The following is a 43,642-nucleotide window of genomic DNA, read 5'->3' as shown; positions in this document are numbered from 1 at the left end:
CGGCGTCGCGAGCCTGACGATGTCGGTGATCGGCGATACGGGCACCCCGATCGAATCCGCGCTCGAAGCGCTGATCGACATCTACGTGATCTGCCGGCTCGTCACGATCGTCAGCCGGCTGTTCTTCCAGCCCGATGCGCGGCAATTGCGGTTGCTGCATATCAGCGACGCATGGGCCGACTTCGCGCAACGCTCGATCGCGCGGATCGTGATCGTGGTCGGCGCCTGCACGGCCGCGGTCGAGATTGCCGCGAACTTCGGTCTCAGCGACGCCGGTCACGTCGCGCTGCTGAAAGCCGTCGCGCTCGTCGGGCACCTGATGGTCTCGGCGCTGATCCTGCAGTGCCGCCTGCCAGTCGCCGCGCGGATCCGCTCGGCCGCCGAGGATCGTCCGTCCTTCGCGATGATCGCCAACACGCTCGCGGACGCATGGGCGCCCGTCTCGGTATTCATCGTGATGGCGCTGTGGTTCGTGTGGGCGCTCGACGTCCACAACGGCTACCGCGTGCTGATCACGCTCGGCGGCCGCTCGATCGCCGTGTTGATCGGCATGCGGATGGTGTCGATCGTCGTGTTCGGCGCGCTCGCGCGGCTGTTCCAGGGCCGCGACGAAGACCGCACGCTCGTCCATGCGCACGCGTACCGCTACTACCCGCTGCTGCGCCAGATCGTGTCGGGCGCAATCGGCATCGTGACCCTCTTGCTGTTGCTGCAGATCTGGGGCGTGCCGATCTTCCGCGCGTTCGAAACCGGCACGATCGGCCACCGGCTCGCGTCGGCGCTGGTGACGATCGCGATCGCGGCCATCGTCGCGCTCGTCGTGTGGGAAGCCGCGAACATCGCGATCGAGCGCCGGCTGCAGCGATGGACGCGCGAAGGCAATCTCATGCGCGCGGCGCGGCTGCGCACGCTGCTGCCGATGCTGCGCTCGCTGCTGTTCGTGATGATCGCGCTCGTCGTCGTGCTGACAGGCCTCAGCCAGCTCGGCGTGAACGTCGGCCCGCTGCTTGCCGGCGCCAGCATCTTCGGCGTCGCGCTCGGCTTCGGCTCGCAGAAGCTGGTGCAGGACTTCATCACCGGGATCTTCCTGCTGATGGAAAACGCGATGCAGGTGGGCGACTGGGTCACGCTCGCCGGCGTGTCGGGCACGGTCGAGTACCTGTCGATCCGCACCGTGCGGCTGCGCGCGGGCGACGGGTCGCTCTACACGATCCCGTTCAGCTCGGTGACGACCGTCAACAATACGAATCGCGGGCTCGGCAACGCGTCCGTCAAGATCAGCATTGCCTACGGCGAGGATATCGATCTCGCGATCGCGACGCTGAAGGAGATCGGCGCCGCGTTGCGCGACGATCCGAAGTACCACGACGGCATCCTGTCGGACTTCAGCTACTGGGGTATCGACCAGGTCGACGGCGCGACGCTCGCGCTGGCCGGACAGATGCAATGCACGGACTCGACGCGCTGGAGCGTGCAGCGCGAATTCAACCGGCGGATCGCGGAGACGTTCCGCGAACGCGGCATCCGGATCGCCAATCCGCAGCGCAGCGTCGTCGCGTACGCGGACGGATCGCGGCCTGTGGTCGATGACGAAATCGGCAGCAACGGCGACAACGGCCATGCTGCCGAACCAGCGGCCCGACCACCGTCGCCCGCCGAACCGGCGCGCAAGCCCGGTTGACCGGCCGCGGCCGATGGCGCGCCGCGTTTAACGCGCGGCGGGCTTGTTCACGCGCCGGGCGCTTTTCGCGGCGGGCATCGATGCTCCCGGCTTCGTCGCGCGTTTCGCCGCGGCGCCCGGCCTCCGCTTCGAGTCGGCTTCCGGATCGGCCGCCAATTCGTCGCGCTGCGCGTGCCATTGCTGGAGCAGCAAGCGTGTCTGCTCGGCGATCGTGTCGATCAGCAATTCCGCGCGCTCGCCCTCGAACGCCTCCCATTCGAGCAACTGCAGCGCCGAACGCTGCGCAAGGTGGAACACCGTGAGCTGTCCGAACAGGCTCAGCGCACGCAAGCGCGTAACGGGATCGTTGGCGGGCCGCCCCGAGATGCGGCCGATCAGCTCGGCGCTCACGTCGTTGAGCGGCTTGCGCATGCGCTTCATCAGGATTTCGCTCGCGCTCGCCGGCTCCTGGCCGCTTTGCTCGCGCGCGAAGAACATCCGCTGGTTCATCGTCTTCGGCGCCGTAAACATCCGGTCCGACAACGCGCGCAGCAGCCCGACGAACGCGTCGATCAGCACGTCGACGTCCGCTTTCGCATCGAGCATCGCCCTCGCATGGCCGACTGCCGACGCGAACACCTCCCAGCCGTGCTCCGCGATCGTCTCCACGCACGCGCGGTACACGCCTTCCTTGTTCTCGAAGTAGTACTGGAGCGCCGGCGCGTTCACACCGGCCATCGCGGCGATCTCGCGGGTCGATGCCCCCGCGAACCCGCGCTCGCCGAACAGTTCGATCGCCGCCTCGATGATCCGCTGGCGCGTTTCGTCGCCGCGGGCGTAGCCGCCCGCCGACGTACGGCGCAGCTTCTTCGCTTCGTTCATGCCTTCCTCGTCATTCGATCGACCGACATTCTACTTGACACAATTTTATCAACTGGAATAATTATTCCACTCGGAATAAATTGGACGCCAGCATGTCGACGCTGCAAGACCCGCCACAGAAAGCAAATCGTCAGGAAAACGGAACAACCCCGCGCAGCGGAACCGGATCGAAGCGGCGCGTCCTGATCGTCGCCGCCGTGATTGCGGCCATCGGCGGCGCCGTCTGGCTCGGCCGCTGGTGGACGGTCGGCCGCTTCATCGAGAGCACCAACGACGCATACCTGCAGGCGGACAGCATGACCGCTGCGCCGAAGGTCGCCGGCTACGTCACCGACGTGTATGTGCGCGACAACCAGGCCGTGAAGGCCGGCGATCCGCTCGTGCGGCTCGACGTTCGCCAGTACCAGGTCGCGCTTGCGCAATCGCTTGCGACCGTCGACGCGCGCCGCGCGGACATCGCTCGCGCCGAGGCCGACATCAGCCAGCAGCATGCGAATCTCGAACAGGCCGACGCGCAGGCGAAGGTGTCGCGCATCAATGCGCAGCACGCGAGCGACGAATACACGCGCTATGCACCGCTCGCCGCGACCGGCGCCGAAACCCACGAACGCGTGGCCGACCTGAAGAGCACGCGCGATCAGGCCGCCGCGACGCTCGCCGCAAACAATGCGTCGATCGCTGCCGCGCGCACGCAGATCGCATCGTTCACCGCGCAACTCCAGCAGGCGCGCGCGCAGCTCGAAGCTGCGCAGGCCAGCGCCGCGCAGGCGCAGCTCGATCTCGACAACACGATCGTGCGCAGCACCCTCGCCGGCCGCGTCGGCGATCGCACGGTGCGCGTCGGTCAATACGTGCAGCCCGGCACGCGCCTGCTGACCGTCGTGCCCGTCGACGCGATCTACCTCGTCGCGAACTTCAAGGAAACGCAGATCGGCAACATGCGCATCGGCCAGCCCGTCGAACTGCACGTCGACGCGCTGCCGGACGGCGCGCTGTCCGGCGTCGTCGACAGCTTCGCGCCCGGCACGGGTGCGCAGTTCGCACTGCTGCCGCCCGAGAATGCGACCGGCAACTTCACGAAGATCGTCCAGCGCGTGCCGGTGCGCATCCGCCTCGCCGCGAATGCCCGCGCGCAGCGCATGCTGCTGCCGGGGCTGTCGGTGACGGTCGACGTCGATACGCGCTCGGCCCGCGACGAGACGCATCATGGCTGAACCGTCCGCCACGATGCCCGTGCCGCCGCACGAAGGCCGCGCGAGCGTGACCGACTGGATCGCGGTCGCGGCCGGTGCGCTCGGCGCGCTGATGGCGACGCTCGACATCTCGATCACGAACTCCGCACTGCCGCAGATCCAGGGCGAAATCGGCGCGACCGGCACCGAGGGCACGTGGATCTCGACCGGCTACCTGATGTCGGAGATCGTGATGATCCCGCTCGCCGCGTGGCTCACGCGCGTGTTCGGGCTGCGCAATTTCCTGCTGACGAACTCCGCGTTGTTCATCGTGTTCTCGATGATGTGCGGCTGGTCGCATTCGCTGCCGATGATGATCGCCGGCCGGATCGGCCAGGGCTTCACCGGCGGTGCGCTGATCCCGACCGCTCAGACCATCATCCGCACGCGGCTGCCGCTGTCGCAGTTGCCGGTCGGCATGACGCTGTTCGGCCTGATCGTGCTGCTCGGACCGCTGTTCGGCCCCGTGCTCGGCGGCTGGCTCGCGGAGAACGTCAACTGGAGCTGGTGCTTCTTCCTGAACCTGCCGGTGTGTCTGTTGCTGATGGCGCTGTTGATATTCGGGCTGCCGTCGGACCGTCCGCAATGGCATTCATTCCTCAACGCGGACTGGCTCGGGATCTTCGGCCTCGCGATCGGCCTGAGCTCGCTCACCGTCGTGCTCGAGGAAGGTCAGCGCGAACGCTGGTTCGAATCGCAGATGATCGTCACGCTGAGCCTCGTGTCGCTCGCCGGGATGATCCTGATCGCGCTGTCGCAGATCTTTGCGAAGCGGCCGATCATGCGGCTGTCGCTGATGCGCAACCCGCGCTACGCGAGCGTGATCGTGATCGTGTCCGCGGTCGGTGCCGGGCTGTACGGTGTGTCCTACCTGCTGCCGCAATTCCTCGCGATCGTCGCCGGCTACAACGCGGAACAGGCGGGCTCGATCATGCTGCTGTCGGGGCTGCCGGCCTTTCTCGTGATGCCGATCCTGCCGCGCCTGCTCGGCAAGGTCGACTTCCGCATCCTCGTGATCTCGGGGCTGCTGCTGTTCTGCCTGAGCTGCATGCTCGACATCAGCCTGACCGCGCAAAGCGTCGGGCACGACTTCGTCTGGTCGCAACTGATCCGCGGTGTCGCGCAGATGCTCGCGATGATGCCGCTCAACCAGGCATCGATGGCAGCCGTCGCGCGCGAAGACTCGGGCGATGCCGCCGGGCTCTACAACATGGCGCGCAATCTCGGCGGCTCGATCGGGCTCGCGATCATCGGCACCGTGATCGACCGGCGCACGACCTTCCATACGGCCGCGCTCCGAGAATCGGTGACCGCGAACTCGCTGATCGGGCAGGACCGGCTGTCGGCCTACGCGGCCAACTGGTTCTCGCACACCGGCGACCTCGCGTATTCGAACATGCGCGCGCTCGGACAGCTGGCGCAGCAGATCCAGATCCAGGCGGTCGTGATGACCTATTCCGAAACCTTTTATCTGCTGGGCCTCGCGCTGCTTGCCTGCGTGCCGCTCGCGCTGCTGCTGAGAACGCCGCGCGGGCCGCAACCGATGTCGTCCGGCCACTGAACCGTCTTACGCGATGAAACCCTTCTCCCTGCCCCGTCGCCCTGCGCTCACGCTGTGCGCGGCCGCGTGCCTGCTCGCCGGCTGCACGGTCGGCCCCGACTACCGCGGCGCGCCCGCCGCACCGGATGCGGCGACCTTCGTGCGCGCGCCGGCCTCCGGTGTCGACACCGCTGCGCCCGCGCCGAGCGCATGGTGGCATGCGCTCAACGATCGCCAGCTCGACGACCTGATCACCGCCGCGCTCGCGTACAACCCCGATCTGCACGCTGCGCAGGCCCGCTTGCGCGCATCGCGCGCGCAGCTCTCGCAACAGCGCGCGGCGCAGTTGCCGAAATCGTCGGCCACCGTTGCCGCCATCCGCATGCGCGAGCCGGACGTCAGTGCGCTCGGTTCGCTGCTGCCGTCGAACGGCTCGAGCCAGTCGGGTGGCACATCGCCTTCGCTGGGTGGCTCGGGTCCGCTGCAGCTCTATTCGGCAGGCTTCGACGCAACCTGGGAAATCGACCTGTTCGGCGGCACGCGGCGCGCGGTCGAAGCCGCGTCCGCACAGGCGGAAGCGGTCGACGCCGATCTCGCCGATACGCAGGTGTCGATCGCGGCCGAAGTCGCGAATGCGTACGTCGACCTGCGCGACCAGCAGCAGCGACTCGCGTTGTCGCAGCGCACCGCCGAATTGCAGCAACAGATGCTCGAACTCACGCAGCAGCGCCGTGTGCGCGGCGTCGCGGCCGACGTGGACATCGAACGCCTGACCACACAGGTCGAAACCACGCGCGCGTCGCTGATCCCGCTCGACGCGCAGGTGACGGAGTCGCTCGACCGGCTCGCGATCCTGACGGGCCGCGCGCCCGGCGCGCTCGACGCAACGCTGTCGACATCGGACGCGCCTTTGCCGACGCTGCCCGGCAGCGTTGCGATCGGCGATCCGGCCACGCTGCTGAAACAGCGCCCCGACATTCGCGCGGCCGAGCGCCGGCTCGCATCGAGCAATGCGCAGATCGGCGAGCATGTCGCCGATTACTTCCCGAAGGTGACGCTGCTCGGCGATCTCGGTTTCAGCGCGACCGACCCAGGTCACCTGTTCCGCAAGCAGAACTTCACCTGGGTCGGCGCACCGTATCTGCAGTGGAACATTCTCGACTTCGGGCGCACGCGCGGCGCGGTGCGCGCGGCCGAAGCATCGCGTGACGAAGCGGAAGCGAACTATCAGAAGGCAGTGCTCGGTGCGTTGCAGGACGCCAACACGGCACTGCAGCGCTATGGGCACCAGCGCGAGCACGTCGTTGCGCTCACCAAGGTGCAGACGTCGGCCGTGCATTCCCGAACGCTGATGGACGAACGCTATCGTGCCGGTGTCGCGTCGATGATCGACCTGCTCGATACGCAACGCGAAGCGCTGTCCGCGCAGCAGAACGTCATCGCCGGGCAAGCCGAACTGATCAAGGACTACGTGTCGGTGCAGAAGAGCCTTGGGCTCGGGTGGCAGGCAGGCGCGGGTTGACGGCGAGTTGATCGGTGCCACGCGGCGGCCGGGTCCTTCGAGGCCGCTGCGACACCGATCCATGAATGCGGATCGCAGAGCCCATGCGAGGCATCGCCTGCTCAGTCGTCTGCGTTCGACGTTCACGGATCGCTTCAAGATGCGCGACGAAGCAACTCATTGCGTGCGCAACAATATTCTCCGTCAGCGCTGAAAACAATCGCGCTCGTGCCGCATCGACGACGACGCTATCGAAAACATATCGAATATCAATTAGCCAATCATCTGACGATCTCTTCTAATTCAGTCGGCTTCCCCACCACCGATCGGATTCAAGGAGTTCCATCGTCATGTCCTCAACCTCCCATCGCGTGCTGAGACACGCAGTCGCCGCGATCTGCGTCGCACTTTCCGCGTCCCCCCATGCCGCCGAACTCACTCGAGACACGGGTGCCCCCGTCGGCGACAACGAGAATTCGCAGACGGCCGGGCCTGCCGGCCCCGTACTCCTGCAAGACTCCGCACTCATCGAGAAACTGCAGCGCTTCGATCGCGAACGCATTCCGGAACGCGTCGTGCATGCACGCGGCACCGGCGCATTCGGCGAGTTCGTGCCGAGCGCCGACATCTCGAACCTGACGAAGGCGAAGGTCTTTACACCCGGAACCCGCACGCCCGTGTTCGTGCGCTTCTCCACCGTGATGGGCTATCGCGGCTCGCCCGAGCAGGCACGCGATCCGCGCGGCTTCGCGGTGAAGTTCTATACGCAACAGGGCAACTGGGACATGGTCGGCATCAACTGGCCCGTGTTCTTCATTCGCGACGGCATCAAGTTCCCCGACTTCGTTCACGCGAACAAGCCGAGCGCCGTGACAGGCGTGCAGGATCCGAACCTCGCATTCGACTTCTTCGCGAACACGCCCGAAGCGACGAACATGCTGACGATGCTGTACACGAATGCCGGTATGCCCGATTCGTATCGTCACATGGACGGCTTCGCGGTGCATGCGTTCAAGTTCGTCAATGCGCACGGCGACGTGCACTACGTGAAGTTCCACTGGAAAAGCCAGCAAGGCGTGCACGGCCTGCGTCCGCAAGACATCGACGCATCGATCGGGCGCGACTGGAACATGATGACGAACGACCTGTACGGCGCGCTGAAGCAAGGCGACTTCCCGAAGTGGGACCTGTACGTGCAGGTGCTCACACCGCAGGACCTGAACCGGTTCGACTTCGATGCGCTGGACGACACGAAGGTGTGGACCGGCGTCCCCGAGCGCAAGATCGGCACGATGACGCTGAACCGCGTGCCCGACAACTACTTCCAGTCGACCGAGGAATCGGCGTTCGCGCCGTCGCGACTCGTGCCCGGCATCGAGCCGTCCGAAGACCGGATGCTGCAGGATCGCCTGTTCGCGTACGCGGACACGCAGATGTACCGGCTCGGCGCGAACTACATGGACCTGCCGATCAACCGGCCCGTCGTGCCGGTGGTCAACAACAACCAGGACGGCAAGATGAACGCCGGCGACCGCAAGGGCGAGGTGAACTACGAACCGTCGACGCTGCATGAGCTCGCACCGAATCCGCAATACAAGTCCGTGCGCATGGCGCTAGGGGGAACGACGCAGCAGGAAGCGGTCCACAAGAAGCTGCGGTTCCGTCAGGCGGGCGAGTATTACCGGGGCCTGTCGCAGCAGGACAGGGACGACCTGATCACCGCTCTGTCCGGCGATCTCGGCAAGGTGACGAACGCGCACAACCAGTACGCGATGCTGTCGTACTTCTACAAGGCCGATGCCGACTACGGCACGCGTCTTGCGCGGGCCGTTCACGCCGACGTCGGGCAAGTGCAAGCGCTCGCAGCGAAGCTGAGCGAGAACTGATCCCGCGGCTCCGGTCGCTGTCGACGTGCGGGGTTGCGCCGCGCACGTCGACCTTACCCACACATCAGGACATCCTCATGCAATCCGAACGCCTGACGCGCACGATCCGCGCCACCGCAACCGTCCTGGCGCTGGCCGCGCTCGCCGGTTGTGCGCACCTTCCCGACCAGCCGGCGTACGCGCCGGCCGATCCTGCCGCGCTGCGCCGCTACGACAGCGACTGGTTCGATGCCGCCCGCGTCGGTCGCGTCGACATCCTGCGTGCCCTGCACGACGCCGGCTATCCCGTCGACGCCACCGACAGCCGCGGCTTTACGGCCGTGATACTCGCGTCCTACGACGGCCAGCCTGCCGCGCTCGACTATCTGCTGTCGGCCGGCGCAAACGCATGCGCCGGCGACCACCACGGCAACACGGCGCTAATGGGTGCCCTCTTCAAGAACGAACCCGACATCGCGCGGCGCCTGATCGACACGCATTGCCCGATCGACCAGACGAACGGCGCCGGGGAAACTGCGCTGGGATTCGCCACGTTGTTCAATCGATTCGACCTGATTCCGCTCCTCGTCGCACGTGGCGCGAATCCGAATCATGTCGATCGGCGCGGGCAGTCGCTGCTGCAGCTCGCGCGGTCACACGACAACACCGACGCTGTGGACGCACTGCGGCATGCAGGTGCGGCGCAGTAGCTGCCGCGATCGAACCGTCTGAACAATGCCTGCGCACCGTGCTATCGTGCCCGTGGTTTCATCGCACGGAGACAGGAAAATGCTGAATCGCTTCGCCATTGTTCTTGTTGCCGCCGGCGCGGCAACCAGTCTCGCGGCAACGGCCGCGAGCCCCCAGCCGGACAACGTCAATTCGTATCGGCAGTTGCGCACGCGGCTGTTTGCCGGCGTGACGGTGACCGCAATCTTTTCACCGAACCAGTGCCGGAACGCGCAGCCGGCTCAAGCGACAGCGACGGTACCCACCGTATCGGGCGGCTTCGCGATACGCGACTTCATGGAAGTCGGCGGCAATACGCTCGCATTCGCCAACCAGCACCTTATCGTCCAGCCCAGCGGCTCGCCGGTGCTGGAGCTGATCCAGTACCGCGTCATGCAGGATGAAAGCGCGACGGTGACGGTGCGCTCGCTTTCGCCAACCACGTATCAGCCGGTCGCGCCAGCCCAGGTCTTCCAGTGCACGCTCGGCGAAGGCCTCCGCTTCGCCTATGCATCGCGCGAGCGTGACTGACGGAGGAGATCCGTAAAGAACGTGAAAATCTTCGATTGAAAAGCAGGACTACTACGAAACAAGGCGATGCACGGGACAGGAAAACTGTCTCGTGCATCGCCCGCGAATACCTGCGGAATCAGAAAAATTCGTCGAGCAGCCGGTAGAAAGCGATTCGGCCCGCATCGGGTTGCTTGATTCCATACCGGGCAAAGAAAGGCGCGACCCATTCGCTGCCGAGATCCGCTTCGATATCACGCGTTGCCAGTGCCAGATCCTGATAGCGATCGGCCACACCGAGGCGTCCGCAATCGATGAAACCCGAGAAGCAGCCGTCTTCGACCATGAAGTTGGGCAGGCACGCGTCGCCGTGCGTGACGACCCTGTCCTCGATCAACGGCCTGCTCGCCTGAAGCCTCGCGAATAGTTCATCGAGCGGCACACCTGTATTCGCGTCATCGAGGTTGTCCTCGTCAACGAGACCCTCGTTCATCCGCGCACGGGCACGCTCGATACGAGACACCGCGCCATGATCGAACGGGCAGGTTATCGGATCGAGCCGATGCAGTGCACGCAACGCGTCGGCGATGATCGCCACCTTCGCCGCCGGCCCGAGCCGCGCGACTTCGAGATTTTCGCCACGCACGGCACTCAGCAGCATCCACTCGCGCCCCGCCGCCGACGCGACGTCGAGAACCTGCGCGCCCGGCAAACCCGTCGTCGCAAGCCAGCGCAGTCGGGCCGCCTCGTCGCTCAGTTCGCCCAGCGGTCCCGCCGGTTCCGTCTTGACGAACCGACGCGATCCATCACGCGCATCGAGCCGGAACACCGCGGCATCCGATTGCCCTTCCGTCTGTTGCGTCCATCGGCAATCGGCCAGCGCGGCCTTCCAGGTCACGGGTACTTCGATGCAAAGCTTGTCGTTATCGATCACGCAGGTTCAATCCTCGTTGACTGGGCCGATATGCGGAACGTCGGACATCTCGCGACTTCATGCGCCGCTTCGTGCGGCGCGCAGACTCGACCTTCTCCGCCACGCCCCCGGATTCGAGTCAGGCCTCGAACGCGATCGGCCAATTGCACGCATTACGCATCAAACCAGAAACGATCGGCAAATCGAATTCCGCATTACTTTCTTTGGCGGCCTCGAATATTACAAAACACTGCCAATATTTTCAAAAACATTGCACATATTCGCTTTAATTTAGTTTCATATAATCAAAAAAAGTTTGACACCCGGCTTTCGTTCTTGATACCGTCCGATGCAAGCAATCTGACGAATTGCTCACCACGCAATCGCTTCCGCTCTACGTTTTTTCGCTTCCGCCACACCGCAGTGCTCGCCGCCGGCTGTCTTGTTCGCGCGCCGGCGCATGCAACATCCCGATGCATCTCATTGGACAACTGCCATCCGGCAGCGGGCCGAAGGATCGAATCAAATGAGCAGGACAACGAAACTGTTGCTCTAGCAATCCCGCCCGCGCCCTGTCCGGCGCGGTTGCGTCGTATCGCGGCGCAGCCTTCCCGTTACCGCGTTTTCCGTATTTCGCCCCCGGAGAAAAAACACCTTTCCGGATCGGGCGAAAGGCCCTGTCGCGTCCGTGCCATCCGCACGCGTGCGACAGAAATCGGCGGTGCATGACCCGCACCGCTGTCGACCGTTGTTGTTCGTGCTGTTCGATGTTCAACCGGAGGGGTAATTCAAATGAATCAGGTTGCAGACAAGAATCAAAAGCACAATCGCTTCATCAAGCTCGCATTCGCCGCCGCAGCCGCCGCATCGTTCGGCGTGGCGACCGCCTACGCCGCGCCTGCGGCCGGCTGGACGGAAACGCACACCAAGGGTTTCCTGCCGCTCGTGCAGCAGAACGAAGCCGGTACCGCCGGCGCGCCGGCCGCGAGCACCGCTGCCGCTGCAGCAGCAGCCGTCGAGATGGCGCCGGGCGAGTCGGTGGACATCGTGCTCGGCCTGAACCTGCGCAACGAGGCGCAACTCGACCAGTATCTGCACGACCTGCACACGCCTGGTTCACCGCATTACCGGCAGTTCCTCACGCCGGCGCAGTTCGCGGCGCAATATGCGCCGACCGACCAGCAGGTCGCCTCGGTCGTCGCGCATCTGCGCAAGGAAGGCTTCGTGAACATCGTGGTCGCGCCGAACCGCCTGCTGGTCTCCGCGTCCGGCACCGCGGCCACCATCAAGTCCGCGTTTCGCACGACGCTCAAGCGCTTCACGCGCAACGGCCGCAGCGTCTACGCGAATACCGACGCCGCGCAAGTGCCGAACGCGATCGGCGGCGTCGTGGGTTCGGTGCTGGGCCTGCAGAACGTCGAGCTGATGCACACGGGCGCGGGCAGCCAGCCGCAAGGCAACACAAGCAACCTGACGATTCCGGCCGGCGCATCGGCGGTGCCGCACAACCCGACCGAATTCTCGTCGATCTACGGCGGCGACGGCACGCCGACCGCCTCGCAGACCACCGTCGGCATCATCTCCGAAGGCGACCTGTCGCAGACGGTGAGCGACCTCAATACGTTCGCCGCAAACAACAGCCTCGGCGCGATCAGCAGCAGCATCGTGAAGACGGGCCCGTCCGGCAGCTCGTACACCGACACCGACGGCACCGTCGAATGGAACCTCGACAGCCAGTCGATCGTCGGCGCGGCCGGCGGCAGCGTGAAGCAGGTCGTGTTCTACGTCGCGCCGTCGATGACGCTCACGGCGATCACCGCCGCGTACAACAAGGCCGTGACCGACAACGTCGCGAAGGTGATCAACGTGTCGCTCGGCGTGTGCGAATCGTCCGCGAACAGCACCGGCTCGCAGGCAACCGACGACACGATCTTCAAGCAGGCGGTCGCGCAGGGGCAGACCTTCTCGGTATCCGCCGGCGACCACGGCGCGTACGAATGTGCGAGCGGCACGCCGTCGCGCTCGACCTACACGGTGAGCGAACCGGCAACGTCGCCGTACGTGATCGCGGTGGGCGGCACGACGCTGTTCACCAATACGTCGACCAACGCGTACAACAGCGAGATCGTCTGGAACGATCCGAGCTGGCAGCCGGGCACCGTGTGGTCGACGGGCGGCGGGTACAGCAAGTACGAAGCCGCACCGTCGTGGCAATCGTCGAGCCTCACGGGATCGACCAAGCGCGCACTGCCTGACGTCGGCTTCGACGCCGACCTGCGCACCGGCGCGATTCTCGTCGTGAACGGCCAGACGTCCGACACGCTGTGGGGCTCGGGCTACCTCAACAACGAAGGCGGCACGAGCCTCGCCGCGCCGATCTTCACGGGGATCTGGGCGCGCCTGCAGTCCGCGAACAACAATGCGCTCGGGTTCCCCGCGTCGAGCATCTACAAGTACTTCCCGAGCAACGCGGCGCTGCTGCACGACGTCACGTCCGGCAACAACGGCAGCGGCACCTACGGCTACAAGGCGAAGGCCGGCTGGGACGCGACGACGGGCTTCGGCAGCGTGAACATCTCGAAGCTGAACTCGTTCATCCAGAGCACATCGGATTTCGCACGCTGATGGATCGATGACCGCCCCGGTTCCGCGTGCGCACCGCAGCGCATGCAGGGAACCGGACGTGATCGTTTGAACAACCCGCGACGGCCGCACGGCCTTCGCGGGTTTTTTGCGTTCCGCTTACTCTCGCGGAACAGCTTCCGGCGCGACGCCCCCTCTCCGACCTTGCAATCGTTGCGCAAACAACTTTCATGTTCATTACCCGGGCAGTGCCAGCCCGCTTACGGACTGCAAGGTACACACACTGTTACACAACACCCGGACAACCTCCGCGCGTGTCGCGCGTTTAACTGGATATATCGATTCGTCGCGGGACAATCACCATGCGAACACGACCTTGCCGCCTGCCCCGGCCGATGCCCCCGGAACAGGCGTGGACGGTCGCGGCACAGTGCTCAAGCCGATCGCGCGGCCCGCGTGCCTGCCAACGCCGACACAACACCGAACGAACAACATGAACAACACTCGTGCACACCGCCCCGTCAGGACGCTGATCGCGTCGTCCCTCATCGTGTCGCTGCTCGGCCTCTCGGCCTGCAACAAGAATGGCGACAGCAGCACCGCTGCTCCGGCCAGCGACGCGAGCGCGGCCGCGGCGGCCCAGCCCGCATCGACGCCCGTCGCCTACACGCCGCCGACTGCCGACCAGCTCTACCAGATGGTCGCGCCGATCGCACTGTTCCCCGACAAGCTCGTCGCGCTGGTGCTTGCGGGTGCAACTTACCCGGACCAGGTCACGGCCGCCAACAACTGGGTCATGCAGAATCCGTCGTTGAAGGGACAGGCACTCGCAACCGCAGCCGATACGCAGCCGTGGGACCCGTCCGTCAAGGCATTGACCGCGTTCCCCGCGGTGCTGTCGCAGATGGCGTCGAACCCGGCCTGGACCACCTCGCTCGGCCAGGCTTACTACAACGACCCCACCGACGTGATGAACGCGATCCAGGTGATGCGCCAGCGCGCGCAGACGTCCGGCCATCTCCGCTCGGGCGGCCAGATGCGGGTCACGCAGATCGAGCAGGCCGCACCGGCCGGTTACACGCCGGCCACCGATGCGCCCGTGGTCTACGCCGGGCCGGCGATCGTGCCGCCGCCTGCACAGGCCATCGAGATCGAGTCCGCACAACCCGACGTCGTCTATGTCCCGTCTTACAACCCGACGGTCGTCTACGGCGAGCCGGTTTCGTCCTACCCCGGCTACGTGTATCGGCCGCCTTCATACAGCACGGGTGAAGTCGTTGCCGCCGGTGTGATCACGTTCGGCGTCGGCATCGCCGTCGGCGCCGCGATCTTCGGGCACCACGACTGGGGCTGGCATGCCTGGGGCATGAACTGGGGCGCGCCACGTCCGGAAGGCCCCGGCTGGCACGGTGGCTGGCAGCGCCCGGCCGTGGTGTACAACCACACCACGTACGTGTCGAAGTCGACCACCGTGATCAACAACATCACCAACATTCGCAATACGCGGATCACGAACAACTACGGCGGCAACGTCACCAACAACACGACGAACACGACGATCGAACGCAACGCGATGCAGCCGGGCGCGCAGCCGATGCGCGGGCAGGCCATGGAGCAACGCCCGGGCGCCGTGCCGATGACGATGCCGCACTTCGGCGCGAACGACACACGCCCCGGCGCACGGCCGTCGCCCGACGCATTCGCGCAGAACCGGGCGAACGAACCGCATGCCGAAGCACCTGCGCAGCATGCACCCGGCGCGATGCGCGACGAGCGGCAGCAGGCCATGCAGCAGGAGCACGCCGCGCAAGAAAATCGCGCGGCCGCGCAGCAGCAGCAATTGCAGCAACAACAGCGCAACGAGGCTCAGCAGCAACGCGAAGCGATGCAACAGCACAACGCGGCACAGCAGCAGCAACGCGAGGAAATGCAGCAACACAACGCAGCGGAGCAACAGCAGCGCGAGGAACTGCAGCAACGCAATGCGGCACAGCAACAGCAGCGCGAAGAAATGCAGCAACGCAACGAGGCTCAGCAGCAACAACGCAAGGAAACGTCGCCGCGCAACGAGGCACAACCGCAGGAGCACGCGGCCCCGCAGCCGCGGCAACCGGCCCCCGAGCACGCGGCCGCGCCGCATCCGCACCCTGCGGAGTCGCATCCGCCGCACGACGAGCACGAGCACCGCACCGAGTGAAACGCCCCCGTCACGGCAGCGCGGCATTCGCGCTGCCGGCCGGCGCAACCAGCGTCTCGCGACCATGCGGAACCCGCGCGCCCCAACACCGCGCGCCGCCGTTTTCCGCAATACCGCGCGGCTTGGCCGCGCAACTCACTCGGCCCAGTTGCGAACGTAGTCCGGCACCGGCATGTCGCCGCCCGCATAAACCGGCGCACCGCGTGTCATCTTCAGTGGCAGGATCCCCGTCCAGACAGCGAGCGCAAGATCTTCTTCCTTGTCGGACGGCATTGAATCGCTGACTTTTACAGCGGCTTCCGCAAGGGCAATCCGCAGCACGCTGGTCGCATTGAGTTCCTTCTCGTTGCCGGGCCGCGCGTCATGCCTGCGACCGGGCGCGATCTTGTCCATCAGTGCATCCAGGGCCACCAGCTTGTCCGCACTGCCCTCCACCATCTCGAACCGCCCGTAGATCACTGCGGATCGATAATTCATCGAATGGTTGAAGGCCGACCTGGACAACACGAGACCGTCCAGCAACGTAATCGCAACGGAGGCCTGTGCACCCGCCGACAGCGCCTTGATCATCCGGCTGCCATTGGACCCGTGAATATAGAGGTCATCGCCCCGTCTCCAGTGCGCGGTCGGGATGCAATGCGTGTCCTCGCCTGCACCGAACGCGATGTGGCAGACGTAGGCCTCGTCCACGATACGATGAAGCTTCTCGCGATCGTGGCTTGCCAGTTCCGGCAGTCGGCGAATGGTGGTGCGGGGTGTGGGAGAGATGAAGGTTTGGTCTTTCATGTTTCGTTTTCCTGTTCGCGCGCCCTTGCGCGCATCGAGCCGGTCGCATTCCGGCAAGACGCAGGCATTCGCTCGAAATATCTTTGCACTCCGAATCTAATCGAATCGGAGAGGTGCGACTTCCACGCCTGAGCGCCCGATCGATCAGCCCATCGACAGTCGCTTGCCAAATCGATCAAAATACGCGCGTGACGATCGCCGGGAATGCCCGCGCACCGGCCGGCACCGCGAGAACGTGAACGATACGATGCGCGTCGAATCTTCAAAAGAACCAGCTCAACGAAAAATTCTGGAACCAGCCCATGGATCTCGCGCTGCTCATCTCCTCGCTTTCCAGACAGGACGGCTCGACACGCCACAGCCAGCAGGAAGCCCTCTACCGGAGCCTGCGCAACATGCTGCTGGACGGACACATTCCGCCCGGCACGCGACTCGTGTCGACGCGCGCGCTCGCAGCTGAACTGGGTATCGCGCGCAACTCGGCGGTCTATGCGTACGAGCGCCTTGCCGAGGAAGGTTTCGTGGCGGCCACGCGCAACGGCACGATCACGTTATGGGACGGATGCGGCCGGCCTGGCGTAGAGCTCGAAAGCGGCCCGGCCCCGGTTCGATTGTCCGAGCGCGTGCACGGTCTGGAGAACACCGATCCCGAACCCGAACGCATGCTGCCGTTCGTTCCCGGCCTCCCTTCGCTCGATGAATTCCCCGTTGCCCAATGGCGCCGTTGCATCGAGCGTGCGTGGAGAGTCATCAGGCCCGCTCAACTCGCCTACGGCCCCGTCGAAGGGCTGCCCGAATTGCGGCGTGCCGTGGCCGCCTACATCCGGGTCTCGCGAGGCGTGCGCTGCGACACCGGCCAGGTGTTCATTACCGACGGCACGCAAAGCAGCCTCGAACTGTGCGCGCGCATGCTGGCGAATCCCGGTGAATATGGCTGGCTCGAGAACCCCTGCTACAACGGCGCCCGAACCGCATTCCGCTCGACCGGCCTCGATCTCGTGCCGATCGAGGTCGACCACGAAGGGATGGCGCCAACCGACGAACAGTGGCGCACCCGGCCGCCCCGGCTGATTTATACGACACCGTCACACCAATACCCGCTCGGCGCGCTGATGAGCCCCCGGCGGCGCGCGGCGCTCGTCGAGCACGCACAGGCGTGCGGCGCGTGGATCATCGAGGACGACTACGACAGCGAGTTCCGCCACGGCGGCCAGCCGCTGCCCGCGATCCAGGGCCTGCATGCCGACGCACCGGTCTGCTATCTCGGCACCTTCAGCAAGACGATGTTTCCCGCCCTCCGGCTCGGCTTCATGGTGGTTCCGCCGATTCTGGTCGACCGCTTCACCAGCACGCTGCGCGAACTCGTCCATCGCGGCCACTCGGCCGATCAACTGGCGATGGCCGAATTCATCGACACCGGCCTCTTTGCGCGACACCTGCGCAGGATGAGGACGCTGTATGCCGAGCGGCGGAGCAGCCTCGAGGCGGCACTCGCCCGCCACCTCGGCACCGTGCTGAGCGTTCGCGAAAGCCCGGGCGGCATGCATCTGTCGACGGATCTCGCGCTGCCGCTGCACGATACCGATATCGCCCGCGCGGCAGCCGCGCATGGCCTGCTGCTTCAGCCGCTGAGCAGCTATCGGGTCGGCGACGGCCGGCCGTACAACGGCTTCGTGCTGGGATACTCCGGGCTGAACGACGCGACGATCGAGACCGCGACGATGCAGCTCGCGGCCGTCATCGAGCAGCACGGCCGCACGCGTTGCTGAATGGCGCGCGCAGCATCGTCGCTCACAGTTGCGATTCGATCGGGAACAGCCCAAGGAACCAGACTTCCATCCGCCGCGCGGCGGACACTTCCGGTTCGTGATCGAGCACGGTGACCTTGCCGTCCGAATCGGTCTGAATCCACTTGAGCTGCCCTTTGCCCGCCGAATCGGTCCTTGGCTCGACGCGCCACGCGATTCGATCGAGCCGTGCTTCCAGATCGTTGGCCACCTGCGACGCAATCGCCGGGCTCTCGCAGTAAACGCCGATTTCCGTATTGAGGTTCAGCGAGCGCGGATCGAGATTCATCGACCCGATGAAAATGCTCTTGTGATCGAACACATAGGTCTTCGCATGCAGCGACGCACGCGACGACCCGATGATGACCTGCTTCGAAATGCTCTTGTCGCCCGACGGCCGCCGCTCGTAAAGCCGCACGCCGGCGGCCACGAGATCGCTGCGGTAGTGCCGGTAGCCCGCATGCACGGCCGCCACGTCGGTCGACGCGAGCGAATTGGTCAGCACCGTCACGCGCACGCCGCGCGCCGTGAGCGCGCGCAGCCGCTCGACGACTTCCTTGCCCGGCACGAAATACGGCGACACGATCAGCAGGTCATGTTCGGGCTGCAATGCGAGTGCCCGCAACTGCGGCATCAGGTGCCCGTCGCTGTCCTTCGGCGCATGCGCGATCTTCGCCGGATCGTCGTACAGCACCGTCGCGTGGCCCCACGACAATTCCGTGCCCTGCCCGTGAACGATCCGGTCGAGCCGCTGCCTGGCCTCGAGCACGTACGGATTGTCCTCCATGGCCCTCAGGTAGTCGCGCAACCGTTCGCGCTCGCGGTCCAGCCCGCCAGGCGCCGCGTCATGCCCGACCAGCGCACTGATCGGGTACGCGTACGGGGAATTCCAGAACGTATCGAATTCGGTCGAGATGTTCTTCACGACCGGGCCGTGAACGACGACGTCGAGATCGCCGAACTCCAGCATCGACGATGCGCCGAAATACTCGTCGCCGATATTGCGGCCACCGACGATCGCCGCCTGGTTGTCCGCGATCATCGCCTTGTTGTGCATGCGCCGGTTAACGCGCGAGAACTCGAACACCGTGCCGATCTTCTTGAACCGGCGCGTGGCGACCGGATTGAACAGCCGGATCTCGATGTTCGGATGCGAACTGATCTCGAGCAGCTTGCGATCGTCCGCATTCGTGCCGAGGTCGTCGAGCAGCGCACGGACGCGCACGCCGCGATCGGCCGCGCGAATGATCGCGTCGGCCAGTTCATGCCCGGTCAGGTCGTCGTGCCAGATGTAGTACTGAAGGTCGAGCGAACGGTCTGCGCGATCGGCCAGCAACACGCGCGCATCCAGCGCGTCGACCGGATCGGTCAGCAGATGAAACGCGTCCTGCCCCGGATGCGTACTGGCCTGCTGCTGGAACGCGACACCCAGCCGCGTGTTGTCCGTATCGGTGTATGCGTGCGTCTGCGCGCGATCGGCCTGCGGCGGCAGGCTCGCGCATGCAACGAGCGCCAGCAACGAAAGAATCGCACCCCACGAACGCAGCATGGTCATGATTGCCGTCCCACTCCCGGCCGAAGTCTGTTTATTCTCGCCGCCGAATGGATCGCGGGGGCTGTTTGGTTTGGCTTGCCTTCGGCCGCAACCGATGTCGCGCGTGGAACGGCCGCGCTACAGCATACCTTCGATTGACTGCAGCGCGGCACCCTCTCGGTACTTTCCTGATCACGACGCTCGTCACGCGCCCACGCAAAGAAAAACCCGCGAGGCATGAAGCCATCGCGGGTTTTCGGCATGCTGCGCAATCGCGCGCATGAAATCTGGTGGGCCCGGCGGGGTTCGAACCCGCGACCAATCGATTATGAGTCGACTGCTCTAACCGCTGAGCTACAAGCCCTGATGAGAAGCGAAGCGTGTCACACGCCGCCCCGACAAAGAAGCCGGGCCGGCATTGTAACAACAAAGGAGACAAACGCCACCGGTATCACACGGATACCGGTGGCGTTCGCAGGAGAGACGCTGGAAATCAGTTCCCTTCGAGGAACGACTTCAGCTTGTCGGAACGGCTCGGGTGACGCAGCTTGCGCAGCGCCTTGGCCTCGATCTGACGGATCCGCTCACGCGTGACGTCGAACTGCTTGCCGACTTCCTCGAGCGTGTGATCGGTGCTCATCTCGATACCGAAACGCATCCGCAGCACCTTCGCCTCGCGCGGCGTCAGCGAATCGAGCACGTCCTTCACGACGTCGCGCATGCTCGCATGCAGCGCGGCATCCGCCGGCGCGACCGTGTTGGTGTCCTCGATGAAGTCGCCGAGATGGGAATCGTCGTCGTCACCGATCGGCGTTTCCATCGAGATCGGCTCCTTCGCGATCTTCATGATCTTGCGGATCTTGTCTTCCGGCATCTCCATCTTCTCGGCGAGCGTTGCCGGATCCGGCTCGAGACCGGTTTCCTGCAGGATCTGCCGCGAGATGCGGTTCATCTTGTTGATCGTCTCGATCATGTGAACCGGAATACGGATCGTACGCGCCTGGTCCGCGATCGAGCGCGTGATGGCCTGACGGATCCACCACGTCGCATAGGTCGAGAACTTGTAGCCACGACGGTATTCGAACTTGTCCACCGCCTTCATCAGGCCGATGTTGCCTTCCTGGATCAGGTCGAGGAACTGCAGGCCGCGGTTCGTGTACTTCTTCGCGATCGAGATCACGAGACGCAGGTTGGCCTCGGTCATTTCGCGCTTCGCCTGGCGTGCCTTCAGTTCGCCGGCCGCCATCTGGCGGTTGGTTTCCTTCAGGTCCTTCAGCGGCAGCACGACGCGCGCCTGCAGGTCGAGCAGGCGCTGCTGCTGTTCGCGGATCGCCGGAACGTTACGCGACAGCACCGCGCTGTACGAATGGCCTTCGGCCATGATCTTTTCGGACCAGTCGAGATCGGTCTCGCTGCCCGGGAAGCGTGCGATGAATTCCGAGCGCGGCATGCCGCACTTGTCGACGACGATGTGCAGGATCTGACGCTCGACCTGACGCACTTCGTCCACCTGCGCACGCAGCGTGTCGCACAGGCGTTCGACGGTACGCGCGGTGAAGCGGATCGTCATCAGTTCGGTCTGGATCGTTTCCTGCGCCTTCAGGTAGGCCTTCGACTTGTAGCCTTCCTTTTCGAACGCGCGGCGCATCTTGTCGAACCACTCGCTGATCTGCGAGAACTTCTCGAGCGAGGCGCGCTTGAGGGCTTCGAGCTGGGCGGCGTTGGCCGATGCCTGCGCGGCACCGTCATCTTCCTCCTCTTCCTCTTCTTCCTCTTCCTCTTCGGCTTCCTCGTCCTCGTTCTCGATGGCTTCCGCTTCCTTCGCGGAGAAGCCGTCGGTATCCGCGGAGTCCGAAGCATTCGGATCGAGCAGGCCGTCGACGAGCTCGTCGACGCGGATCTCTTCGTTCGCGACGCGTTCGGCCATCGCGAGGATGTCGGCGATCGTCGTCGGGCACGCGGAGATGGCCATCACCATGTGGCGCAGGCCGTCCTCGATCCGCTTCGCGATCTCGATTTCGCCTTCGCGCGTGAGCAGCTCGACCGTGCCCATTTCACGCATGTACATCCGGACCGGATCGGTCGTGCGGCCGAATTCCGAATCGACGGTGGACAGTGCGACTTCGGCTTCCTCTTCGACTTCATCGTCCGACGACGCGGCGGGTGCGTTGTCGTTCAGCAGCAGCGTTTCCGCGTCCGGCGCCTGCTCGTAGACCGCCACGCCCATGTCGTTGAACGTACCGATGATGCCTTCAAGGGCTTCGGTCTCGGTGAAGTTGTCCGGCAGGTGGTCGTTGATTTCGGCGTACGTGAGGAAGCCGCGCTCCTTGCCGAGCTTGATCAGCGCGCGCAGTTTCACGCGGCGCTCTTCGAGCTCCTCGGCCGTACCCGGCGTGCTCGTCGCGAACGCTTCCTTCAGTAGCGCCTTTTCCTTGGCGCGACGATCGCGCACCTTGGATTTGCCCGGTGCAGCCGGTGCTGCTGCAGGCTGCTCGTCGCTCTGATTTGCGTCGTCTTCGACGGATACTTCGTTCAGCTTTTTGGTCATGGAGTTCGCCGTACCGGCTATATCGACTCGCGGCTGCTGGACGACAGCCGGTTGAACCGTGGGTGCATGAGTAGTACGTACTGCCGTTTCGTCCGCGGCGGCAGTCGTGTCCCTTGCGCTTTTCGCACTTGCCCGCTTCGCCGCCGGCTTGGCCGGCCCGGAGTCGGGTCTGGCGGCAGCCCGTGTTCTGGCTGCCGGAGCCGGCGCAGCCTGAGCAGTGCCGGCCACGGTTTTCTTTCCTGCAGGGGCTGACGTGGCTGAAGACGTTGTCCTGGTGGAAGAAGCAGACTTGGCCGCTGTGACCTTTTTGGTCGGCTCCGTCGAGCCCTTGCCTGCTGCTTTCTTTCCGCCTGTCGTCTTTGCCATCGCGATTCTCGCCTCTGCTTAGAAAACAAACCGCTGGAAACCTTATATTATAGCACGCTGGGGAACCCTCTCTAAGCTCCCCCGGCCGCCTACAGCCCGAGCCGACGCTTCATGTCGGTTCGCTGCTGGTTCAATTCCGTCAATTCGGCCAATTCCTCGGGTGTGAAGGTGGATTGCCGCGCCAGCCTGTCAAGCCGGTCGCAGCAGGCGTCGTAACGCATCTTGAGCACCGCCGCCTGCAGTTCCTCCCCCGCGATCCGTTCCTGTTCACGCTGCCGCTCGGGCACCGTCTCGTCTTCCGGATTCTGTAACAGCAAGTCGCGGACGTTTTCATCATAGTCCAGAATTTCGCGGAAGATTTCCTCGTAAGTCGCTCCATTCGAGGACGTCCGCAGGACATCCGACAGCAGCCGGAACTCCGCGCCGTCGCCCAGCGCGCGCGCATGATCGACGACTTCCGCGAACAGTTCGCCGATGCGCGGCAACGCGCGCAGGGTCGCCAGCTGTTCGTCGTCGAGCTGCGACGCGATGCGCGGATGCATCACCAGCGTGCGCAGCGCACGCTTTTCGCTGTCCGTCACGCGGCGGCGCTCGCTGCGCGGGGGCGCCTGGCGCGGCGGTGCCGCGATCCGCGTATCGACGTCGGACAGCCCCGCGACCTCTTCGAACGGAATATCGAGGCGGTCGGCGAACATGTGCATGATCTGCGCGCGCAACGCGTTCGCGGGCAGCGCCTGCAACAACGGCTTCGCGTCGAACAGCGCCTTCGCGCGGCCTTCCGGCTGATCGAGCGCCTTGCCGGAAATTGCTTCGTTCAGCAGAAATTGTGACAACGGCATCGCGCGCTCGACCTGCTGGGAGAACGCCTCCTCGCCGAACTCGCGCACATAGCTGTCCGGATCGTGCTCGGCCGGCAGAAAAAGGAACCGGATCGTGCGGTTGTCCCCTGCATGCGGCAGGCAGGCCTCGAGCGCGCGCCGGGCCGCACGCCGCCCGGCCGAATCGCCGTCGAAACTGAAAATGACGGTATCGGTCTGGCGCAACAACTTCTGCACGTGAATCGGCGTGCATGCGGTGCCGAGCGTCGCGACCGCGTTCGGGAACCCGAGCTGCGCGAGCGCGACGACGTCCATGTAGCCTTCGACGACCAGCACGTACTTGCGCTCGCGAATCGCGAGCCGGGCCTCGAACAGGCCGTACAGTTCGCTGCCCTTGTTGAACAGCGGGGTTTCAGGCGAATTCAAATACTTCGGCTCACCGCTGCCGAGCACGCGCCCGCCGAAGCCGATCACCTGCCCCTTCACGTTGCGGATCGGGAACATGATCCGCTCGCGGAACCGGTCGTAGCGGCGCGCTGCGCCCTGCGCATCGGTCTTCTCGCTGACGATCACGAGCCCCGACTCGACGAGCGACTCGTCGCGATAGTCCGGGAACGCGGCTTCGAGGTTCTGCCAGCCGTCCGGCGCATAGCCGAGCCCGAAGCGCGCGGCGATTTCGCCGGTCAAGCCACGGTTCTTCAGGTACTGGATCGCGACGGTTGCGCCCCGCAACTGCTTGCGGTAGTAGTCGCACGCTGCGGTCATCGCGTCGGACAACGCGGTCGCGACCGATTTCGACACCGGTGCCGGATAGTCGCCACCACCGCCGCCACCGCCGCCACGCATCGACGGCTCGTGCGGCACGGTCAGCCCGACGGATTGCGCGAGATCCTGCACCGCCTCCGGGAACGTAAGCCCCGCGTGTTCCATCAGGAAGCCGATCGCCGTGCCGTGAGCCCCGCAACCGAAGCAGTGATAGAACTGCTTGGTCGGGCTGACGGTAAACGACGGGCTCTTTTCGTTATGGAACGGGCACAGCCCCATGAAATTGGCGCCGCCCTTCTTGAGCTGCACGTACTTGCCCACCACGTCGACGATATCGACGCGGTTCAGCAAGTCCTGCAGGAACGAATGCGGAATCACCGTGGGATCGAGCGAAAAAAAGACAATACGACACCCCGGCGCACGCACTGCGCGCCGGGGAAACGGGTGTTACTTCGTGAGCGCGGCCTTGACCAGCGCGGAAATGGCCGTCATGTCGGCACGACCGGCGAGCTTGCCCTTCAGCACGCCCATCACCTTGCCCATGTCCTGCGGGCCGGCGGCGCCCGTTTGCGCGACCGCTGCCTGGACTTCGGCGGCCACTTCGGCCTCCGACAGCTGCTCGGGCATGTAGTCGCCCAGCACGACCAGTTCGGCCTGCTCCTTCGCGACGAGGTCGTCACGGCCGGCTGCCTGGAACTGGCTGATCGAATCCTTGCGCTGCTTGATCATCTTGTCGATCACGGCCGTGATGCCCGCGTCGTCGAGGGTGATCTGGTCGTCGACTTCGCGCTGCTTGATCGCGGCCATCAGCAGGCGAATCGTTGCCAGGCGCTCGCTTTCCTTCGCGCGCATCGCGGCCTTCATGTCTTCGCTGATCTGCTCTTTCAAACTCATCTTTCACCCGGGAAGGAAATGTGAATCCGACGCCCGCCAAAAGGGCGTCAACACAAAAACCCGCTTGGGACAGTGTCTCAAGCGGGTTGCTCGAATCCGGCATCGGCGGCTCGCCTGATCGGTCGCACGATCATGCTCGATCTTTCGCGATCACCCGATCGCACGGAGTCGCCGGTGCGCCGCTCAGCGAACCGCGCGGCGCCCAATCGTTCAGTACAGCTTCTTCGGCAGCGTCTGGCTGCGAATACGCTTGTAATGACGCTTCACTGCAGCAGCCTTCTTGCGCTTGCGCTCCGCGGTCGGCTTCTCGTAAAACTCTCGCGCACGAAGCTCGGTCAACAGACCATTCTTCTCGATCGTGCGCTTGAAGCGACGCATTGCAACTTCGAACGGCTCGTTCTCTTTAACGCGAATGATCGTCATGATCCGACACGAATAAAGGATTGCAGGGAAAGGCTACCGAGTATAGCAGAGCGATTGCCTAAAGGCACGGGGCCTGATCCCGCCAAAACGGCGCCGGCCCGGCCCCGTCAGGCACCGCGCGAATACTCCGCCGCGGCTTGTCCGGCCGCCGTGCCGGACGCCCACGCCCACTGGAAGTTGTAGCCGCCGAGCCAGCCCGTCACGTCCACTGCCTCGCCGACGAAGAACAGCCCTGGGACGCGCGCGCTCATCATCGTTGCCGACGACAGGTCGCGCGTATCGACCCCGCCCTTCGTCACTTCGGCCTTCTTGTAGCCCTCGGTGCCGTTCGGCGTCAGCGTCCAGCCCGACAGCGCGTCGCCGACCTGGCGCAGCGTCTTGTCGGGCAGGTCCGCGAGCCGCGCGTCGGCCGCGACGCGGTGGGTGTCGAGCCACGCATGCGCGAGGCGCGACGGCACCCAGTCCGCGAGCAGCGAACCGATCTGGCGCTTTGACGTGCGTTTCGCGTCGAGCAGGTCGGCCACCGTGTTGCGCTGCGGCAACAGATCGACGCGAATCGGGTCGCCAGGCTGCCAGTAACTCGAGATCTGCAGGATCCCGGGCCCGGACAGGCCGCGATGGGTCAGCAGCAGGTCCTCGACGAATTCGCCGCCGCGCTTCTTGTCGCCGGTCGATACGCGCACCTCGAGCGACACGCCGGACAATGCCGCGAACGGCTCCCAGTCCTGCTGCGCGAACGTCAACGGCACCAGCGCGGGCCGCGTATCGATGAGCTTGTGACCGAACTGCTTGGCGATCCGGTAGCCGAAGTCGGTTGCGCCGATCTTCGGGATCGACAGGCCGCCGGTCGCGATGATCAGTGCGCGCGCACTGATCGTCCCCGCCTGCTGCGTGTCGAGCGTGAAACCGTCGGCCGGCGCGTGGCGCACCGCGTCGACGACGACTGGCCGGCGCCACGCAATACCGCCCGCATCGCACTCGTGCTTCAGCACGTCGATGATCGCGTCGCTGCCGTGGTCGCAAAAGAGCTGGCCCTTGTGCTTTTCGTGCCAGGTCACGTGATGGCGCTTGAGCAGCCCGAGGAAGTCACGCGGCGTATAGCGCGCCAGTGCCGAGCGCGCGAAATGCGGATTCGACGACAGGTAGTTGTCGGGGCCGGCGTACAGGTTCGTGAAGTTGCAGCGGCCGCCGCCCGAGATGCGGATCTTCTCGGCGAGCCGCGGCGCGTGATCGATCAGCACGACGCGGCGGCCGAGCTGCCCGGCAACCGCGGCGCTCATCATCCCGGCGGCGCCCGCGCCGATCACGGCGATGTCATAAGTTTCCATGGCGCGGATTGTACCTGCCCGGCATCGGGCCCGGGCCGCGGCCAGCGGCAGCGGGCCCTCGCCTGCTATACTTTCCGGTTACGTTGACCTTCCTGCGGCGCGCCCGATATGGCGTGCCCTGCCCGTACCCATGCTCGTTCTCGGCATCGAAAGCTCCTGTGACGAAACCGGCCTCGCGCTCTACGACACGCAGCGCGGCCTGCTCGCGCACGCGCTCCACTCGCAGATCGCCATGCACCGCGAATACGGCGGCGTCGTGCCCGAGCTCGCGTCGCGCGACCACATCCGCCGCGCGCTGCCGCTGCTCGAAGAGGTGATGGCGCAAAGCGGCACGCGCCGCGACGACATCGATGCGATCGCATTCACGCAGGGCCCCGGCCTTGCCGGCGCACTGCTGGTCGGCGCGAGCATCGCGAATGCGCTCGCGCTCGCCTGGAACAAGCCGACCGTCGGCATCCATCACCTCGAAGGCCACCTGCTGTCGCCACTGCTCGTCGACGAGCCGCCGCCATTCCCGTTTGTCGCGCTGCTGGTGTCCGGCGGCCACACCCAGCTGATGCGCGTGACCGACGTCGGCGTGTATGAAACGCTCGGCGAAACGCTCGACGACGCGGCCGGCGAAGCGTTCGACAAGACGGCCAAGCTGATCGGCCTCGGCTACCCGGGCGGCCCGGAAGTGTCGAAGCTCGCCGAAACCGGCACGCCGGGTGCGGTCGTACTGCCGCGCCCGATGCTGCATTCGGGCGATCTCGACTTCAGCTTCAGCGGCTTGAAGACGGCCGTGCTCACGCAGATGAAGAAGTTCGAAGCGGCGAAGCTCGAAGGTGAAGCGCTCGAACGCGCGAAGGCCGATCTCGCGCGCGGCTTCGTCGACGCGGCTGTCGACGTGCTCGTCGCCAAGTCGCTCGCCGCGCTGAAGAAGACGAAGCTCAAGCGCCTCGTGGTCGCGGGCGGTGTCGGCGCGAACCGCCAGTTGCGCGCTGCGCTGTCGGCCGCCGCGGCCAAGCGCGGCTTCGATGTGCACTACCCCGATCTCGCACTCTGCACCGACAACGGCGCGATGATTGCGCTCGCAGGCGCATTGCGGCTCGGCCGCTGGCCCGAGCAGGCGAATGCCGACTACGCATTCACGGTGAAGCCGCGCTGGGATCTCGCATCGCTCGCGCGCTGAGCCATGCGATGCGACGCAACGTCGCACCGGCAAACAAAAAGGCCGCTCATTCGAGCGGCCTTTTTACATCGGCACGACAAAACGCCGCGGCGTTATGCAGCTTGCCGCTTGTCGCGTTCGATCAGCGCATACGCGCTGTGATTGTGGATCGACTCGAAGTTCTCGGCTTCGAGCACATACGCCGCCACACGCTCGTCGGCGTCGAGACGTTGCGCAACGTCACGCACGAGATCCTCGACGAACTTCGGGTTCTCGTACGCACGCTCGGTGACGAACTTCTCGTCCGGGCGCTTCAGCAGGCCCCACAGCTCGCACGACGCCTCTTCTTCCGCGATGCGGATCAGCGCCTCGACCGGCACGTCGGCCGCGAGCTCGGCGTCGATCGTCACGTGCGAGCGCTGGTTGTGCGCGCCGTACTGCGAGATCTTCTTCGAGCACGGGCACAGGCTCGTCACGGGCACGAGCACCTTCAGGAACAGGCGCGTGTCGCCGTTGCGGCTTTCGCCCGCGAGCGTCACTTCATAGTCGAGCAGGCTCTGCACGCCCGACACCGGCGCCGTCTTGTTCACGAAGTACGGGAACGTGACTTCGATGCGACCGGCTTCGGCCTCCAGCTTCTCGAGCATCGATGCGAGCATCGCGCGAAAACGCTCGACCGTCAGCGGCGCACGGTTCTCTTCGAGCAGCGCGACGAAACGCGACATGTGCGTGCCCTTCTGGTCGGCCGGCAGGCGGACATCGAGGTTCCAGACACCGACGGTCGGCTGCACGTCGCCGCTTTCGGTACACACCGTCAACGGATGCCGGACCGCCTTCACGCCCACGCGCTGAATCGGAATCTGGCGGGTATCCACCGTGCTCTGCACGTCGGGCATCACGAAGGCGGGATTCATCTGGTTCATCTTGTTCAATCCTTGTAAGCCGCGCGTTCGACGACGCGCACGCCGCGTCATGCGGCAGCCGGAAAAGCAACATGGGCCCGCAGGCCCATGTTTTCCGCATCAATGAAGACCGGTTGCGCCAGTCGCACCGGCACCGCCCGCAGGCGGCGCCAGCTTATGCGACGCGCTTCGCCTGACCGGCGACGTCAGCCGCCGGATTCAGAAAGCGTTCGCGAATCGATTTCGCGATACCCGCGCCGTCGAGGCCGCATTGCGACAGCAGCTTCGCGGGGTCGCCGTGATCGATGAACAGGTCAGGGAGGCCCAATTGTAGTACGGGTCGGATAACCCCACTCTCCATCAGGGCTTCCACGCAGGCCGAGCCCGCGCCACCCATCACGCAGCCTTCCTCGACCGTGACGAGGTAGTCGTGCGTCTCGGCGAGTTCACGCACGAGCGCCGCATCGACCGGCTTCACGAAGCGCATGTTCGCGATGGTTGCATCGAGTTCCTCGGCCGCGGCGAGCGACGGTGCGCCCATCGTGCCGAACGCGAGGATCGCAACGCGCTTGCCTTCCGGCTGCGACGTCTGGCGACGCACTTCACCCTTGCCGAGCGGGATCTCGGTGAATTCCTTCACCGTCGGCACGCCCGTGCCCGCGCCGCGCGGATAGCGCACGGCGGTCGGGTTCGGCTGCTGCAGCGCCGTGTGCAGCATCTGGCGACATTCGTTCTCGTCGGACGCCGCCATGATCGTCATGTTCGGGATGCAGCGCATGAACGCGAGATCGTACGCGCCCGCGTGCGTCGCACCGTCCGCGCCGACGAGGCCCGCGCGGTCGATCGCGAACACGACCGGCAGGTTCTGCAGCGCGACGTCGTGGATCAGCTGGTCGTAAGCACGCTGCAGGAACGTCGAGTAGATCGCGACGACCGGCTTGAGGCCTTCGGTTGCCATGCCGCCCGCGAACGTCACCGCGTGCTGCTCGGCGATGCCGACGTCGTAGTAGCGATCCTTGAAGCGCTTCTCGAACTCGACCATCCCCGAGCCTTCGCGCATCGCAGGCGTGATGCCGACGACACGCGTATCGCGCTCGGCTTCATCGCACAGCCACTCGCCGAACACCTGCGTGTACGTCTTCTTCGCAGGCGTGGTCGACGGCTTGATGCCTTCGGCCGGGTTGAACTTGCCGGGGCCGTGATAGAGCACGGGATCCGCTTCGGCGAGCTTGTAGCCCTGGCCTTTCTTCGTCACCACATGCAGGAACTGCGGACCGCGCAGTTCGCGGATGTTCTGCAGCGTCGGGATCAGCGAATCGAGATCGTGACCGTCGATCGGACCGATGTAGTTGAAGCCGAACTCTTCGAACAGCGTGGCCGGCACGACCATGCCCTTCGCATGCTCTTCGAGCTTGCGTGCGAGTTCGAGCACCGGCGGTGCAACGCTCAGCACGCGCTCGACGCCCGCGCGCGCAGCCGCATAGAAGCGGCCCGACATCAGGCGTGCGAGATGGCGATTCAGCGCGCCGACCGGCGGCGAGATCGACATGTCGTTGTCGTTCAGGATCACGAGCACTTTCGCGTCTTCCGACACGCCCGCGTTGTTCATCGCCTCGAACGCCATGCCGGCCGTCATCGCGCCGTCGCCGATCACGGCGATCGAGAAGCGGTCGTCGCCGTTCAGCTGACTGCCGATCGCCATGCCGAGCGCGGCCGAGATCGACGTGCTCGAGTGCGCGGTGCCGAACGTGTCGTATTCGGATTCGCTGCGACGCGGGAAGCCCGAGATGCCGTCCTGCTGGCGCAGCGAATGCATCTGGTCGCGGCGGCCCGTCAGGATCTTGTGCGGGTAGGTCTGGTGGCCCACGTCCCAGACGATCCGATCGTTCGGCGTGTTGAACACGTAGTGCAACGCGATCGTCAGCTCGACCGTCCCGAGGTTGGACGACAAATGGCCGCCCGTCTTCGACACACTGTCGAGCACGAACGCGCGCAGTTCATCCGCGAGCGGTTGAAGTTGGCGACGATCGAGGCGGCGCAAATCCGCCGGGTCGTCGATGGTTTTCAGCAAGTCGTACATCGTCGTTCCATTGTAGGAAATCAAACGCGCCCGCATTCTGTTGCACGCACCGTAGCATGTGCGCGGCGGCGGGCTTTCGCGTCAGCTGACCCGGTTCACTACCAGGTCGGCAAGTTCGGCGAGACGCTGTGCGCGTGCGCCGAACGGTTTCAGCGCGTCGTGCGCTTCGGTGCGCAGTTGCGCTGCGAGCTCGCGCGACGCCTCGAGGCCGAGGATCGATACATAGGTCGGCTTGTCATTCGCCGCATCCTTGCCGGCCGTCTTGCCGAGCGTCGCCGAATCGGTCGTGACGTCGAGAATGTCGTCGACGACCTGGAAGGCCAGACCCACGGCCCCCGCGTACACATCGAGCGCAGCCATCGTTTCCGCGGACGGCGTCTCGCCGGCCAGCGCGCCCATCCGCACGGCCGCGCGCAGCAGTGCGCCCGTCTTCATCCGGTGCATCGTCTCGAGCTGCTCGCGCGTCAGCTTGAGGCCGACGCTCGCCAGGTCGATCGCCTGCCCGCCGGCCATACCGATCGAGCCGCTTGCCAGCGCCAGCTCGCGCACGAGCGCGGCCTGCTGCACCGGCGACAGCGCAGCGGCATCGGTCAGCGCAACGAATGCCTGCGACTGCAGCGCGTCTCCGACCAGCAGTGCCGTCGGCTCGTCGTACTGCACGTGCACGGTCGGCTTGCCGCGACGCAGCGCGTCGTCGTCCATGCACGGCATGTCGTCGTGCACGAGCGAGTAGACGTGGATCATCTCCAGCGCCGCTGCCGCTGCATTTCGCGCTGCTTCCGTCGCACCGGTCAGTTCGCCTGCTGCATGGCACAGCAGCGGGCGAACGCGTTTGCCGCCGCCGAGGACTGCATAGCGCATCGCCTCGTGGAGTTTCTCCGGCACCGCGGTTTCAGCGGGCAAATAGTGGCCGAGTGCGTCCTCGACACGGTCAAGCACAGACCGCATCCATTGTTCGAATGTCATAGATCGTCGTCTTCGCCGTCCGTGGCGGCCGTTCCGGACGAAAGCGGCTTCAGCGTCGCGCCGTCGAGCACGCGAACCTGCTGCTCCACTTTCTCGAGCTGCTGTTGGCAAAACGCAACGAGGGTCGCACCGCGGCGATACGCCGTCAGTGAATCCTCGAGGCTCAACGCGCCGCCTTCCATCCGGGCAACCAGCGTCTCGAGTTCCGCGAGCGCCATCTCGTAATTGTCCGGCAACGGTTCGGTGCCATTGCCGGGCGGCGTGGCGCCTGGGGATGCGGTTTTCGCCATGGACGAGGGTGTCAAATTTCAAAACAAGTCGGACATTCTACGGCAAAAGAGAATTTTCCGACCTGCCGTCGTGGGCACCCGGCACATATTCCGGCCCCACCTTCGACACACATTGTGCGCCTCCCGATTGTCGCCCGACAAAAAATTGACACAAATCAGGCACTTAATCCTAGCCTTGCGAGGCGAACCGGGTATAATTCCCCGTTTCCCTAAATCGATTTTTCGATGGTTGGGTTGTTCACTGCTTTCACGCTAACACCGGGAGTGGGAATGTCCAATCTGAGCGACGCGCTTCAGTTGAAGTCGGCTCACAGCCAGCTTCCAGTCACTGCATACTTCGATGAGGCGCTGCTCCAGCGCGAGATCGAAACCCTCTTCAAGAAAGGACCTCGTTACGTCGGGCACGAGTTGATGGTGCCCGAGGCGGGGGATTATTTTGCGCTGCCGTCCGAGAAGGAAGGCCGCGTGCTGGTCCGCAACCAGGCGAACCAGATCGAACTGCTGTCGAACGTCTGCCGCCACCGGCAGGCGATCATGCTCAACGGGCGCGGCCACACGCAGAACATCGTGTGCCCGCTGCACCGCTGGACGTACGATCTGGAAGGCGAGTTGCTCGGCGCGCCGCACTTCCCCGACAAGCCGTGCCTGAACCTCGGCAAGAGCCCGCTGCAGAACTGGCAGGGGCTGCTGTTCGAGGCCGAAGGGCGGAATGTCGCGCGCGACCTCGCCAACCTCGGCACGAAGCATCACTTCGACTTCTCCGAGTACCACTTCGATCACGTCGAAGTGCACGAGTGCGACTACAACTGGAAGACGTTCATCGAGGTCTACCTCGAGGATTACCACGTCGTCCCGTTCCATCCGGGCCTCGGCAGCTTCGTGTCGTGCGACGACCTCAAGTGGGAGTTCGGCGACTGGTACAGCGTGCAGACGGTCGGCGTGCACAACGCCCTCGCGAAACCGGGCAGCGCGACTTACCAGAAATGGCACGAGCAGGTGCTGAAGTTCCGCAACGGCGTGCCGCCGGAGTTCGGCGCGATCTGGATGGTCTACTACCCGGGCCTGATGATCGAGTGGTATCCGCACGTGCTCGTCGTGTCGTGGCTGATTCCGCAAGGCCCGCAGAAGACGACCAACATCGTCGAGTTCTATTACCCCGAGGAAATCGCGCTGTTCGAACGCGAATTCGTCGAGGCGGAACGCGCCGCCTATATGGAAACGGCCGTCGAGGACGACGAGATCGCGATGCGAATGGATGCAGGCCGCCGTGCGCTGATGGCACGCGGCGAATCGCAGGTCGGCCCGTACCAGAGCCCGATGGAAGACGGCATGCAGCACTTCCACGAGTTCCTGCGCCGCCACCTCGGCGACATCTGACAGCCCGTGCGGCGCTTTGACGCTGCATGGCATCCGGCAGACGAAAAGACGGGCTTCGGCCCGTCTTTTTTTGTTTAGACTTGGAATGTCAGGCCATTCGCACTCCAGGGAGCCGTCATGCCACACACTCACTACACCACGCTCATCTCCGCCGCCAATCTCGCCGAGCGCCTGGCGGCGGCGCCCGGCAGCGTCGCGCTGTTCGACTGCCGCTTCGATCTCGTCGACCCCGCTGCCGGCGAAGCCGCATATACGGCCGGTCATATCCCCGGCGCCCAGTACCTCCACCTCGACCGCGACCTGTCGGGCCGCAAAACGGGCACCAACGGCCGCCACCCGCTGCCGACCCGCGACGCACTCGCCACGCTGCTCGCGAGCCGCGGCCTCAAGCAGGGCCAGCAGGTCGTCGCATACGACGCACAAGGCGGCGCGTATGCGGCGCGCCTGTGGTGGCTGCTACGCTGGCTGGGCCACGATTCGGTTGCCGTGCTCGACGGCGGCCTGCAAGCCTGGGAAGCAGCCGGCCAGCCGTTGGCAACCGACGTATCGCATCCGGCCGCCGGCGATTTCCGCGCGGCTGCGCCGCTCGAATCGACGGTCGACGCGGCAGCCGTGCTCGCGAATGTGAATGCACCCACGCGCGTCGTGATCGATGCGCGCGCACCCGATCGCTACCGTGGAGAAAACGAAACGATCGATCGTGTAGGCGGCCACATCCCCGGCGCGCGCAACCGCTTCTTCAAGGACAACCTGACCGCCGACGGCCGCTTCAAGACCGGTCATGAACTGCGCGAGGCGTTTTCCGCCGTGCTGGCGGGCACCGAACCGAATCGCGTGATCCTGCAATGCGGCTCGGGTGTCACCGCATGCCACAACGCGCTTGCACTGGAGGTTGCGGGCCTGCACGGCGCGTCGCTGTATCCGGGCTCGTGGAGCGAATGGAGCGCCGACCCGTCGCGGCCGATCGCAACCGGCCCGACACCGTAAGCGCCGTCACGGCGCAGACGCAACGAAGCGGCGGCATGTGCCGCCGCTTGCCGTTTACATCACGCCGTACTTGTGGAGCCACGCGATCGCGCGCGTCCAGCTCTCCTCCGCATCGGCCTTCACATAGCTCGGCCGGTAATCGGCGAAGAACGCGTGACCGGCGTCCGGATACACGACGATCTCCGATTCGCGCGCGAGCTTCGAATCGCTCGCCTGGATCGCCTTGCGCATGTCGGCGAGCGAAGCCTGCGTGATGTTCGCATCCTTCTCGCCATACAGCCCGAGCACCGGCACCTTCAGCATCGATGCATGATCGACCGGGTTGAACGGCGTCATCTCGTCGGTCTTGCCTTCGACGAACCCGTACCATGCGACGGCCGCACGCACGTGCGGGTTGTGCTCCGCGTACAGCCAGCTCTGACGGCCGCCCCAGCAGAACCCGACCACGCCGAGACGCGACAGGTCGCCGCCGTTCTTGCCGGCCCACGCGACGGTCGCGTCGAGATCCTCGGTCACCTGCCGGTCCGGCACCTTGCTGACGATATGCTCGACCAGATCCTTGATCGTCGGATACTTCGCCGCGTTGCCCTGCCGCGCGAACAGATCCGGCGCGATCGCGAGATACCCGAGCTTCGCAAAGCGGCGGCAGACATCGGCAATGTGCGCGTGCACGCCGAAGATCTCGTGGATCACGATGACGACCGGCAGGTTCGTCTTGTCCTTCGGTTGCGCGCGATACGCGGGCACGCTCGCGTCGCCCGAGCGGATCTCGACGGTGTCGACGTCCAGCCCTTCGCTGTCGGTCGTAACCGTCTGCGCCGACACGGGCAGCACGGCCGCCGCGAAGGCACCGCCCAGCGCGGCCTGCATGAACTTGCGGCGCGAGAACGGAACGTGGGGAACCAGGCTGTCGACTTCGGGTTTCAACATGAATGCACTCCTCGATTGGGCGCCGGCGTCACGATCACGGACACGGCATGACGGGGCATCGCGCCGGCGCGCGGCGCGGATGTTGCGGCGGTTGGCACCCCGCCGCAAACGGAAACCCGGACAAGATGCCTAATAATCCGTTGTCACGTCAACTGTCGGATATGTAAGACTCGATTACGACATGTTGATTCGACACGTCGATCGTCACGCAAAAACCCGCCGGCGGCCCGTCGAATCGCGATGCAACAAACCGCCTGTCGATCGCCATTGCGCGATCGGATGCTTGCGAATTGAAACGAAAAGCACGCGGTCGATATTGCCCGTCACGCGCAGGCACGGCAGCCCGGCTACCCGCAAAGAACAACGGGCGAAGACTGCGCACGATGTGCGCACTCCCCGCCCGCTTCCCGCGCGAACGCGCGCTCAGTGCAGCTTGACGCGCGGCAGCGTCGTGCGCCGCAGCCAGTGCGCGACCGTGTCGAGCATCATCCGCGGATAGCCGTGCAGCGCGGCGATGTGCATCCGGTACAGCGACATGTACATGAAGCGTGCGAACAGCCCTTCGATCAGCATGTTGCCGCCGATCAGCCCGCCCATCAGGTTGCCGACCGCGCTGAAATGGCCGAGCGACACGAGCGAGCCGAGGTCGCGATACGTGAATTCGGGCAGCGGGCGCCCGTCGAGCCGGCAGCCGATTGCCTTCAGCAGGAAGTTCGCCTGCTGGTGCGCAGCCTGCGCGCGCGGCGGCACGTTGCGCTCGTTGCCGGGCCATGCGCATGCCGCACAATCACCGAGCGCGAACACGTTGTCGTCGGTAAAGGTCTGCAGCGTGCGGCGCACGTCGAGCTGGCCGAGCTTGTTGACCTGGAGGCCATCGAGATTGGCGAGCACGGACGGCGCCTTGATGCCGGCTGCCCAGACCGTCAGGTCGGCACGCACCGTCTTGCCGCTCGCCGTATGGACGGCACCGGGCGCCACCTCGGTCACGCGCTCGGCGAGCATCAGCCGCACGCCGATCTTTTCGAGCAGTTCGGCCGTCGCCGACGACACGCGCTCCGGCAATGCCGGGAGGATCCGCGGCCCCGATTCGATCAGCACGATGCCGACGTCGTGCCGCGGGTCGAGCTTGTGCAGCCCGTAGGCCGACAACACCTGTGCGGTGTTGCGCAGTTCCGCGGACAGCTCGACGCCGGTCGCGCCACCGCCGACGATCGCGACCTGGATGCGCGGCTCGGCTGCTTCACCCGGCGCAGTCGGCGCCGGCGGCTGATGCTCGGCGCGCATGCACGCGGCGATCAGCCGCTTGCGGAAGCGCTCGGCCTCGCCAACGGTATCGAGCGCGATCGCGTTTTCCGCCGCGCCCTGCACGCCGAAGAAGTGAGTCGTGCTGCCGATCGCGATCACGAGCGTGTCATATTCCAGCTCGCGCGCCGGCAACAGCTCCTCGCCGTCGCTGTCGTTGATGGGCGACAGCGTGATGCGCTTCGCCGCGCGGTCGAGCCCGGTCAGCCCGCCTTGCTGGAATTCGAAGCCGTGCCAGCGCGCCTGCGCCGCATATTCGAGCTCCTGCGTGAACGGGTCCATGCTGCCGGCCGCGACTTCGTGCAGCAGCGGTTTCCAGATGTGGGTCGGATTGCGGTCGACGAGCGTGACAAGCGCACGCGCGGAACGATTGCCGCGCGCGCCGTAACGGTCGCCGAGCCGCGTCGCCAGTTCCAGGCCGCCCGCGCCTCCGCCTACGATGATGATCCGATGCATCTGTTCCCCCTTTGCGATTCGAAACTGCTGCCGCCGGACAGTGCGAACGCGATGCATTCGCGCGACCCGGTGGATTAACCGGTTCGGACATCATCGATGTGCAGTTCGAAGCACTTCGATGTTTCCAACCCCGGAACGCGGGGCGCGCATGCCCCCGTGTCAATGACATGCATTGTCCGGGAGCTTACGCGTTGACCACAAGCAAACCATCTCGATATTCAGCATCCCTGCAACAATATGCCGCAGGAATCGGGAACCGCGCGGCGGTGCGTCAGTGTGCCTCTTCCCAGTTCGCACCGGCACCCACTTCGGCGACCAGCGGCACCTTCAGCTTCGCCACGCCGCACATCATTTCCGGCAATTTCTCGCGCACCAGCGACAGTTCGCCGTCGGGTACCTCGAGCACCAGTTCATCGTGCACCTGCATGATCATCCGCGACGCCAGCTTGTCGCGCGTGAGCCAGTCGTCCACCGCGATCATCGACAGCTTGATCAGGTCGGCCGCCGTGCCCTGCATCGGCGCATTGATTGCCGCGCGCTCGGCCGCCTGGCGGCGCGGGCCGTTGCCGCCGTTGATCTCCGGCAGCCACAGACGGCGACCGAAAACGGTTTCGACGTAGCCCTTCTCCTTCGCCACCGAACGCGTGTCTTCCATGTACTGCGCGACGCCCGGATAGCGGGCGAAATAACGGTCGATATAGAGCTTCGCCGCATCGCGCGTGATGCCGAGGTTCGACGCGAGCCCGAACGCGCTCATCCCGTAGATGAGCCCGAAGTTGATCACCTTCGCAATCCGGCGCTGGTCGGAATTGACCTCCAGCGGCGTCACGCCGAACACCTCGGCGGCCGTCGCGCGGTGGATGTCCTCGCCCTGCGAGAACGCACGCAGCAGCGACGCGTCGCCCGAGATGTGCGCCATGATCCGCAGTTCGATCTGCGAATAATCGGCCGACACGATACGGTGGCCCGGCGAGGCGATGAACGCTTCGCGGATCCGCCGGCCCTCGGCCGTGCGCACCGGAATGTTCTGAAGATTCGGATCGTTCGACGCAAGGCGGCCCGTGACGGCGACGGCCTGCGCGTAGTTCGTGTGCACGCGGCCCGTGGAAGGGTTCACCATGCGCGGCAGCTTGTCGGTATAGGTCGACTTCAGCTTCGACAGCCCGCGATGCTCGAGCAGCAGCTTCGGCAGCGGGTAGTCCTCGGCCAGCTTCTGCAGCACTTCTTCGTCGGTCGACGGCGCGCCGCTCGGCGTCTTTTTCACGACCGGCAATTGCAGCTTTTCGAAAAAGATCTGCCCGATCTGCTTCGGCGAGCCGAGATTGAATTCGCCGCCCGCCAGTTCGTACGCCTGCGCTTCGAGCTCGATCAGGCGCGTCGCGATTTCGGTGCTCTGTGCCTGCAGGCGAACGTCGTCGATCAGCACGCCCGTGCGCTCCATCTTGCGCAGCACGAGCGACACGGGCATCTCGATCTCGCGGTACACGTGCAAGAGGCCCGGTTCGCGCGCAACCTGCGGATACAGCGCGTGATGCAGTTGCAGCGTGATGTCCGCATCTTCGGCCGCGTATTCGGCGGCCTGCGTGAGCGCGACTTCGTCGAAACCGATCTGCTTCGCGCCCTTGCCGGCCACGTCCTCATACTTGATCGTCTTGACGCCCAGATGACGCAACGCAAGGCTGTCCATGTCGTGCGTGCGATGCGACTCGACCACGTACGATTCGAGCAGCGTGTCGTGCTCGATGCCGTTCAGTGCGATGTCGTAGTTTGCGAGCACCTGCGCGTCGTACTTCAGGTGCTGGCCGACCTTCTTGCGATCGGCCGATTCGAGCCACGGCTTCAGGCGCGCGAGCACTTCGTCGAGCGGAAGCTGCTCGGGCATGTCGGGGCCGCGGTGCGCAACCGGCAGGTACGCCGCCTTGCCCGGCTCGACCGAGAACGACAGGCCGACCAGCCGCGCGAGCATCGGGTCGAGCGAGGTCGTCTCGGTGTCGAATGCGGTGAGCTCGGCCGCGTCGATCTTCGCGAACCACGCGTCGAATTGCTCCCAGGTCTGAATCGTGTCGTACTCGCGCACGATGTCGGCCGCCACCACCGGCGCCGGCTCGCCTTCCGGCGCATCCGCGCCGCCGCCTTCCGCCGGCGCGCTGTCGACTTCGCGCAACCAGGTCTTGAAGCCGTAGCGCGCGAAGATGTCGCGCATCAGGTCACGCGCTTCGCCGTCGCTCTTCAACGACGCTTCGATCGATTCGAGATGCGGCGTGAGATCGCAAGCCGTTTCGACGGTCACGAGCGTGCGGCCGAGCGGCAGGAAGTCGAGCGCGCGGCGCAGGTTGTCGCCGACCACGCCCTTGATGTCGCCCGCATGCTCGATCACGCCGTCGAGGCTGTCGTACTGCGCCAGCCATTTAACGGCCGTCTTCGGCCCGCACTTCTCGACGCCCGGCACGTTGTCGACGGTGTCGCCGATCAGTGCGAGGTAGTCGATGATGCGCTCGGGCGGAACGCCGAACTTCGCGATCACGCCGTCGCGATCGAGCGTCTCGTTGGTCATCGTGTTGACGAGCGTGACGTGATCGGTGACGAGCTGCGCGAGATCCTTGTCGCCGGTCGACACGACTACGTTCATCCCGTGCCGCTCGGCTTCGCGCGCGAGCGTGCCGATCACATCGTCGGCCTCGACGCCTTCGACCATCAGCAGCGGCCAGCCGAGTGCGCGCACCGCGCCATGGATCGGTTCGACCTGCAACGCAAGATCGGGCGGCATCGACGGACGGTTTGCCTTATAGTCGGCATAAAGGTCGTCGCGGAACGTCTTGCCCTTTGCATCGAACACGCAAGCGCTATACTCTGCACTGACTTCCTTGCGCATACGGCGCAGCATGTTGATGATTCCGTAGAGCGCTCCGGTCGGCTCCCCGCCAGGGCCACGCAAATCAGGCATCGCATGGTAAGCCCGATACAGATAGCTCGAACCGTCAACCAATAGCAGGGTCTTACCTTCCAGATTTCGTTCTTCAGGCATTATGAACAAGAGAAAAGTGATTCCGAGTCTGCGTTCACTCGCAGATCAAGAACGCGCGACGGCCAAGAAGGCGCGCGCATCGTGGCAGATGTTCACGATTATGGCAGAGTTTATCGAGGCGACCGAGTACCTGTCGGAGATCCGCCCGGCTGTCAGCATCTACGGTTCTGCCCGCCTCAAACCCGATACGCCGCACTACAAGCTCGCCGCGCAGATCGCGCGCAAGCTGTCCGACGCCGGCTTCGCCGTGATCTCCGGCGGCGGCCCCGGCATCATGGAAGCCGCGAACAAGGGTGCGCACGCCGGTAAAGCGCCGTCGGTCGGCCTGAACATCGAGCTGCCGCACGAACAGGCCGGCAACCACTACCAGGACATCTCGCTGCGCTTCCGCCACTTCTTCACGCGCAAGGTCACGTTCGTGAAGAATTCGGATGCGGTGATCGTGATGCCGGGCGGCTTCGGCACGCTCGACGAGTTGTCGGAAGTGCTCACGCTGATCCAGACGAAGAAGTCGCGCCTCGTGCCGATCATCCTCGTCGGCAGCGAGTTCTGGAAGGGGCTGCTGCAATGGTTCCGCGACCAGCTCATTCCGATGGGCCTGATCAATCCGGAAGACATGAACCTGATGCAGGTGATCGACGATCCCGACCAGGTGCTCGACGCGGTGCTCGCGTTCTACGAGGACAGCGGCGAGGAAGAAGGTTCGGACGATGAAGGCCATCCGCCGCGCCCGGACGAAGACCGGATGTTCTATCTGTAATCCATCCGTGACGACTGCCGGCCCGACGGCCGGCGTACCGCTTCCCGCGCGGCAGGCATGGCGACCCCGCCACCTGCCGCGTGTCACTTTGTAACGCGCGATTAATCGCGCTTCGCGACCGTGCGCCGCGGAATGTCAAATCCGCACCGCCGGTGCAGTGCGACGCGCGCGCAATCGTCCGTACACGCGGGCCGCCATTGTCAAATGACGCGGCCCGACGCCCGCACCCCGCGCCTGCCGGCCGCCAATCCGCCGTAACAAACCCGCCTCGCGTTTTCCGTCGCGCGCCAGCACACTGCATGTGTCGGTGCGGCGTTTCCCCCCGGTGGAACGATCCCCCCTCGCTTCCATCGTGTCGCGCCGACCTTCTACAACAACACCACGGAAAAGAACATGCAACGCTCGCTGATCGCCCTTGCCTTCGCCGGCCTCGGCCTTTCGCTGTCCGGCCTCGCCCACGCCGTCAACGTCGACGTCAACATCGGCACGCCCGCGCCGGTCGTCGTCGCGCCCGCGCCCGTCATGGTCGCTCCGGCGCCCGCGGTGATCGTCGGCTGGCATGGCGATCGTTACTACGACGGCCACCGCTACTGGGAACGCCGCGAGTGGGAAGATCACCAGCGCCATCGCGGCCACGACGATCGCGGCTATCACTGCCCGCCGGGACATGCGAAGAAGGGCGAGTGCTGAGCGAATCTGCGCAGCCGCTCGACCTGCACAAGGCCGCCCGTGCGCTTCGGCGCCGGGCGGCCTTTTGATTTTCAACCGCTGACGGACGAGCGCGAAGCGATGATGCGCAGCCGCCCGAGGGCGCGCCCGTGATCAGGCACATGTCATGCCGACGCTTCCGCAAACGAAAGCGGTGCAAGATCCGGATGCCCGCCAAGCCGGTCGGCGAGGAAATCCATCAGCAAACGGCTCCTGCGCGGCAGGTGCATGCGCTGCGGCATGCATAGATGGAGGCCGTAACGGCACGTCACGTGGCGGGTCAGCAGCGGCACGAGACGCCCCTCGCGAATGTGCGCATGAACCGAATAGCCGAAGAACTGGCCGATCGCGGCGCCGCTCAGCACCGTGTCGAGTTCCGCATCGATGTCGTTGGTCGCGATGAACGGGACGATCTGTCGAGTGTCGACGCGACCATCAACCAGGAATTCCCACGGAAACGGCTTGCCCGTGCGCGGATACAGGAACGCGGTGCAACGATGATCGCGCAGCGCGTCGATCGTCTGCGGCTCGCCATGGCGACGCAGGTACGCAGGCGCCGCGCAGACGATCAATTGCAGATCGGCGACGCGCCGTGCAACGAGCCCGCTGTCCGGCAGATTGCCGGTCCGCACGGCGATGTCGATCCGCTGTTCGACGATGTCGGCCATGTCGTCGCTGACGATCAGTTCGGCCGTGACGCCCGGCTGCCGGTCGCAGAATTCGCCGAGCAGCGGCGCGAGAAAGCGCCGGGCCAGCGAATACGGCGCCGCAACACGGATCGTGCCGGCCGCGGGCGCCTGATCGTCGTCGAGCATGCGCAGCGCGCTCTCCAGCTCCCCGACAGCGCCGCGGCACTGTGCCAGCAGACGTTCACCCTCGAGCGTCAGCACGATCCCGCGCGTCGAGCGCTGGAGAAGCCGCACGTTCAATAGCGCCTCCAGCGCTGCGACCTGCTTGCTGGCCGCTTGCGGCGTCATGCCCAACTCGCGGGCGCCCGCGCTGATGCCGCCCGCGGCCGCGATACGGACGAACACCGTCAGCGCCTTCAATCGATCCATTCGCAGCTCCCGTCAAGCCCGAAACGCCCGGGCGATCGTCCACGGCATCGCAACGCCTGTCCGACCGGTTGAATCGGTTTCAACCGGTCAGGTGCTATTCGCTCGGCACGCTGCTTCGCACAATGGCGCTGTCTTCGATACCCGGGGCCAAACGGCCCGCCGCCATGCACACACTTTCATTTTCAGTCGTTTCGCGAACCGTCGTCGCGGCCGCATTGATTGTCGCTGGTTCGCCACGGGCAACCGCACAGGACACGGACGCAGGTAGCCGTGCGACCGAGACGGTACTGCTGCGAACCACGCATGCGTGGGACGGCTCGCGATATCGCTCCTACCCGCCAGAACAACCGGAGATCACGGTCGTACGCTACACGATTCCGCCTCACGCGGTATTGCCGTGGCATACGCATCCGTCGATCAACGTCGGCTACGTGCTGTCGGGCCACCTGACCGCCGTGCGCCGCAGCGACGGCAAGCGGCTGGCGCTCGGCCCGGGCGACGTGGTGCCGGAAATGGTCGACGGCGCCCATCGCGGGGAAACCGGCGACGAGCGAGCCGAACTGATCGTGTTCTACGCCGGCTCACCCGGCACGCCCCTGACGGTGCCCGACCACCGGGACTAAGCACCTCGACCATGCGCCGGCCCGCCGGCCAGCTCTCTTCCTCTTACATGGAGCCACGCTCGTCATGCCTGATTCACGCAGCTCGTCATCCTCTCCCGCCGCGACGCGGCCCCGGCTCGACGGACGCGTCGCGCTCGTCACCGGCGGCGGCACCGGCATTGGCCGGG

General features: G+C 65.2%; 34 protein-coding genes and 1 tRNA gene. 17 read left to right on the top strand and 18 right to left on the bottom strand.

Annotated elements, in window-relative coordinates; genetic code table 11:
* On the top strand, positions 1-1,681 hold a 1,681-nt coding region (locus G3O00_RS13855), incomplete at its 5' end, for a mechanosensitive ion channel domain-containing protein (RefSeq protein WP_206143287.1).
* A gap of 27 nt (positions 1,682-1,708) precedes the next feature.
* Here the strand turns inward: G3O00_RS13855 and G3O00_RS13850 are convergent.
* The gene (locus G3O00_RS13850; RefSeq protein WP_206143286.1) at positions 1,709-2,542 is read right to left on the bottom strand and encodes a CerR family C-terminal domain-containing protein; all 834 of its coding nucleotides are present in this window, start codon (positions 2,540-2,542) and stop codon (positions 1,709-1,711) included.
* 92 nt (positions 2,543-2,634) lie between these two features.
* Here G3O00_RS13850 and G3O00_RS13845 point away from each other — a divergent pair, with 92 nt between their 5' ends.
* From G3O00_RS13845 to G3O00_RS13820, 6 genes are all read left to right on the top strand, one after another.
* Positions 2,635-3,756 (top strand): HlyD family secretion protein, encoded by a 1,122-nt coding sequence (locus tag G3O00_RS13845; protein ID WP_206143285.1) that lies wholly within the window; start codon positions 2,635-2,637, stop codon positions 3,754-3,756.
* The gene (locus G3O00_RS13840; RefSeq protein WP_011355786.1) at positions 3,749-5,335 is read left to right on the top strand and encodes an MDR family MFS transporter; all 1,587 of its coding nucleotides are present in this window, start codon (positions 3,749-3,751) and stop codon (positions 5,333-5,335) included. The genes G3O00_RS13845 and G3O00_RS13840 overlap by 8 nt, the downstream gene beginning before the upstream one ends.
* A gap of 13 nt (positions 5,336-5,348) precedes the next feature.
* Positions 5,349-6,836, top strand: a complete 1,488-nt coding sequence (locus G3O00_RS13835) for an efflux transporter outer membrane subunit (protein ID WP_206143284.1) — start codon at positions 5,349-5,351, stop codon at positions 6,834-6,836.
* Positions 6,837-7,165: 329 nt separating this feature from the next.
* Positions 7,166-8,701 carry a catalase gene (locus G3O00_RS13830; RefSeq protein ID WP_206143283.1) on the top strand — a complete coding sequence of 512 codons (1,536 nt, stop codon included), beginning with the start codon at positions 7,166-7,168 and terminating at the stop codon, positions 8,699-8,701.
* A 77-nt stretch (positions 8,702-8,778) separates the two neighbouring features.
* The gene (locus G3O00_RS13825; protein WP_206143282.1) at positions 8,779-9,390 is read left to right on the top strand and encodes an ankyrin repeat domain-containing protein; all 612 of its coding nucleotides are present in this window, start codon (positions 8,779-8,781) and stop codon (positions 9,388-9,390) included.
* A gap of 79 nt (positions 9,391-9,469) precedes the next feature.
* On the top strand, positions 9,470-9,940 hold the full coding sequence (locus G3O00_RS13820) for a VirK family protein (RefSeq protein ID WP_206143281.1): 471 nt from the start codon (positions 9,470-9,472) through the stop codon (positions 9,938-9,940).
* Between the two features lie 118 nt (positions 9,941-10,058).
* Here G3O00_RS13820 and G3O00_RS13815 read toward each other — a convergent pair whose 3' ends face one another.
* Positions 10,059-10,829 (bottom strand): APH(3')-II family aminoglycoside O-phosphotransferase, encoded by a 771-nt coding sequence (locus tag G3O00_RS13815; protein WP_346778974.1) that lies wholly within the window; start codon positions 10,827-10,829, stop codon positions 10,059-10,061.
* A gap of 795 nt (positions 10,830-11,624) precedes the next feature.
* Between G3O00_RS13815 and G3O00_RS13810 the strand changes: the two genes are divergently transcribed.
* A complete protein-coding gene (locus tag G3O00_RS13810; protein ID WP_206143279.1) occupies positions 11,625-13,457 on the top strand; it encodes a S53 family peptidase in 1,833 nt (610 codons plus the stop codon).
* Between the two features lie 451 nt (positions 13,458-13,908).
* Positions 13,909-15,612: a DUF3300 domain-containing protein gene (locus G3O00_RS13805; RefSeq protein ID WP_206143278.1), complete on the top strand. Its 1,704-nt coding sequence runs from the start codon at positions 13,909-13,911 to the stop codon at positions 15,610-15,612.
* A 135-nt stretch (positions 15,613-15,747) separates the two neighbouring features.
* On the opposite strand, the gene G3O00_RS13800 is transcribed toward G3O00_RS13805, so the two are convergent.
* On the bottom strand, positions 15,748-16,398 hold the full coding sequence (locus tag G3O00_RS13800) for a pyridoxamine 5'-phosphate oxidase family protein (RefSeq protein WP_206143277.1): 651 nt from the start codon (positions 16,396-16,398) through the stop codon (positions 15,748-15,750).
* Positions 16,399-16,700: 302 nt separating this feature from the next.
* On the opposite strand from G3O00_RS13800, the gene G3O00_RS13795 reads away from it, so the two are divergent.
* Entirely contained in the window at positions 16,701-18,167 is a 1,467-nt protein-coding gene (locus G3O00_RS13795) for a PLP-dependent aminotransferase family protein (RefSeq protein WP_206143276.1), read from the top strand.
* A 22-nt stretch (positions 18,168-18,189) separates the two neighbouring features.
* Here the strand turns inward: G3O00_RS13795 and G3O00_RS13790 are convergent, their stop codons facing one another.
* From G3O00_RS13790 to rpoD, 3 genes are all read right to left on the bottom strand, one after another.
* Positions 18,190-19,740: a phospholipase D family protein gene (locus G3O00_RS13790; RefSeq protein WP_206143275.1), complete on the bottom strand. Its 1,551-nt coding sequence runs from the start codon at positions 19,738-19,740 to the stop codon at positions 18,190-18,192.
* Between the two features lie 267 nt (positions 19,741-20,007).
* Positions 20,008-20,083 (bottom strand) — tRNA-Ile (locus tag G3O00_RS13785).
* A gap of 129 nt (positions 20,084-20,212) precedes the next feature.
* Entirely contained in the window at positions 20,213-22,267 is a 2,055-nt protein-coding gene (gene rpoD / locus G3O00_RS13780; protein ID WP_346778972.1) for an RNA polymerase sigma factor RpoD, read from the bottom strand.
* 253 nt (positions 22,268-22,520) lie between these two features.
* On the opposite strand from rpoD, the gene G3O00_RS44125 reads away from it, so the two are divergent.
* Positions 22,521-22,655 (top strand): hypothetical protein, encoded by a 135-nt coding sequence (locus G3O00_RS44125; protein ID WP_307873380.1) that lies wholly within the window; start codon positions 22,521-22,523, stop codon positions 22,653-22,655.
* A gap of 67 nt (positions 22,656-22,722) precedes the next feature.
* On the opposite strand, the gene dnaG is transcribed toward G3O00_RS44125, so the two are convergent.
* The 4 genes from dnaG to G3O00_RS13760 form a co-directional block, all read right to left on the bottom strand.
* Positions 22,723-24,594, bottom strand: coding sequence for a DNA primase (dnaG, locus tag G3O00_RS13775; protein WP_206143274.1), 1,872 nt, complete (start codon positions 24,592-24,594; stop codon positions 22,723-22,725).
* Between the two features lie 69 nt (positions 24,595-24,663).
* Positions 24,664-25,110, bottom strand: a complete 447-nt coding sequence (locus tag G3O00_RS13770) for a GatB/YqeY domain-containing protein (protein ID WP_206143273.1) — start codon at positions 25,108-25,110, stop codon at positions 24,664-24,666.
* Between the two features lie 210 nt (positions 25,111-25,320).
* On the bottom strand, positions 25,321-25,533 hold the full coding sequence (gene rpsU, locus G3O00_RS13765) for a 30S ribosomal protein S21 (protein WP_006479415.1): 213 nt from the start codon (positions 25,531-25,533) through the stop codon (positions 25,321-25,323).
* Between the two features lie 107 nt (positions 25,534-25,640).
* Positions 25,641-26,870 (bottom strand): NAD(P)/FAD-dependent oxidoreductase, encoded by a 1,230-nt coding sequence (locus G3O00_RS13760; RefSeq protein ID WP_346778973.1) that lies wholly within the window; start codon positions 26,868-26,870, stop codon positions 25,641-25,643.
* Between the two features lie 121 nt (positions 26,871-26,991).
* Between G3O00_RS13760 and tsaD the strand changes: the two genes are divergently transcribed.
* Entirely contained in the window at positions 26,992-28,032 is a 1,041-nt protein-coding gene (gene tsaD, locus G3O00_RS13755; RefSeq protein ID WP_039358123.1) for a tRNA (adenosine(37)-N6)-threonylcarbamoyltransferase complex transferase subunit TsaD, read from the top strand.
* A gap of 92 nt (positions 28,033-28,124) precedes the next feature.
* On the opposite strand, the gene folE2 is transcribed toward tsaD, so the two are convergent.
* The 4 genes from folE2 to G3O00_RS13735 form a co-directional block, all read right to left on the bottom strand.
* The gene (folE2, locus tag G3O00_RS13750; RefSeq protein ID WP_206143271.1) at positions 28,125-28,934 is read right to left on the bottom strand and encodes a GTP cyclohydrolase FolE2; all 810 of its coding nucleotides are present in this window, start codon (positions 28,932-28,934) and stop codon (positions 28,125-28,127) included.
* A 154-nt stretch (positions 28,935-29,088) separates the two neighbouring features.
* Complete coding sequence (dxs, locus tag G3O00_RS13745) at positions 29,089-30,993, bottom strand: 1-deoxy-D-xylulose-5-phosphate synthase (RefSeq protein ID WP_206143270.1); 1,905 nt, start codon at positions 30,991-30,993, stop codon at positions 29,089-29,091.
* Between the two features lie 81 nt (positions 30,994-31,074).
* Positions 31,075-31,959: a polyprenyl synthetase family protein gene (locus tag G3O00_RS13740; RefSeq protein WP_011355805.1), complete on the bottom strand. Its 885-nt coding sequence runs from the start codon at positions 31,957-31,959 to the stop codon at positions 31,075-31,077.
* On the bottom strand, positions 31,956-32,249 hold the full coding sequence (locus tag G3O00_RS13735; protein WP_011355806.1) for an exodeoxyribonuclease VII small subunit: 294 nt from the start codon (positions 32,247-32,249) through the stop codon (positions 31,956-31,958). The genes G3O00_RS13740 and G3O00_RS13735 overlap by 4 nt, the downstream gene beginning before the upstream one ends.
* 270 nt (positions 32,250-32,519) lie before the next feature.
* Between G3O00_RS13735 and G3O00_RS13730 the strand changes: the two genes are divergently transcribed.
* Together G3O00_RS13730 and G3O00_RS13725 are read left to right on the top strand one after the other, a co-directional pair.
* Positions 32,520-33,626 carry an aromatic ring-hydroxylating dioxygenase subunit alpha gene (locus G3O00_RS13730; RefSeq protein WP_011355807.1) on the top strand — a complete coding sequence of 369 codons (1,107 nt, stop codon included), beginning with the start codon at positions 32,520-32,522 and terminating at the stop codon, positions 33,624-33,626.
* Positions 33,627-33,743: 117 nt separating this feature from the next.
* The gene (locus tag G3O00_RS13725) at positions 33,744-34,613 is read left to right on the top strand and encodes a sulfurtransferase (RefSeq protein ID WP_206143269.1); all 870 of its coding nucleotides are present in this window, start codon (positions 33,744-33,746) and stop codon (positions 34,611-34,613) included.
* A gap of 54 nt (positions 34,614-34,667) precedes the next feature.
* On the opposite strand, the gene G3O00_RS13720 is transcribed toward G3O00_RS13725, so the two are convergent.
* From G3O00_RS13720 to polA, 3 genes are all read right to left on the bottom strand, one after another.
* Positions 34,668-35,543 carry a dienelactone hydrolase family protein gene (locus tag G3O00_RS13720; protein ID WP_174949171.1) on the bottom strand — a complete coding sequence of 292 codons (876 nt, stop codon included), beginning with the start codon at positions 35,541-35,543 and terminating at the stop codon, positions 34,668-34,670.
* A 423-nt stretch (positions 35,544-35,966) separates the two neighbouring features.
* Positions 35,967-37,301 (bottom strand): NAD(P)/FAD-dependent oxidoreductase, encoded by a 1,335-nt coding sequence (locus tag G3O00_RS13715; RefSeq protein ID WP_041493352.1) that lies wholly within the window; start codon positions 37,299-37,301, stop codon positions 35,967-35,969.
* A 271-nt stretch (positions 37,302-37,572) separates the two neighbouring features.
* Positions 37,573-40,326, bottom strand: coding sequence for a DNA polymerase I (gene polA, locus G3O00_RS13710; protein ID WP_206143268.1), 2,754 nt, complete (start codon positions 40,324-40,326; stop codon positions 37,573-37,575).
* 1 nt (position 40,327) lies between these two features.
* Here polA and G3O00_RS13705 point away from each other — a divergent pair, with 1 nt between their 5' ends.
* Together G3O00_RS13705 and G3O00_RS13700 are read left to right on the top strand one after the other, a co-directional pair.
* Complete coding sequence (locus G3O00_RS13705) at positions 40,328-41,086, top strand: TIGR00730 family Rossman fold protein (RefSeq protein ID WP_174930587.1); 759 nt, start codon at positions 40,328-40,330, stop codon at positions 41,084-41,086.
* Between the two features lie 393 nt (positions 41,087-41,479).
* Positions 41,480-41,776: a hypothetical protein gene (locus tag G3O00_RS13700; protein WP_011355813.1), complete on the top strand. Its 297-nt coding sequence runs from the start codon at positions 41,480-41,482 to the stop codon at positions 41,774-41,776.
* Between the two features lie 143 nt (positions 41,777-41,919).
* On the opposite strand, the gene G3O00_RS13695 is transcribed toward G3O00_RS13700, so the two are convergent.
* Positions 41,920-42,852 carry a LysR family transcriptional regulator gene (locus tag G3O00_RS13695; RefSeq protein WP_206143267.1) on the bottom strand — a complete coding sequence of 311 codons (933 nt, stop codon included), beginning with the start codon at positions 42,850-42,852 and terminating at the stop codon, positions 41,920-41,922.
* Between the two features lie 215 nt (positions 42,853-43,067).
* Here G3O00_RS13695 and G3O00_RS13690 point away from each other — a divergent pair, with 215 nt between their 5' ends.
* On the top strand, positions 43,068-43,475 hold the full coding sequence (locus G3O00_RS13690; RefSeq protein ID WP_241025127.1) for a cupin domain-containing protein: 408 nt from the start codon (positions 43,068-43,070) through the stop codon (positions 43,473-43,475).
* The last annotated feature ends 167 nt before the right edge of the window (positions 43,476-43,642 follow it).

The sequence above is a fragment of the Burkholderia sp. Ac-20384 genome, from assembly GCF_017104605.1.
Lineage (GTDB): Bacteria > Pseudomonadota > Gammaproteobacteria > Burkholderiales > Burkholderiaceae > Burkholderia > Burkholderia lata.
Note: the sequence above shows the minus strand (reverse complement) of the source record. Positions and strands in the feature narration are given on the sequence as shown.

What these genes read in the sequence shown, in the direction of transcription:
- G3O00_RS13850 (WP_206143286.1), bottom strand. Translation starts at nt 2,542, where the DNA reads ATGAACGAAGCGAAGAAGCTGCGCCGTACGTCGGCGGGCGGCTACGCC.
- G3O00_RS13845 (WP_206143285.1), top strand. Translation starts at nt 2,635, where the DNA reads ATGTCGACGCTGCAAGACCCGCCACAGAAAGCAAATCGTCAGGAAAAC.
- G3O00_RS13840 (WP_011355786.1), top strand. Translation starts at nt 3,749, where the DNA reads ATGGCTGAACCGTCCGCCACGATGCCCGTGCCGCCGCACGAAGGCCGC.
- G3O00_RS13835 (WP_206143284.1), top strand. Translation starts at nt 5,349, where the DNA reads ATGAAACCCTTCTCCCTGCCCCGTCGCCCTGCGCTCACGCTGTGCGCG.
- G3O00_RS13830 (WP_206143283.1), top strand. Translation starts at nt 7,166, where the DNA reads ATGTCCTCAACCTCCCATCGCGTGCTGAGACACGCAGTCGCCGCGATC.
- G3O00_RS13825 (WP_206143282.1), top strand. Translation starts at nt 8,779, where the DNA reads ATGCAATCCGAACGCCTGACGCGCACGATCCGCGCCACCGCAACCGTC.
- G3O00_RS13820 (WP_206143281.1), top strand. Translation starts at nt 9,470, where the DNA reads ATGCTGAATCGCTTCGCCATTGTTCTTGTTGCCGCCGGCGCGGCAACC.
- G3O00_RS13810 (WP_206143279.1), top strand. Translation starts at nt 11,625, where the DNA reads ATGAATCAGGTTGCAGACAAGAATCAAAAGCACAATCGCTTCATCAAG.
- G3O00_RS13805 (WP_206143278.1), top strand. Translation starts at nt 13,909, where the DNA reads ATGAACAACACTCGTGCACACCGCCCCGTCAGGACGCTGATCGCGTCG.
- G3O00_RS13800 (WP_206143277.1), bottom strand. Translation starts at nt 16,398, where the DNA reads ATGAAAGACCAAACCTTCATCTCTCCCACACCCCGCACCACCATTCGC.
- G3O00_RS13795 (WP_206143276.1), top strand. Translation starts at nt 16,701, where the DNA reads ATGGATCTCGCGCTGCTCATCTCCTCGCTTTCCAGACAGGACGGCTCG.
- G3O00_RS13790 (WP_206143275.1), bottom strand. Translation starts at nt 19,740, where the DNA reads ATGACCATGCTGCGTTCGTGGGGTGCGATTCTTTCGTTGCTGGCGCTC.
- rpoD (WP_346778972.1), bottom strand. Translation starts at nt 22,267, where the DNA reads ATGACCAAAAAGCTGAACGAAGTATCCGTCGAAGACGACGCAAATCAG.
- G3O00_RS13770 (WP_206143273.1), bottom strand. Translation starts at nt 25,110, where the DNA reads ATGAGTTTGAAAGAGCAGATCAGCGAAGACATGAAGGCCGCGATGCGC.
- rpsU (WP_006479415.1), bottom strand. Translation starts at nt 25,533, where the DNA reads ATGACGATCATTCGCGTTAAAGAGAACGAGCCGTTCGAAGTTGCAATG.
- tsaD (WP_039358123.1), top strand. Translation starts at nt 26,992, where the DNA reads ATGCTCGTTCTCGGCATCGAAAGCTCCTGTGACGAAACCGGCCTCGCG.
- folE2 (WP_206143271.1), bottom strand. Translation starts at nt 28,934, where the DNA reads ATGAACCAGATGAATCCCGCCTTCGTGATGCCCGACGTGCAGAGCACG.
- dxs (WP_206143270.1), bottom strand. Translation starts at nt 30,993, where the DNA reads ATGTACGACTTGCTGAAAACCATCGACGACCCGGCGGATTTGCGCCGC.
- G3O00_RS13740 (WP_011355805.1), bottom strand. Translation starts at nt 31,959, where the DNA reads ATGACATTCGAACAATGGATGCGGTCTGTGCTTGACCGTGTCGAGGAC.
- G3O00_RS13735 (WP_011355806.1), bottom strand. Translation starts at nt 32,249, where the DNA reads ATGGCGAAAACCGCATCCCCAGGCGCCACGCCGCCCGGCAATGGCACC.
- G3O00_RS13730 (WP_011355807.1), top strand. Translation starts at nt 32,520, where the DNA reads ATGTCCAATCTGAGCGACGCGCTTCAGTTGAAGTCGGCTCACAGCCAG.
- G3O00_RS13725 (WP_206143269.1), top strand. Translation starts at nt 33,744, where the DNA reads ATGCCACACACTCACTACACCACGCTCATCTCCGCCGCCAATCTCGCC.
- G3O00_RS13720 (WP_174949171.1), bottom strand. Translation starts at nt 35,543, where the DNA reads ATGTTGAAACCCGAAGTCGACAGCCTGGTTCCCCACGTTCCGTTCTCG.
- G3O00_RS13715 (WP_041493352.1), bottom strand. Translation starts at nt 37,301, where the DNA reads ATGCATCGGATCATCATCGTAGGCGGAGGCGCGGGCGGCCTGGAACTG.
- polA (WP_206143268.1), bottom strand. Translation starts at nt 40,326, where the DNA reads ATGCCTGAAGAACGAAATCTGGAAGGTAAGACCCTGCTATTGGTTGAC.
- G3O00_RS13705 (WP_174930587.1), top strand. Translation starts at nt 40,328, where the DNA reads ATGAACAAGAGAAAAGTGATTCCGAGTCTGCGTTCACTCGCAGATCAA.
- G3O00_RS13700 (WP_011355813.1), top strand. Translation starts at nt 41,480, where the DNA reads ATGCAACGCTCGCTGATCGCCCTTGCCTTCGCCGGCCTCGGCCTTTCG.
- G3O00_RS13695 (WP_206143267.1), bottom strand. Translation starts at nt 42,852, where the DNA reads ATGGATCGATTGAAGGCGCTGACGGTGTTCGTCCGTATCGCGGCCGCG.